This window comes from Streptomyces sp. NPDC088246, assembly GCF_044741025.1.
Taxonomy (GTDB): domain Bacteria; phylum Actinomycetota; class Actinomycetes; order Streptomycetales; family Streptomycetaceae; genus Streptomyces.
This window is the reverse complement of sequence record NZ_JBIURV010000010.1, coordinates 55,569-112,356: the sequence shown is the minus strand read 5'-3', so window position 1 is coordinate 112,356 and position 56,788 is coordinate 55,569. Positions and strand designations below refer to the sequence as shown.

The 56,788-nt window shown below is 69.3% G+C and carries 48 protein-coding genes and 3 pseudogenes (1 of these 51 running past the window's edge); 23 read left to right on the top strand and 28 right to left on the bottom strand.

Translation table 11 applies throughout. The features are described from left to right. Positions 1-671 carry the beginning of an ABC transporter substrate-binding protein gene (locus tag ACIPEK_RS16310; RefSeq protein ID WP_401996108.1) on the bottom strand. It extends 940 nt beyond the left edge of the window, so the window shows 671 of its 1,611 coding nt (coding positions 1-671); its start codon is at positions 669-671; the stop codon falls past the left edge of the window. Positions 672-883: 212 nt separating this feature from the next. Here ACIPEK_RS16310 and ACIPEK_RS16305 point away from each other — a divergent pair, with 212 nt between their 5' ends. Continuing rightward, positions 884-1,450 carry a DUF4291 domain-containing protein gene (locus ACIPEK_RS16305; RefSeq protein WP_401996105.1) on the top strand — a complete coding sequence of 189 codons (567 nt, stop codon included), beginning with the start codon at positions 884-886 and terminating at the stop codon, positions 1,448-1,450. A gap of 157 nt (positions 1,451-1,607) precedes the next feature. Here ACIPEK_RS16305 and ACIPEK_RS16300 read toward each other — a convergent pair whose 3' ends face one another. Both ACIPEK_RS16300 and ACIPEK_RS16295 read right to left on the bottom strand, forming a co-directional pair. After that, a complete protein-coding gene (locus ACIPEK_RS16300) occupies positions 1,608-2,621 on the bottom strand; it encodes a phosphotransferase (RefSeq protein ID WP_401996102.1) in 1,014 nt (337 codons plus the stop codon). 32 nt (positions 2,622-2,653) lie between these two features. Next, positions 2,654-3,049: a hypothetical protein gene (locus tag ACIPEK_RS16295; protein ID WP_401996099.1), complete on the bottom strand. Its 396-nt coding sequence runs from the start codon at positions 3,047-3,049 to the stop codon at positions 2,654-2,656. Positions 3,050-3,672: 623 nt separating this feature from the next. Between ACIPEK_RS16295 and ACIPEK_RS16290 the strand changes: the two genes are divergently transcribed. Continuing rightward, positions 3,673-4,479, top strand: coding sequence for an SAM-dependent methyltransferase (locus tag ACIPEK_RS16290; RefSeq protein WP_401996096.1), 807 nt, complete (start codon positions 3,673-3,675; stop codon positions 4,477-4,479). Between the two features lie 131 nt (positions 4,480-4,610). Here the strand turns inward: ACIPEK_RS16290 and ACIPEK_RS16285 are convergent, their stop codons facing one another. Then, on the bottom strand, positions 4,611-5,120 hold the full coding sequence (locus tag ACIPEK_RS16285) for a DUF664 domain-containing protein (RefSeq protein WP_383074073.1): 510 nt from the start codon (positions 5,118-5,120) through the stop codon (positions 4,611-4,613). A 210-nt stretch (positions 5,121-5,330) separates the two neighbouring features. Here ACIPEK_RS16285 and ACIPEK_RS16280 point away from each other — a divergent pair, with 210 nt between their 5' ends. Next, on the top strand, positions 5,331-6,254 hold the full coding sequence (locus ACIPEK_RS16280; RefSeq protein ID WP_401996093.1) for an aminoglycoside phosphotransferase family protein: 924 nt from the start codon (positions 5,331-5,333) through the stop codon (positions 6,252-6,254). A 35-nt stretch (positions 6,255-6,289) separates the two neighbouring features. On the opposite strand, the gene ACIPEK_RS16275 is transcribed toward ACIPEK_RS16280, so the two are convergent. The 4 genes from ACIPEK_RS16275 to ACIPEK_RS16260 all read right to left on the bottom strand — a co-directional run bounded on the left by ACIPEK_RS16275 (position 6,290) and on the right by ACIPEK_RS16260 (position 10,137). Continuing rightward, on the bottom strand, positions 6,290-7,909 hold the full coding sequence (locus ACIPEK_RS16275) for an APC family permease (RefSeq protein WP_401996090.1): 1,620 nt from the start codon (positions 7,907-7,909) through the stop codon (positions 6,290-6,292). 154 nt (positions 7,910-8,063) lie between these two features. Continuing rightward, the gene (locus tag ACIPEK_RS16270; RefSeq protein ID WP_401996389.1) at positions 8,064-9,074 is read right to left on the bottom strand and encodes an MsnO8 family LLM class oxidoreductase; all 1,011 of its coding nucleotides are present in this window, start codon (positions 9,072-9,074) and stop codon (positions 8,064-8,066) included. A gap of 159 nt (positions 9,075-9,233) precedes the next feature. Then, positions 9,234-9,425 (bottom strand): DUF6381 family protein, encoded by a 192-nt coding sequence (locus tag ACIPEK_RS16265; RefSeq protein WP_401996087.1) that lies wholly within the window; start codon positions 9,423-9,425, stop codon positions 9,234-9,236. A 250-nt stretch (positions 9,426-9,675) separates the two neighbouring features. Beyond that, positions 9,676-10,137: a hypothetical protein gene (locus tag ACIPEK_RS16260; protein WP_401996084.1), complete on the bottom strand. Its 462-nt coding sequence runs from the start codon at positions 10,135-10,137 to the stop codon at positions 9,676-9,678. 138 nt (positions 10,138-10,275) lie between these two features. Between ACIPEK_RS16260 and ACIPEK_RS16255 the strand changes: the two genes are divergently transcribed. The 4 genes and pseudogenes from ACIPEK_RS16255 to ACIPEK_RS16240 all read left to right on the top strand — a co-directional run. After that, positions 10,276-10,551: a hypothetical protein gene (locus tag ACIPEK_RS16255; RefSeq protein ID WP_401996081.1), complete on the top strand. Its 276-nt coding sequence runs from the start codon at positions 10,276-10,278 to the stop codon at positions 10,549-10,551. Positions 10,552-11,007: 456 nt separating this feature from the next. After that, positions 11,008-12,072: a tetratricopeptide repeat protein gene (locus ACIPEK_RS16250; RefSeq protein ID WP_383074067.1), complete on the top strand. Its 1,065-nt coding sequence runs from the start codon at positions 11,008-11,010 to the stop codon at positions 12,070-12,072. Continuing rightward, positions 12,069-13,118, top strand: coding sequence for a polyprenyl synthetase family protein (locus ACIPEK_RS16245; protein WP_401996078.1), 1,050 nt, complete (start codon positions 12,069-12,071; stop codon positions 13,116-13,118). Before ACIPEK_RS16250 ends, ACIPEK_RS16245 begins: the two co-directional genes overlap by 4 nt. Positions 13,119-13,217: 99 nt before the next feature. Continuing rightward, positions 13,218-13,859, top strand: a pseudogene (locus tag ACIPEK_RS16240) (hypothetical protein); the annotation flags it as partial. A gap of 184 nt (positions 13,860-14,043) precedes the next feature. Here ACIPEK_RS16240 and ACIPEK_RS16235 read toward each other — a convergent pair. The 4 genes from ACIPEK_RS16235 to ACIPEK_RS16220 all read right to left on the bottom strand — a co-directional run bounded on the left by ACIPEK_RS16235 (position 14,044) and on the right by ACIPEK_RS16220 (position 16,486). Further along, positions 14,044-14,598 (bottom strand): hypothetical protein, encoded by a 555-nt coding sequence (locus ACIPEK_RS16235; protein ID WP_401996075.1) that lies wholly within the window; start codon positions 14,596-14,598, stop codon positions 14,044-14,046. Then, complete coding sequence (locus ACIPEK_RS16230; RefSeq protein WP_401996072.1) at positions 14,595-15,005, bottom strand: DUF4816 domain-containing protein; 411 nt, start codon at positions 15,003-15,005, stop codon at positions 14,595-14,597. Before ACIPEK_RS16230 ends, ACIPEK_RS16235 begins: the two co-directional genes overlap by 4 nt. After that, positions 15,002-15,733: a 2OG-Fe(II) oxygenase gene (locus ACIPEK_RS16225; RefSeq protein WP_401996069.1), complete on the bottom strand. Its 732-nt coding sequence runs from the start codon at positions 15,731-15,733 to the stop codon at positions 15,002-15,004. The genes ACIPEK_RS16230 and ACIPEK_RS16225 overlap by 4 nt, the downstream gene beginning before the upstream one ends. 117 nt (positions 15,734-15,850) lie before the next feature. Then, positions 15,851-16,486 carry a 2OG-Fe(II) oxygenase gene (locus ACIPEK_RS16220; protein ID WP_401996066.1) on the bottom strand — a complete coding sequence of 212 codons (636 nt, stop codon included), beginning with the start codon at positions 16,484-16,486 and terminating at the stop codon, positions 15,851-15,853. Between the two features lie 740 nt (positions 16,487-17,226). Here ACIPEK_RS16220 and ACIPEK_RS16215 point away from each other — a divergent pair. From ACIPEK_RS16215 to ACIPEK_RS16195, 5 genes are all read left to right on the top strand, one after another. Beyond that, positions 17,227-21,360, top strand: coding sequence for a Pls/PosA family non-ribosomal peptide synthetase (locus ACIPEK_RS16215; protein WP_401996063.1), 4,134 nt, complete (start codon positions 17,227-17,229; stop codon positions 21,358-21,360). 27 nt (positions 21,361-21,387) lie between these two features. After that, on the top strand, positions 21,388-22,068 hold the full coding sequence (locus tag ACIPEK_RS16210) for a BPL-N domain-containing protein (protein ID WP_401996060.1): 681 nt from the start codon (positions 21,388-21,390) through the stop codon (positions 22,066-22,068). A 363-nt stretch (positions 22,069-22,431) separates the two neighbouring features. Then, positions 22,432-23,064: a 4'-phosphopantetheinyl transferase superfamily protein gene (locus tag ACIPEK_RS16205; RefSeq protein ID WP_401996057.1), complete on the top strand. Its 633-nt coding sequence runs from the start codon at positions 22,432-22,434 to the stop codon at positions 23,062-23,064. Between the two features lie 115 nt (positions 23,065-23,179). After that, a complete protein-coding gene (locus tag ACIPEK_RS16200) occupies positions 23,180-23,848 on the top strand; it encodes a winged helix-turn-helix domain-containing protein (RefSeq protein WP_401996054.1) in 669 nt (222 codons plus the stop codon). Positions 23,849-23,860: 12 nt separating this feature from the next. Further along, positions 23,861-25,255, top strand: a complete 1,395-nt coding sequence (locus ACIPEK_RS16195; protein WP_401996051.1) for an ATP-binding protein — start codon at positions 23,861-23,863, stop codon at positions 25,253-25,255. Positions 25,256-25,325: 70 nt separating this feature from the next. Here ACIPEK_RS16195 and ACIPEK_RS16190 read toward each other — a convergent pair whose 3' ends face one another. Together ACIPEK_RS16190 and ACIPEK_RS16185 are read right to left on the bottom strand one after the other, a co-directional pair. After that, a complete protein-coding gene (locus tag ACIPEK_RS16190) occupies positions 25,326-25,982 on the bottom strand; it encodes a hypothetical protein (protein ID WP_401996048.1) in 657 nt (218 codons plus the stop codon). A 294-nt stretch (positions 25,983-26,276) separates the two neighbouring features. After that, on the bottom strand, positions 26,277-26,432 hold the full coding sequence (locus ACIPEK_RS16185) for a DUF6131 family protein (protein ID WP_093899206.1): 156 nt from the start codon (positions 26,430-26,432) through the stop codon (positions 26,277-26,279). Positions 26,433-27,068: 636 nt separating this feature from the next. On the opposite strand from ACIPEK_RS16185, the gene ACIPEK_RS16180 reads away from it, so the two are divergent. Continuing rightward, positions 27,069-28,115 (top strand): AI-2E family transporter, encoded by a 1,047-nt coding sequence (locus tag ACIPEK_RS16180; protein WP_401996045.1) that lies wholly within the window; start codon positions 27,069-27,071, stop codon positions 28,113-28,115. Between the two features lie 208 nt (positions 28,116-28,323). Here ACIPEK_RS16180 and ACIPEK_RS16175 read toward each other — a convergent pair whose 3' ends face one another. Then, positions 28,324-30,447 carry a glycogen debranching N-terminal domain-containing protein gene (locus ACIPEK_RS16175; protein ID WP_401996042.1) on the bottom strand — a complete coding sequence of 708 codons (2,124 nt, stop codon included), beginning with the start codon at positions 30,445-30,447 and terminating at the stop codon, positions 28,324-28,326. Positions 30,448-30,572: 125 nt separating this feature from the next. Here ACIPEK_RS16175 and ACIPEK_RS16170 point away from each other — a divergent pair, with 125 nt between their 5' ends. From ACIPEK_RS16170 to ACIPEK_RS16150, 5 genes are all read left to right on the top strand, one after another. Then, the gene (locus tag ACIPEK_RS16170) at positions 30,573-31,622 is read left to right on the top strand and encodes a LacI family DNA-binding transcriptional regulator (RefSeq protein ID WP_401996039.1); all 1,050 of its coding nucleotides are present in this window, start codon (positions 30,573-30,575) and stop codon (positions 31,620-31,622) included. An 89-nt stretch (positions 31,623-31,711) separates the two neighbouring features. Further along, complete coding sequence (locus ACIPEK_RS16165) at positions 31,712-32,956, top strand: extracellular solute-binding protein (protein ID WP_401996036.1); 1,245 nt, start codon at positions 31,712-31,714, stop codon at positions 32,954-32,956. A gap of 6 nt (positions 32,957-32,962) precedes the next feature. Then, positions 32,963-34,111 carry a carbohydrate ABC transporter permease gene (locus tag ACIPEK_RS16160; RefSeq protein WP_401996033.1) on the top strand — a complete coding sequence of 383 codons (1,149 nt, stop codon included), beginning with the start codon at positions 32,963-32,965 and terminating at the stop codon, positions 34,109-34,111. Continuing rightward, positions 34,108-35,046 (top strand): carbohydrate ABC transporter permease, encoded by a 939-nt coding sequence (locus ACIPEK_RS16155; RefSeq protein ID WP_383079689.1) that lies wholly within the window; start codon positions 34,108-34,110, stop codon positions 35,044-35,046. The genes ACIPEK_RS16160 and ACIPEK_RS16155 overlap by 4 nt, the downstream gene beginning before the upstream one ends. Positions 35,047-35,150: 104 nt before the next feature. Then, positions 35,151-35,771 (top strand): L-threonylcarbamoyladenylate synthase, encoded by a 621-nt coding sequence (locus ACIPEK_RS16150; RefSeq protein WP_383079688.1) that lies wholly within the window; start codon positions 35,151-35,153, stop codon positions 35,769-35,771. A 322-nt stretch (positions 35,772-36,093) separates the two neighbouring features. Here ACIPEK_RS16150 and ACIPEK_RS16145 read toward each other — a convergent pair whose 3' ends face one another. Further along, the gene (locus ACIPEK_RS16145; protein ID WP_401996029.1) at positions 36,094-36,435 is read right to left on the bottom strand and encodes a hypothetical protein; all 342 of its coding nucleotides are present in this window, start codon (positions 36,433-36,435) and stop codon (positions 36,094-36,096) included. 162 nt (positions 36,436-36,597) lie between these two features. Beyond that, on the bottom strand, positions 36,598-37,218 hold the full coding sequence (locus ACIPEK_RS16140; RefSeq protein WP_401996026.1) for a TetR/AcrR family transcriptional regulator: 621 nt from the start codon (positions 37,216-37,218) through the stop codon (positions 36,598-36,600). A 129-nt stretch (positions 37,219-37,347) separates the two neighbouring features. Between ACIPEK_RS16140 and ACIPEK_RS16135 the strand changes: the two are divergent. Then, positions 37,348-38,830, top strand: a pseudogene (locus ACIPEK_RS16135) (amidase). A 162-nt stretch (positions 38,831-38,992) separates the two neighbouring features. On the opposite strand, the gene ACIPEK_RS16130 reads toward ACIPEK_RS16135, so the two are convergent. Continuing rightward, a complete protein-coding gene (locus ACIPEK_RS16130) occupies positions 38,993-39,313 on the bottom strand; it encodes a hypothetical protein (protein ID WP_401996023.1) in 321 nt (106 codons plus the stop codon). Between the two features lie 52 nt (positions 39,314-39,365). Next, complete coding sequence (gene ctaD / locus ACIPEK_RS16125; RefSeq protein ID WP_401996020.1) at positions 39,366-41,156, bottom strand: cytochrome c oxidase subunit I; 1,791 nt, start codon at positions 41,154-41,156, stop codon at positions 39,366-39,368. A 514-nt stretch (positions 41,157-41,670) separates the two neighbouring features. Between ctaD and ACIPEK_RS16120 the strand changes: the two genes are divergently transcribed. Next, the gene (locus tag ACIPEK_RS16120; protein WP_401996386.1) at positions 41,671-43,374 is read left to right on the top strand and encodes a GAF domain-containing protein; all 1,704 of its coding nucleotides are present in this window, start codon (positions 41,671-41,673) and stop codon (positions 43,372-43,374) included. Between the two features lie 14 nt (positions 43,375-43,388). Here ACIPEK_RS16120 and ACIPEK_RS16115 read toward each other — a convergent pair whose 3' ends face one another. After that, complete coding sequence (locus tag ACIPEK_RS16115; protein ID WP_401996017.1) at positions 43,389-44,135, bottom strand: response regulator; 747 nt, start codon at positions 44,133-44,135, stop codon at positions 43,389-43,391. Between the two features lie 243 nt (positions 44,136-44,378). Between ACIPEK_RS16115 and ACIPEK_RS16110 the strand changes: the two genes are divergently transcribed. After that, a complete protein-coding gene (locus ACIPEK_RS16110) occupies positions 44,379-45,695 on the top strand; it encodes a globin domain-containing protein (protein ID WP_401996014.1) in 1,317 nt (438 codons plus the stop codon). Here ACIPEK_RS16110 and ACIPEK_RS16105 read toward each other — a convergent pair. Beyond that, a complete protein-coding gene (locus tag ACIPEK_RS16105; RefSeq protein ID WP_401996011.1) occupies positions 45,646-46,350 on the bottom strand; it encodes a vitamin K epoxide reductase family protein in 705 nt (234 codons plus the stop codon). The genes ACIPEK_RS16110 and ACIPEK_RS16105 overlap by 50 nt on opposite strands. Further along, positions 46,347-46,826 carry a hypothetical protein gene (locus tag ACIPEK_RS16100; protein ID WP_401996383.1) on the bottom strand — a complete coding sequence of 160 codons (480 nt, stop codon included), beginning with the start codon at positions 46,824-46,826 and terminating at the stop codon, positions 46,347-46,349. Before ACIPEK_RS16100 ends, ACIPEK_RS16105 begins: the two co-directional genes overlap by 4 nt. Positions 46,827-47,067: 241 nt before the next feature. Between ACIPEK_RS16100 and ACIPEK_RS16095 the strand changes: the two genes are divergently transcribed. Then, entirely contained in the window at positions 47,068-47,574 is a 507-nt protein-coding gene (locus ACIPEK_RS16095; protein ID WP_401996008.1) for a pyridoxamine 5'-phosphate oxidase family protein, read from the top strand. Positions 47,575-47,770: 196 nt separating this feature from the next. On the opposite strand, the pseudogene ACIPEK_RS16090 reads toward ACIPEK_RS16095, so the two are convergent. Further along, a pseudogene (locus ACIPEK_RS16090) lies at positions 47,771-48,866 on the bottom strand (MFS transporter). A 501-nt stretch (positions 48,867-49,367) separates the two neighbouring features. Further along, positions 49,368-50,327 carry a GlxA family transcriptional regulator gene (locus ACIPEK_RS16085; protein WP_401996005.1) on the bottom strand — a complete coding sequence of 320 codons (960 nt, stop codon included), beginning with the start codon at positions 50,325-50,327 and terminating at the stop codon, positions 49,368-49,370. A 117-nt stretch (positions 50,328-50,444) separates the two neighbouring features. Here ACIPEK_RS16085 and ACIPEK_RS16080 point away from each other — a divergent pair, with 117 nt between their 5' ends. Further along, positions 50,445-51,398: an NADP-dependent oxidoreductase gene (locus tag ACIPEK_RS16080; protein ID WP_401996380.1), complete on the top strand. Its 954-nt coding sequence runs from the start codon at positions 50,445-50,447 to the stop codon at positions 51,396-51,398. Between the two features lie 286 nt (positions 51,399-51,684). Here ACIPEK_RS16080 and ACIPEK_RS16075 read toward each other — a convergent pair whose 3' ends face one another. The 4 genes from ACIPEK_RS16075 to ggt all read right to left on the bottom strand — a co-directional run bounded on the left by ACIPEK_RS16075 (position 51,685) and on the right by ggt (position 56,684). Beyond that, positions 51,685-52,089 carry a CBS domain-containing protein gene (locus ACIPEK_RS16075; RefSeq protein ID WP_401996002.1) on the bottom strand — a complete coding sequence of 135 codons (405 nt, stop codon included), beginning with the start codon at positions 52,087-52,089 and terminating at the stop codon, positions 51,685-51,687. A 437-nt stretch (positions 52,090-52,526) separates the two neighbouring features. Further along, positions 52,527-53,264, bottom strand: a complete 738-nt coding sequence (locus tag ACIPEK_RS16070; RefSeq protein WP_401995999.1) for a hypothetical protein — start codon at positions 53,262-53,264, stop codon at positions 52,527-52,529. Positions 53,265-53,508: 244 nt separating this feature from the next. After that, entirely contained in the window at positions 53,509-54,033 is a 525-nt protein-coding gene (locus ACIPEK_RS16065) for a transglycosylase SLT domain-containing protein (protein WP_401995996.1), read from the bottom strand. Between the two features lie 791 nt (positions 54,034-54,824). Further along, positions 54,825-56,684, bottom strand: a complete 1,860-nt coding sequence (gene ggt, locus ACIPEK_RS16060) for a gamma-glutamyltransferase (RefSeq protein WP_401995993.1) — start codon at positions 56,682-56,684, stop codon at positions 54,825-54,827. Positions 56,685-56,788 lie beyond the last annotated feature (104 nt).

Genomic DNA, 56,788 nt, shown 5'->3' with positions numbered 1-56,788 from the left:
TATCCGTCCCGCTTGACATACGTGTAGTGGTCGCCCGGAACCGCTTCGGTCAACCGGTACGGTCCGCTCGCGTCGGTGGCCTTGGCCAGCGCGTTGGGCGCCGCCAGGCTCTTCTTGCAGAGCAGCGGCAGCAGCCGGGCCATCTGCACGATGAACGGCGCCGGTTTCGTCGTGGTGACGGTGACGGTCCGGCTCGCCCTGTCGGCCTTCGCGACAGCGGTGACGGGGACGGACAGCCCGAGCATCGGAGACTGGTTCTTCGGATCGGCGATGTGGTTGTACTCGGCGGCCACGTCGTCCGCGGTGAGCGGCGAGCCGTCCTCGCAGGTCACCCCGGAGCGGATGGTGAACTGCGCGGTGGTGGGCGTGGCGGACCATTTCTCGGCCACCCCTGGAATCAGCGAACCGTCGGCTGCGAAATGCACGAGCGTGTCGTATGCGAAGGAGTTCATCGCAATTGCCGTGCTGGCCAGCGCCGTGGTGGGGCTGAGTGTGCCCGGGTCGGCGGCGACGGCGAGCACCACCGTCGACCCGTCACCGCCGTCGGCGGACGAGCCGCCACCGCAGGCGGCCGCGGTGGCGACCAGGCCGAGCACCGTGGCCACCGCGGCCGCCGACCGGGTCCCGCGCGTGGTTCTGCTTCTCGTCTCCGTGCCTGCGGTGCTGGCCATGGTCACCTCCGAGGGAGCGGCACGCCGCCGCCGGGTGAGGGAACATTAGGCAGCCGCACAGCGGCCCCGAGTGGTCGCGAAGCACGAAAAACTGCCGTGCCGACGGTGCGCCACGACGAAGACGAACGCGAGAGTACGAGGGCGTGAACAGTCCGGTCGGGCGGGGAGAAATCCGATCGCGCCACAGTGGTGTCCCTGGCAGCCTGTGCCGCATGACCCCCCAGCACCAGGTACGAGCCCACTACGATGCCCGGACGATCGTGGTCTACCAGGCGTACTCACCGGCAGTGGCTGACCCGTCCCTACGGGCGAAACGGTTCGTGCCACCGTTCTCGTTCAACCGGATGACCTGGATCAAACCGTCGTTCCTGTGGCTCATGCACCGTAGTAACTGGGCACAGAAGTCGGGACAGGAACGCATCCTCGCGGTACGGATCACCCGTGCCGGATGGGAGGAGGCCCTCTCCCGGGCCGTGCTGACGACGGCCGACCCGGCGGCCGTCGCCCGGGCCCCCGTACACGTCCAGTGGGATCCCGAACGCTCGCTGCGGGGAGCCGCGCTCAATCACTACAGCATCCAGGTCGGGGTCGGACGCGGACTGATCCGCACCTTCGCGGAGGACTGGGTCGTCGACCTGACCGACGTCACTCCACAGGCCCGCAAGATCGCGGCGCTCAAGCAGAGCGGCCGGGCAGCGCAGGCCCAGCGGCTGCTTCCGCCCGAGCGGATCTACCCGATGCCGCCGGCCCTCGCGAGGAACCTTCTCATCGAGGTGTGAGCGCCGGCTCCGCACCGGCCTCGGCACGCTCACCGGCCGATGCACTCACTCGCCATGGCGAGTGCAGCGGTTGCGGCGGCGTCTCTTCATTCACGCTGCACAGTGAAACGCACGGTTCGAACACCGACTGACGCATTCCCGGCCGACGCGGTTGCCTCTACAGCGGTGGCTCGGTGAGGAGTTCAAGCAGCCACCGGGCACCCTCCGTGTCGCCTGCCGCACCCACGCTGTCGGACGCACCGGGGAAGAGACGCCCCCAGGAGCAGGCCCGTCCGATCGCCCCGAGTCGCCACGCCAGACTCACCGCACGCCGCAGTTCCGCCTTCGTACGGCCGTCCCCCTCCCACTGTTCCAAGTAGGCGTCCCGCAGCCGGGGCAGCACCTCGGGCCCGAACCGCTCGCGGGCCGCACGTGCGGGGACCAGAAAGCTGCAGAACGGATGGGTGACGGCCGCGTCGCCCCAGTCGAAGAAGGTGAAGCGGCCGGGCTCGGATGCGAAGAGCTGACCGTCGTGCAGATCCGAGTGGTCGAGCGTATCCGCGATGCCCGCACCCGCGAGTTCCGCGCACCACTCCGCGAGGCGTGGCCGCAGCTCGCGCAACGCCTTGAGGTCAGTGGGTTCCAGTGCGGTGTTGCCGTCGACGACACGGTCGAAGATCTCGGGGAGCGCAGTCGTGCGCGCGCTGGGGACACCGAGCAGTTCGATCTTCTCGGCGTACGGCACAAGTATGCGTTGCATTCCGGCGTATTGGCGCAGCGGCTCTTCCCAGACGCGCGGGTCGGCGGTGCCACGGGTCGAGTCGAGTACATTCCTGAAGAGCGCGCCGCCGTCCGGGAGCAGCGTCCAGCCGCGGCGTGCGTCGACGGCGAGCGGCTTCAACACGTACGCGGGTACCCAGCGGGCCAATGCTTCGGTCAGCCCCGCCTCGAAGGCACTGGCGGGCGGGTTGGCCTTGAACCAGACGGCGTCGCGTCCCTCGACGGGCATCCGTACCAGCACGGACCACGGCCGGAGCCTCACCTTTCGTTGCCCGGTCTCACGCAGTCCGTGAGCGGCGAGTCCGCGCTCCACCCATTCAAGGGCTTCCTCCCGCCACGCCTCGTGTTCCCAGGGCGTCACCGCATCGGGGTACTGCCCTCGGTCGGCGGTTTCCGGCGCATCACGTTGCATCGCACCATCCCACCACCGTGCCTGCCGGGCCTTCACCTGGTTTTCACGGCGCGTGCGACAACGACGATGTCGTCGCTCCCGGCGGTCAACGGCCCACGCGACCAGTCCCCGTAGCGCGCCTCGACCGCGAAGCCGGCTTCTCCGAGGAAGGCGCCGATCCTACCGGCATCGAGGAATCGCAGGCTCGTCCGGTCGATGCGCAGCGGCTCGCCGGCACGGGTCGCCGTCGTCTCGGTGAACGTGACCACATCGCCGACGACGGACTCCACGAAGTGGCTCACGCGCAGCGCCCGGTCCATGTGGTCGGTGACGTCGACGTGGTTCGCCGGGTTCCCTCTCTCCCACGCCCCGCGCCTGCGGGTTGCGGGTGCCGAACACACATCGTCCGGCGCCGGACAGGGCGTGCCGAATCGCTGCGAGAGACGCACGCGGTTCATCGTCGGTGACGAAGACCTGGAACACGTTGCCCGCCATGACAGCGAGCCCGAACTCTCCTTTCCACACGGCTTCTTCGGCCCTGCCCAGGACCCACTCGATGTGACGCCGTCCGCTCGCCCGGTCCAGTGCGGCGTCATCGGGATTCAGCCCGCACGGCCGACCGGTGTGTTCCGCCTCGCGCGCACGGTGCAGCACCATGCCGGTTCCGCACCCCCAGGACGGAAGGGGCATCCATGACACATGACAGATAGAAGTCGTCGCTCGGTCCCCAGGAGTTGAGCAGGCCGTAGAGCACGGCGGCATCGGCATCGGAGTACATCTCGGCAGTATGCCGACACGACATCGTGTGCCTTCGCGGGCCTCCATGGACCGTCCGTTCCGTCGGCCGCAAGGACAGCCGCGGTGTCTTCCGGTGGCGGCGCCGAAAACGGTGGGCACAGACAGCGCGGCAGGCCCGGAACCGCCAAATGCACCACAGCGGGTTCCTGTTGACCGACGGTCCGTGACTGCGCTCCCCGCGGCTGCACCTCCGCAGGAGGTGCAGCCCCATCCGGGTCGTCGCCGGTGATCAATACCTCAGGCAAGCGCCGTTGGCATATGTGAGGATCTGGTCATGAGTACATCTTCGCAGTCGCCGGCCGACAGGCTTCAGACGGACCGGCCGCATTCGGCACGTGTGTGGAACTACCTCCTGGGCGGCAAGGACAACTACTCCGTCGACCACCAAATGGGCGACATGATCCTCAAGGCTTTCCCGGACTTCGCCGCCATCGCCCGCCTCCAGCGGGCCTTCCTCGCCCGCGCTGTGCGCTTCCTGACCGCAGAGGCGGGCATCCGTCAATTCCTCGACATAGGCACGGGCCTGCCGACGGCCGACAACACGCACGAGGTGGCCCAGCGGGTGGCCCCGGATTCCCGGATTGTGTACGTCGACAACGACCCGCTCGTCCTGACCCATGCCCGCGCCCTGCTCACCAGCACTCCCGAGGGCGCGTGCGCATACATCGACGCCGACGTCAGGGACGCCGACGCGATTCTCGCCGAGGCCGCCGAGACGCTGGACTTCAGCCGGCCGGTCGGGCTGACCATGCTGGGGATCATGGGGCAGCTCCCCGATGAGGACGACCCGTGGGCGCTGGTCGACCGGCTGGTGGCCGCGCTCCCCTCAGGAAGCTATCTGGCCCTCAGTGACGGCACGAACACGAGTGACTCGCTGAACCAGGCCGTCGCCTCCTACAACGCGAATTCGGCAAGCTCGTACCATCTGCGCAGCCCTGAACGGATCGCCGACTTCTTCCACGGCCTGGACGTGGTCGAGCCGGGCGTCGTGCGGACGGCGGCCTGGCGCCCCGATCCCGGCCAGAGCCCGGCGGACACCCTGCAGGGCCATGCGGTGAGCGGCGTCGGGCTCAAGGTCTGAGACACCGGGGTCCTCCAGCGCCGAGGCCGCACGGTCCGCGACCTCGGCTCCGGAGGACCAGGGGATGGAACAGGGACTGGAATGCGCCGACGCCGTCCGACGGCACAACAGGCCCCCACTCGCGTCGAGTTCTACCGGCGCTCGAGCGAGCCTCGCACGAAGGCCGCCTGGCCGGCGTGCTGCAGGTCGTCCGAGATGACGCTGATCAGACGGACCCCGAGGGTGACCGGCGGCGACCATGCCTCGTCGACGATGCGGTTCAGAGCCCGGCCGTCGAGCCCACTGATGAATCCGAGAGTCTGTTCATGGACGTCGTCGTAGTAGCCGAGCAGCAGTTCGGGCGAGCCCACCTGCACAGCCGCGACGTCTGCGGTGCTGTGTCCGTACCCGGTGGCGTCCTTCGCGAAGGGCAGATCGAAGCGGGAGGCCCAGTCCCGGGTGAACCAGACCTGCTCGATACCTGCCGCATCCGAGATGTGGTCGTCCTGGATCCGGGTGAGGTGCCACACGAGCCACGCGATCGTGTTCGCTCCGTCGTCGAGGCGAGCGTGGAGGTCGGCGCGTGAAAGGCCCTCGACCACCGAGTGCACCGTCTCCTGGACGCGAGTGAACGCGTCCGTCAAAAGGTCAGCACTGTTCATGCCATCACCATCTCCGTTCTCGCGCTCCTCCCCTGCCACCGACACGCGCCGCACACGACTCGGCTGCCGGTCACCGCCCCTGACGCACAGGGGCAATTCAGCATTCCGCGTAGGGTGGAGACATGAATTGACGCATGTCCGGAATCCGGGCACCCCGTGGCCTCCTTCGCATCTGGACGAACCCGATTCCGACGAGGGAGAAGAACCGACATGACCACGTCGAACCCCATCGACGTCCCCGACACGTTCGCCGCGTCGTACGGCCGAAACAGCGGCGCGTCCGGCCGCGCCTGGATCGCCGCGCTGCCAGGACTGGCCGCGGAGTTCCTGGACCGTTGGGCACTGCGGCCGGACGGCCCCGCAGCACATGGCATGGCCTCACTCGTACTGCCCGTGACCCGCACGGACGGTACACCGTCGGTGCTGAAGCTCCAGCAGGTCACCGAGGACAACATCGGGGCCGCGCCCGGCCTGCGGGCGTGGAACGGCAACGGAGTCGTGCGCCTGCTCGACCACGACCCGGACACCGGCACCATGCTCCTGGAACGACTGGACGCGGCCCGGCCGCTGTCGTCGGTGGCCGACGACACCGCAGCCATGCAGATCCTCGCCGAGCTGCTGGCCCGCCTGGTCGCGGTGCCCGCGCCACAGGGTCTTCGACGCCTGGCCGACATCGCCACGGCCATGCTCGATGAGGTGGCACGCGCCGTGCCGAGGCTACGTGACCCTGCCGAGCAACAGCTTGTACGCACCTGCGCGGCAGCGGTGGCCGAACTGACCGGCGAACCCGGCGACCGCCTGCTGCACTGGGACCTGCACTACGACAACATCCTCGCCGGACAACGGGAACTCTGGCTGGCCATCGATCCCGAACCCCTTGCCGGTGACCCCGGTTTCGAGCTGCTGCCGGCGATGGACAACCGGTGGGAGGAGATAACGGCGACCGGCGATGTGACACGCGCGGTGCTCCGCCGCTTCGACCTGCTGACCGAAGTACTCGGCCTGGACCGCCGGAGGGCGACGGGCTGGACACTCGGTCGCGTCCTGCAGAACGCGTTGTGGGACATCGCCGACGGCAGGACCGCGCTGGAGCCGGCCCAGGTCGCCATCGCCACTGCCCTGCTGAGCCGATAGGCGCAGGAGCGCTGCCCGGAAAGCCGGATGCGGGTTCAGACCGGCGGGGCCGCGGGCGCCGCCGCCGGAGCCGTTCTGAGGTGGTCGGCGCCCGAGTGCACCGCCCACACGAAGACGCCGAGGGACACGGCAGCGACCGCCACGGAGTCGTACGGTGCCGGCAGGTGGCCGGAACCGCCGAAGGTGCCGAGCCATGAGAGCAGCGTCAGCGCGGCCAGATGAAAGACCAGCCAGGCGCCATGGAGCAACTCGACGCGCGGCGAAGGCCCCTCGGTACCACGCTGCTGCAGCAGGAACAGCGGGACGCCGAGCAGGACGAGCGGCAGTGCGAGCCGCAGGTCGTGCCACCCCGACCAGAAGACGAACTCGCTGGCCACGATGAAACTGACCGGCGCGATCCAACGCACCCCCGGCACCTCGCCCTCCGTCCGTGGCACCTCGCTCTCCCGCTCGTGTGCCCGGAACGCCGCGACGGCGACCGCCGATGCCGCGTAGATGAGCAGATACATGTCGCCCATCACGCTCACGATGTCCTGCCAGCCGCCGAACGGCAGCATGAAGACGATGATGACGGCAAGGTTGAGCACCAGCGCCCGGTGCGCCATGCCGGACCGGGGATCGATCCGCATGAAGAAGCGGGGCAGCAGGCCGTTCTTGGCGAGCGCGTACGTGTGCCGGGCATCGATCGCCACCCCCACGTAGGCCGAACCGCCGGGAGAGATCACAGCGTCGGCGTAGAGCAGGGTGGCCAGCCAGTGCAGATTGAGCACCAGGGCGAGCTGCCCGAACGGCGACTCGAAGTCGACTCCTTGCCAGCCGTTGCCCAGCAGGGACTCGGGCACCGTGAAGAGGAACGCCAGTTGGAGCCCCAGGTAGACCAGCACGGCAAGACCGATGCCGGTGAGCACCGCGGCCGGCACGTTACGGCGTGGGTTGCGGGCCTCTCCCGAGAAGTCCAGCGGGGCCTGGAAGCCGTTGACGGAGTAGACGATGCCGCCACCGGCGAGAGCGGTCAGGCATGCCGCGTAGCCGTACGGTGCGAAGCCGCCGTGGTCGGTGAGGCGCCCGGAGTGGGTGCCCGAGAGGAACAGCGCAATGACCGTGACGACGGGGACGACGACCTTGAACACCGACACCAGGTTGTTCAGCCGGGCGAACATCCGCACGGCGAACCAGTTGAGCACGGTCAGCACGACGCTCAGCGCGACAGCCACACCGAGGCCCGTGGCGCTGAGACTGCCGCCGTCGTACAAGCCCGGCAGATAGTGCGCGGCATACTGCATGATGGCGCTGATCTCCGCCGCCGTACCGCCGACCGAGAGCAGGACGGACCAGCCGATCACCGTACCGACCAGCCGCCCGCTCGCGTACAGCGGCCAGCGCACGGTACCTCCGCCCTCCGGACGGGTGGCCCCGAGTTCCACCATGACCAGAGCGACCAAGCCGCAGAGCGCACCGGCCGCGATCCAGGACAGCAGGGCGGCGGGCCCGGCGGTCTGGGCGGCATACATGGCCGCGAACAGCCACCCGGATCCCAGGATGTTGGAGAACCCGATCGCGGTCAGGCCCCAGAATCCGAGATCCTTGCGGAGCCGGCGCTCCTCGACCAGCACCGCAGGGGCGGCGAGCGACTCCGTCGGCTCGTTCTGCGGCACGTGGCACGTCTCCTCGGACGGTCGGGGACATACGAGAGCCCAGCGTGCCACGCGTGACGGCAGGAACCGCCGAAGGATTGCCGCTTGAGACGTCGATACGGGTGAAAGCTCTGTCAGCGGTCGGACAGGGTGCCGGGCACACGCCTGCCGGTGGTCAGGCCGTCAGCTCCGCGATACGGGCCAGCCGGCGCAAGGAGTCCATCAGAGCCGCACGGTCATAGGTACTGGTGGTGACCAGCACCTCGTCCGCACGGGTCTCCTTGATGGCCGTCTCGAGCGCTGTGGCCACCTGGTCCTCCGTGCCCTGGATGTGGCCGCGCAGTCCGCTCTCGTAGAAGCCGCGCTCCTTCTCCGTCATGGTCAGTGTCTCGACCCGCTCGGCGGCGGCGAGCGGCGGGAACACGCCATGGGTCCGGGAGTACGCCATGGACCATGCTTCCGGTATCAGAAGGCGCCGGGCCTCGTCCGCGCTTCCGGCAAGCGCGATCGTGCCCGACACGACCACATAGGGCTCCGCGGCCCAGGACGAGGGGCGGAACTCCCGGCGGTAGCGCTCGACGGCCCGTACCAGCTTCTCCCGGCCGCGGAGATCTCCGACGACCAGCGGCAGCCCGGCCGCCGCAGCGATAGCGGCACCCTCGCCGGTGGCCAGTACGAACGGGGGTATACGCAGGCCCTCGGCTGGTCGGGCATGAACCTGCGGGTGGGCTCGCTGCGTGCCGTCCAGCCAGCCGAGCAACTCGGTGAGCTGCCCTGCGAAGTCCTGCGCGTCCGGCTTGTCCCGGCCCAGTGCCCTGCGGATGCCGTCGGTGAAGCCCACCGAGCGGCCGAGCCCCATATCTATCCGGCCGGGGAAGAGTGACTCCAGCACCCCGAACTGTTCGGCCACCACGAGCGGTTGATGATTGGGGAGCATCACGCCGCCCGTACCGACCCGAATGGTGGCGGTCGCCGCCGCGACGGCCGCAACCAGCACGGTCGGCGCCGAACCGGCGACGCCCGGCACGCTGTGATGTTCGGAGACCCAGAACCGGTGATAGCCCAGTGCCTCGACCTCCTGGCCGAGGCGTACGGTGCCGCGCAGCGCCTCGGGGCCGTCGCACCCCTCACGGGTACGGGAACGGTCGAGCACGGAAAACCGGGTGGATGCGATCAGAGAGTTCACGCCCTTGTTCAACGTCCGGGCCACGCCAGGATTCCCCCGGCCTGCCACGGAGTCGACGTGCGCAGCCCCTGAGCAGTGGCGCTCAGGGGCTGCGCGACGGCTGTGCGTCCACGGCGTCGGGGTGGAGCGGCCGTGTCACTCGGCCGCACGCGGCGGCGACTACTCCATGGGGTAGATGTCCCCGCTCGCCATGCCGCTGACCTGATCGCTCTCCGCTTCGATCCTGCTGGCCTTGTCCTTCAGGCGTTGGCGTTCCTTGGGGTCGGTGGTGCGCTCGGCTGCGTCCTTGAGATCCTTCGCCTTGGCGCGCATCTGCCTCACGCGACCGCGATATTCTTCTGATTCACTCATGATCACTCCTTGGATCTGCGCGCGGAGCGGGCCCACCACGGATCAGGCTTTGCCGGGGGCAGCGCACTCCAGGCAGTTACCCACTGTTACGCCCCACGCGGCAGAGGGTCATCCGCCGGCCCGGCGTCCCGGGCGGCGACGCCGCTCGGGACGCGGTTTCCCACCTCCAGAGTAAGCAGGATGCGACTGACGTGGGCCTTCACCGTGCTCCCGCTCATCCGCAGCCGCCCACCCGGGCCCGGCTGCCCCGTCAGCGTCCGGACCGGCGCCAGGGACACCGGGATGCACCGGCGCCTGCCCAGCGGGCATCTGCGCTCAGGAGGCCGAGTCCGATCCCCAGCATCCAGGAGTCCTTGGCCAGCGGGATGCCGTTCTGGGTGGGCCGCAGGCTGCCGGGCTCCCGCATCCCGGGGACCCGCAGATACAGACCCAGCAGGCCGCTGGAGAACCCTGTCAGCACCAGTCCGGCCAGTCGGGTCGGCACGAAGGGGCAGAGCAGGGTTCCGCCGACGGTCAACTCCGACAGAGCGAGCAGCCGGGTGAATCGCCTGGCCTCAATCTTCTTGAGAAACGGGTAGGCAGTACAGGCCATGCCGTGCACGCCCTGGGCCATCTCTTCGTCCGCTTTCAGCTTGCCCAGGCCCGAGTTCAGGATGAACGCACCGGTGGCAAGGCGAGGGGGCACATCGCGCAGTTCGAGTGTGGTCATCATGGGAGCCTCCGTCGATCTGGTACTCGGCCCCTCGTCGAGCTTAGCCAGAAGGTGCCGGGGGCGCTCCTCATGGAGTCCCGACCGCACGCTGTGCGTTACGGCGTCCGCGGGATCAGGCGGGAGGTGGGATCGGGCCGGGTGCGGTCCCGATTCAACCGGGTGCGGCCCCGATTCAACTATGAGGTCGGGCTCACAGCCGCTGCCGACGCGCTGCCCGCCACCGTGACCTGCTGCCCCTGGCTCGTCGTCTGCGAGGCGGTGCTCAAGCAGCTTCCGGACGACGGATCGGTGACGGTGGGAAGGCTGCCCGAACAGTCGACGCCGGCCTCGGCGCCGATCGGCTTGCCGCAGGTCACGGTAGCGCGCCGGCCGCACCCGGCCGTGAGGCAGGGCTCGTTGAATTCTCTCAACTGATCGGCCTGGTGGGCGGCTTGCTGGTGGAGGTGGCCGAGCTCGTGGCAGAGGCTCCAGCCTCGGGCGCGGAGCCCGGCCACGGTGCACAGCCGGTCCACGTATGCACGCGGGAAGGAAATCCGTGCGCGGGGGCTTTTGCGGGCGGCGCGCGCTCGGCGCCGACGTGATCGAGACGGTCACACTCTCATCCGATGTCCCGCCCGCATCGCGCTCCACGGCCGGGGCTGCCCTGCCTTTCCTCCCGGTACGGACAATGTCGACTTCTGTTGATCGCGGAGCAACCTCGGACACGCCACTGCCGTCTTGATCCACAGCAAGGCGGTTCGCCGCAGGCGACAAGCCACGTCCGACCCCCCACGAGCGCCCGGGTCCGATCACCAGACAACTATGCACTTCATGTATACACAAAATGCATAGTTGCCCTGCTGTCGACCCGGCCGCACGCGAAAGGCTCCCATGCACAGCAAGGCACTGGCGCCCGAGTACCAAGGCGCCCTCACCAAGATGTCGGTGAACTCCTCACTCACGGATGTACTGGCAGAAGGAATACGTCACTTGAGGGAGGCCGAGCACAGCGGATCACAACAGGAAGTGGCGCGATGCGGGCTCGCGGTGGCCGAGGCACATCGCAGGCTCGGCAATGTGAAGGAAGCCGATCAGGCGTGGAAGGCCAGCTACCGGGCCGCCCGCTCGGCCGGTGACCTGGGGGCGATGGCCTGGGCGCTGTGGAGCGGTGGGACGCTCGCCCGGCAGCGCGGAGAACTCAGGCTCGCTTTCAGGCTGTTGGGGCTCGCGGCCGACATGGGGAAACGCGGTGGGGACATCGTCGCCCGTGGCTACTCCCTCGCCGGCCTTGCGGAGACCGGGCGGATCCAGGGCGACTACCAGACCGTCGCGGTCCTGCACGAACAGCTGCTCGCGGAGGCGCGGGCCCGTGGCGAGGCGCGCCACACCGTGTGGGCGCTGGAGGGCATCGCGCAGATCCACCGCAACACCGGATCGCTCGACAGCGCGCTGGCCATGTTCGAGGAAGCGGCACAGTTGGCCGGGAATGCGGACGACCGGCGTGGCCGCGCGTGGGCCCTGCGCGGCATGGCCGACATCATTTCCCTGCGGGACGACGATCCGGAACGCGCCCTGGCCCTGCTCACGGAAGCCGAACTCACCTGCCGTGAGATGAAGTTGTCCAGTGCGCTCGCGTACAACCACAAGATGCGCGCCAACGTGTTCTTCCGCGCCCGCCGTTACGAGGAGGCGCGCCAGGTCTACGAGGAAGCGCTCGCCGAGTTCCGCGCCATGGCCGAACCCCGCGGTGAAGCCCTGGCCCGGCTCGGTCTCGTCAAGTCGCTCGCCCGGCTCGGCCGCGACCGGAACGAGACCGCCGCCGATCTGGACGAGTTGCGCCGCACCCTGAGTCGGATCGGCCTGCTCAACGCCCGGGACATGGTGGACAAGGCGTACGCCGAACTCGGTGTGGCACCGGTCGGTGGAGAGACGGGCGAGGGAAGCGGACGACGATGACACCACCCGTAACCCACCGGGCCACGGCACCGCAGATTCTCGCCCGCTGCCGCGACCTCGTACGCCCGGCGCTTGCACAGGCCGTGCAGCGTCTGCATCCGTGGCACGCGGAGATGGCCGCCTTCTCCCTCGGGTGGGACACGGCGGACGGCAGCCCGGTCACGGGCTCACAGGGCAAAGGGGTGCGCCAGGCCCTCGCGCTGCTGAGCGCCGAGGCCGCCGGCGCCCCTGCAAAGGACGCTGTCGTCGGCGCGGTCGCCGTCGAGCTGATCCATGTCTTCTCCCTCCTGCACGACGACATCATGGACGGCGACGAGACCCGCAGGCAGCGCGCCACCGCCTGGAAGGTGTACGGGACCGGCCCCGCGATCCTCGCGGGGGACGCGCTCTTCGCGCTGGCTGTGCAGACTCTGGCCGACGCTCCGGGCGTGTACAGTGCGGCGGCGGTTCGGCATCTCGCCGGAACGCTGACCGACCTGGTGCGCGGTCAGGCCGAGGACCTGCTCTTCGAGTCCCGGCCCTGGACCGGACCCGAATCGGTGCAGCTTCACGAGTACCGGTGGATGGCCGAGCACAAGACCGGCGCGCTGCTCGGCTGTGCGACAGGCCTGGGCGGGGTGCTGGCCGGAGCCCCTGCCACGACCGTCGGCGCCCTCGCCAGGGCCGGTCGGCACCTCGGGGTGGCATTCCAGGCCGTGGACGATCTCCTGGGGATCTGGGGAGATCCGCAGGTCACGGGCAAGCCCGTCCACAACGATCTGCGTCGGCTGAAGAAGACGTACCCCGTCCTCGCGGCCCTGGCCACCGACCGCCCCGCCGCCCGGCGCCTCGCCACGCTTCTCGGCACCGGCAACCCGCTCGACCGCACCGCCGCCCGGCAGGCGGCCGACCTCGTCGAGGAAGCCGGTGGGCGCTCCGCGACACTGGCCGAAGCCCACCAGCAGCTGGAGAGCGCCCGCCGCAGCCTGGACGGCGTTCCGCTGGCCCCGGCTGCGCTCGGTGAAATCCTCGCGCTTCTCCCGTTCTTCGTCGACCGCACCATGTGATGAACCGACGCGGGCCCCGGCCGGGGCACCACTCCCCCGGCCCTCCCCGTCAGTGCCGGGGCCGGAACCCCGTCACCCGGGCCCGGCCACCGGCACATCGTTCTGCTGGAGTCCCTGCGCAACCGCGACGGCCTCGACCTGGACGCCTACTGGATCCCCACGCAGGAAGCCGTGGAAGGCATCGAGGGCTTCGACGCGGTCTGGATGCTGCCCGGCAGCCCTTACCGCAGTGAGTCGGGGGCGCTCGCGGCCATCCGTACCGCCCGTGAGGAGGGCATCCCATTTCTGGGCACCTGTGGGGGCTTCCAGCACGTCTTGCTCGAGTACGCCCGCCATGTGTGCGGCCTGGCCGGTGCCGGTCACACCGAGAACGCGCCGCAGACCGCCGCCGAAGACGCGGTGGTGGTCCCGCTGGCCTGCTCGCTGGTCGGCCACGAGGGTGCAATCAGGCTCACCGACGGCTCATGGGCCGCCCGGCTCCTGGGCGCCGAACGCACGGTGGAGCGCTACTACTGCAACTACGGCCCCAACCCGCGCCACCTGGACCTGCTGCGTTCGCACGGTCTGCACTTCACGGGCGTCGACGATGCGGGCGAGGTCCGTATCGCCGAACTCCCGGCACACCCGTTCTTTCTGGCCACCCTCTTCCAGCCCGAGCTGTTCGGCGACGGCACCCGGCCCCACCCCTTGATCACAGAACTGGCAGAAGCCGCCGCCCGTCACGCGAAAGGCTCGCTCTGATGCAGGTCCAGGACGACACCCCTCGGAGCTGGAGGACTCGCGTGGCGGTCGCGGTGGCCGCGTGTGTACGAGCGTGCACGGTCCCCGATGCCCATGCCGCCAGCCCGCTCGCGCCGGTGCCGGACGCCGCACCGACCGCGATCCGCACCGACATGTCGAAGACACACCTGGGCGTGCCCCCGCACTATTCGCACGTCACGTCCGGGGGCTCGTAGTGGGTCGTCCAGCCGCGGCGGATGTCCCAGGTGCCACCGTCGGCGGAGGCTCCCCGTAGACCGTGGACGGTGTCGGCGCCGGCGAGCTCGACGAGCCGCGGGGTGCCGAGCGAGGCGAATCCGAAGGTGCGGGCCGGATGCCAGTCGGTGGACCGACGAAGGCGCCGGGCGAGCTGCGCCACTCCGAGCGGCGCGCCTGCCAGCACCCACGCGTCCGGGGCCTGGGCGGTCAGCCGCCGGGCGGGACGCAGCCACGAGGCGGCGTCCTCGGGCCAGTCGACGACAGCGAGCACATCCCTGTGCAGAGCCTGCCACACGCGGATGAAGGCCTGGGCGGCCGTACGGGACTCGGCGTCGCGCCCGTGCCCGACGGCAACGGACCGGATACGCGAGCGGGGCTCGGTCAGCAGGCCGATCAATGCGGCCAGCTCCGCTTCCGTGTGGGCATTCGGTGCCGGGTTGTCGGCGACAGGGTTGCGGAGCTTGGGTGACCTGCTCCGCGCGGCATCTTGGATCAGGCTCATGGGGTGTCCCCGGGGCTCTGCTCCTGCCTCTCGTTCCCGTGCCCTGCCCAATTCTCTCTCCAGTTCTCTTTCCAGATCTCTTTCCAGATCTCTTTCCAGACCTCTTTCCAGATCTCTTTCCAGATCTCTTTCCAGCGGGCGTACGCCTCCGGCAGGCACACCGCGCACGGTCGGTGTCCGGCCTCGACGGCAGTGGTCTCGTCGGCGAAGAACACGCGCTGGGACACGTAGTGGCCGCGGGCTGTCGCCCTCGGCGCGGAGGGACAGTCCAGCCGCCCGTACAACCGGCCCCGCCGGTGTCCGCCGAGTGTGCCCGGCGTGGTGCTGCGGCAGGGCTCGCCGTCGGGGCCGAGCAGTGTGCGGATGCGCTGACCGGCTTCTTGGCGGGCGTCGGTGCGGTCGTTCATTTGGCCTCGTGGAAGACGAGGCCGAGGGTGCGGCGCCGGCCTGAGCGGACGGTGCTGACACCATGCCGCATGGGCGCGGTCGACCAGCCGCGCTTGGAAGCGACCGGCCGGTCGCGGGTGGTGAAGACCAGCCCGTGTCCCTGGAGAAGGACGGTGGCCGATCCCCGGGACTGGGCGCGGGGGCGCTGCTCGGTCATGAGGAAATCGCCACCGGTGTAGTCGGTGCCCGGCGCGTCGAGTCCGATGACGACCTGGAGCGGGAAGAGCATGTCGCCGAAGACGTCGCGGTGCAGGGCGTTCCAGTCTCCGGCGCCGTAACGCAGAAGGATCTGGGCGGACTTGGACTGCCCGGCCTCATGACACATACCGAGCCATTCCTCCAACTTGTCCGGCCACGGGGCGGACTTACCCAATCTTTCGGCCCAGGCACGGGCGATCGGCAACAAATGCGGGTAGAAAGCCTCGCGCAACTCCCGTACCACCTCGGGCAGATCGTGGGTGAAGTAGCGGTACTGGCCGGATCCGAATCGGTGGCGAGCCATGTCGACGGTGGTGCGGAAGCGTTCGTTCTCGTCGTACAGCCCGGCGAGCTCGCGGCACCGGTCGGAGGTGAGAAGCGGCCCGGTCAGCGCGCTGCCGTATTCGTCGACCTCGTCGGTGAGCGCGGCCCAATCGGTGGCATCGACCAGGTCGCTCACGGTTCCGGCCGGGCGTGTTGTGTCGATCACGGGTCTGGTCCCTCAGCATGTGGTTGGTAACGGGCAGAGTCGTGGGCGTCGCCGCGGCCCTGGTGGAAGTGCCGGGCTGCGTGGCCCCGTACGGCGTGCCGGAACCTGGGGATGGATTCAGCGGGCGTTGTGGAAGATGAGGCCCAAGGTGTTGCGTCGCCCGGATTCAACGGTTCCGGTGCCGTGCCGTACGGGGTGCCGGCGGTAGCCGTTCTTGCCGCGCACCGGCCGATGGCGGACCGGGAAGATCATCCCTTGGCCCAGCTCCGGCCTGACGACAACGGCCTTCGACTGGAAGCGGGGGCGCTGTTCGACGAAGACGTTCTCCCCGCCCGTGAAGTCCTCACCCGGCCGGTTCAGCATGATCGCAATCTGGAGCGGGAACACAATGTCGCCGTAGATGTCCTGATGCAGGCAGGCGTAGTCCCCCTCCCTGTAGGAAAGGAGCAGCGGAGTCGGGCGGTTCTGGCCATTGGCCGCGCACTCCTCGACGAGCTCCGCAAGCGTGTGGGGGAAGGTGCGTTCACCCAGCATCGGCGCCCATTGGTTGGCCATCCACGCCATCGGCGGGTAGAGGCTCTCGCGCAGCGCCTGCACCAGTGGGGGGAGTGGGTTCGCGTAGTACTTGTAGGTGCCGCGTCCGAAGTTGTAGCGCTGCATCACCACCGTGCTGCGGAACATTCCGTCGTCGTCGAACGTGCCGATGAGCTCCTCACACAGCTCGCGGCTGAGCAGGGGCGGTGTGAGCGCCACGCCGCGATCGTTCAACTGCCCATACATTGCAGGCCAGTCCAGCTCACTCAACGCGGGGAGGTCTTTATTGCACGGAACGTGCGGTGCGTCACCGATCCGGGGTTTCTCTCCGAACAGAGGCGGGGCGACGGCGGAGTGGTTCATGATGTGTTCCTCGGTGGTGTGTTGTCGTCGCAGCGGTCAGGGCCCGGCCGACACCTGTCGACCACTCGGGTGCGTGCGGCTTCGCAGCCTGCGCACTGTCGCGGCATCGCGGTCGAAGCCCTCGATGATCAATGCTGACTGCCCCCGGACAGCAAATCTGGCGCTATTCGGACATTGCGCTACGGGTCGTGTGCTGCGAGCAGCCCGAGGAAGCTGTCCACCGCGTCAACGGACCGGGTGAACGATCGAAACGGCTCAGAACCCCAGCATCGACTTGTCGAGCACGCCGCCCACCGCACCGTAGAAGCTGCATTTGATGGAGTGCCCGGATCTTCTTCGGAACACAAAGCCTGTGAGGAACAAGGCCACGAAGAGTGTCCCGACCGGCCGGACGGGCTCAGGCCCTGGCAGGCCGCCATTCGGAGGCAGCGGGCCGGCAGGAGGGCGAACCGGTGGGGAGCCGCTCTCGCGGCAGTCGCACAGACCGGTCGGGCGAGGGTCTCAGCCTCCTCTCAGCGGGCACCGTACAGGCTGGAAGAACAGTCCCCCCGGACCACCGGGCGTCCTTCACACCGAGCCGAGGAGGAGGTTTCTCTATGGCCTCCCACACCGTGGACCCGCCTGTCGTTCCGGCTGGAGACTTCACCGACCCGAACGCGACAAACACGGCCCGTCGGCTGCACCACTTCTTTGAAGGCGCCTGTGACCGCACACCATGGGCCGTCGCCCTGGAATGCGAGGAGCAGCATCTGACGTACGCCGATCTCGACGCACGATCCAACCAGGTGGCCCACTACCTGCGCCGCGTGGGCGTCGGTACGGGTACTCGCGTGGCTCTCCTGCTCCCGCGGTCTGTGGGCATGTACGTGTCGCTCCTGGGCGTGTGCAAGGCCGGGGCAGCGTTCGTACCGCTCGACCCCGCGTCCCCACCCGAACGCATCGCGTACATCCTGGGCGACGCAGGCGCCGGCGTCCTGCTGACCACGGGCGATCTGATGCCGCCCACCGGGCATGCGGAGACGGAGGAGCCGGGAGCGTGCCGGATGATCCGGACCGACGCCTGGGCGAGTGAACTCACTTGTCTTCCCACGACGCGGCCGCCTGCCGACACGTCCGCCGCGGGCCGGTACGAAAACGATCCCACCGCGTACATCATGTACACCTCGGGCTCCAGCGGCAGGCCCAAGGGCGTGGAGATCGCCCAATCGAGCATTTGCAACTTCCTCGGTGTCGTGACTCCCGTTTACGCCGTACGCCCCGATGACCGGGTATTCCAGGGCATGACCATCTCGTTCGACTTCTCCCTCGAAGAGATCTGGCCGACCTGGACGGCAGGCGCCACGCTCGTCGCCGGGCCGAGCGGCCCCGCGCGGCTCGGCGACGAGCTCGCCGACTTTCTGGAGACGCATCGCGTCACGGTGCTGTACTGCGTGCCGACGCTGCTGGCGACGATCCCGCGCGAGCTGCCGCAGGTTCGCAGCGTCGTCGTGGGCGGCGAGGCGTGCCCGCAGAGGCTCGTCGAGCGGTGGAGCAGGCCGGGACGCCGCATCCTCAACACGTACGGACCGACAGAGGCCACCGTCACGGCGACCTGGCAGGAACTGCGTGCAAACCGGCCCGTCACCATCGGACGGCCTCTGCCGACGTACTCGGTGGCACTTCTCGACGAACAGCGGCGGCCCGTGCCCCACGGTTCGGCCGGCGAGATATGCCTGGGCGGTCCAGGCCTGGCCCGCGGTTACGTGGGCCGGCCGGACCTGACCGCCGACCGTTTCATCGAGCACCCGCTGGGTCCCCGGGGCGGCCGGCTCTACCGCACCGGTGACCTCGGCCGGATGACCGTCGACGGGGAGATCGAGTACCTGGGCCGGGCCGACGCCGAGGTGAAGATCCGGGGATACAGGGTGGCACTCGGTGAGATCGAAAACGTGCTGCTGGAGGACCCTGGCGTAGCTCAAGCGGTCACCACGCTCGTCGCGGCGCCGGACGCGGGCAGGATTCCGCAGACCCGGGACGACCCGGATCCGGCCGGGCACAGCGAGACCGGGAGCAGCGAGGTGCTCGCCGCCTACGTCGTCCGTGCCACAGACTCTTCCGGCCCGGACGCCGCCTCCGACAACGACCTCTCAGACCGTCTGCACGAGCACCTGCAACGTACTCTGCCCGCCTACATGGTGCCGTCCTTCCTCGACATCCTCGACCGCCTTCCCGCTATGCCGAGCGGCAAGGTCGACCGCCGGCTGCTGCCCGCTCCGACCGGCCGGCGACTCATGGGGATCGGCCGCGTGGTACCCGCCCGCGGTGAGTTGGAGACGCGGGTCCGGGACACCTGGGCACAGGTGCTCGGCCTCGCTCCCGACGAATTGTCGGCCGAGGCGAATTTCTTCACCGAGCTCGGCGGCCACTCGTTGCTCGCCGCCCGGGTCGTATCGCTGTTGCGCGGCCGCGACAACGGAACCGGCCCGACTCTGCGTGACCTGTACGAGCACCCGACCGTGCAAGAGTTCGCAGAGCGGATACGCGCCTCGGCGGCCACCATGGGCACCAGCCCGCCCCGCCCATTCATCCGTCACAGCCGCGGCCGGATCGCGCTCGCCGGACTGGCCCAGGCGGGGGCCCTCTACGTTGTGCTCCTTCTGTTGACGCTGCCTGTGGCCATCTCATACGCCGCACGCCACGGCCAGGTCTCGGGCGGGGGGGTCGTGCAGCTGACGATCGCCGTCGTGGCCGGTTACCTGGCGGTACGCTGGATCCTTCCTCTCGCTCTGGCGCGCCCGCTGGAGAACGGCATCGCACCTGGTCGCTACCCACTGTGGGGGCTGACCTATCTGCGCCTGTGGGTGCTGAACCTGCTGCTGGAGATCAGCCCGTTGCGGGTACTCAGCGGCTCTCCCATGATGGCTCCCTACCTTCGGCTGCTCGGTGCACGCGTCGGGGCCCGCACCACGATCGCTACCGGCATGATCGGTCTGCCGGCTCTGCTGAGGATCGGCAGCGACGCGGCGGTCGGCTATGGCGTTTCGCTTCGCCCCTGGCAGGTCGCGGACGGATGGGTCACCGTCGCTCCGATCACGGTTGGCGAGCGGGCCTTCGTCGGTGCCAACGCGGTGCTTGAACCCGGTGCGTGCATGGGGCCGGGGTCCGCGCTCGGCGAGCAGTCCGTGTTCGGCCAGGACGCGTCGATGGCTGCCGGAGCGCGCTGGACCGGATCACCGGCGCGCCGGGTCGGGGCCCTCGCCCCGGTCATCGAGACAATGCTGCGCACACGCGGCGTTGCAGATGAGTGGCGGCCGCGACATCTGCTTGCGGCGCTGCTCGGCCTGGTGTTCTTGGAACTGGCTCCTCTGCTGACCGTCCTGCCCACCATCGCGTTGTTCTGGTTCGCATGGCTGCGCTGGGGTGCGGGCTCGGGGCCGGCCGCCACCGCGCTGTCCGGCCCGGTCTTCGTGGGTACGGTGTGCTTGGTGGTGGCCGCCGGCAAGCGCGTGGTTCTGCCTGAGGTGCCCGTGGGCATCCACTCGGCGCGCTCCTCGCTCGGCGTGCGCAAATGGGTCGTGGACAAGCTGATGGAGTACAGCCTCACTTTCACCAACGCCCTCTACGCCACCCTCTACACCGTGCCGTGGCTGCGGCTGCTCGGCGCGCGCGTGGGCCAGGGTGCCGAGGTTTCCACCGTCGCGTACGTCGATCCGGGCCTGCTGACCCTCAAAGAGAAAAGCTTCGTCGCGGACAACGCGAGCATCGGTGCCGCTGTCTTCGCGGCAGGCCAGGTGGCCATGGGACCCACCACGGTGGGCAGCCGGGCGTTCGTCGGCAATGCGGCGCTGGTGGCGGCCGGCACGGAGCTGGGTGCGAGCTCCCTGGTCGGCGTGGGTACGGTCCCGCCACCCGAGGGTGTGCCCGACGGCACTACATGGCTCGGCTCCCCCGCATTGCGGCTGCCGGTGCGCCAGAGCAGCGGTTCGTATCCGGAGGAGCTGACGTACCGACCGACCCGCAGGGCGGTGCTCGTTCGTCTGGGTATCGAGTTCTTCCGCGTCACCATGCCCGCCTCGGTTCTGGCGACCAGTGCCTACCTGTACCTGCTGGCACTGTCCGGCCTCGCCCGCGGCGCCGGCCCGCTGGTCCCGGTACTGGTCTCGCCCTTCCTGGCCATCGGCGCGGCGTTCGCGGCCATCGCATACTGCATGGTGGCCAAGCTCGTCGTCATCGGAAGGTACCGGCCGCGTGTCGAGCCGCTGTGGAGTTTGTTCGTACGGCGTACGGAGTTCGTCACCGGCCTTTTCGAGGCGGCCGCGGTCCCGGCGGGGGTGGGTGTGCTGGTAGGGACTCCGTTCCTGCCGGTGGTACTCCGAATGTTCGGTGCCCACATCGGCCGACGTACCTGGATCGGCACCACCTTCCTCACCGAGTTCGATCTGGTGGAGGTGGGCGACGACGTCGCGGTCGACAGGAACGTCTCCCTACAGACACATTTGTTCGAAGATCGTGTCATGAAGATGTCGACGGTGACTGTTCGGTCCGGTGCGGATATCGGCACCCGGGCCATCGTGCTGTACGACGCGGTAGTGGGCGAGCGTGTCGGGCTTGGGGCGTTGTCCCTGGTCATGAAGGGGGAACACCTGCCGCTGGGGACGAACTGGCGAGGGCTTCCCGCCGAAGGAGTGACAAGCCGTCCCCGACCGGTTCGGGGGGACCGGTCGGGGACGACTGCGGTGCGCGACGCATGAGCACAACGCGCCGGTGAGGAGGAAGACATGATTCAGGCCGAGACGCCCGAACCCCGCCGCCTCGCGCTCGTCTACCGGGGACCGGCATCGCTGCCCGGTTGCCCGGAGGCGGTCGCGGACCTGCTCGCCGCCGGGCCGTGGGAACTGGATGTCCGCTTCGCCGGTCCGCGCGAGACCCTGAAGCTGTCGGCCGGATCGCTGTCCAGGGCCCTTGTCTATGCCCAGCCGGGTGGCGGCTCGCTCCGTCCCGCCTACCGAAAGCTGAGGAAGCAACGTGACGCGATCCGTGACTTCGTCCGCGGCGGCGGGCGCTACCTGGGCTTCTGCCTGGGCGCCTACCTGGCAGGGGCCACCCCGGGATTCGCTCTGCTGCCCGGCGACACCGACCAGTACATCCGCTCACCGGGGTGCACAGTCCACGACACCGGCAACACGCTGGTCGGGGTGATGTGGCGCGGACGGCCCCGCACTGTCTTCTTCCAGGACGGACCGTACTTCGCGCTCGACGCAGGCGCGGACGCGACTGTCCTGGCCACCTACACCAATGGCGCGACCGCCGCGGTCGTGACCCGGTTCGGTGCCGGCCGCGTGGGAGTCACCGGACCACACCCGGAGGCCGGCGACGACTGGTACACCGACAACCGCCTCCCGCTCCACCACACCCGGGACCTCGCTGTGGACCTCGTGAATGCGGTGATGGAGAGATGACTGCGGTGCCCGCACCGACGAGTCCCGATTCGACGATCGCGGTGCGACTGTGGCTCGTCCCGGCGGGCGGACGGGACACACTCCAGGAGGCATCGTCCGTCCTGGACGCCGGCCAGAAGCGGCGGGCGCCGGCCTTTCGTCGAGCGCGCGACCGCAGCAGGTACATGGGCGCACACACTCCTGCGCCGAATCCTCGGGGCTCAGGGGCGTAGCCCCCCCGGGAGGTGCTCCTCACCCGCGAACGGTGCCCGATATGCGGCGGCCCGCACGGCCGCCCTGCGGTAGCGAACGGCGCGGTGCACTTCTCGCCGGCCTACAGCGGGGATCTCTGCCTCGTCGCAGTGGCGAACACGACCGTGGGCGTTGGCATGGAACAGACCCGAACAGGCAACAAGGCTCGGTTCGGACCTTCATCCGAGGAAGGCCTCGGAGCTCTTGGCTCTGCCCGCACAGAGCCGGCCCCTGGCCTTCGCTCGCGCCTGGGTACGCAAGGAGGCATACCTCAAGGGGCTCGGCACAGGTCTGACACGCGGGTTGTCCGTCGACGAGGTCGGAACAGGGCCCGTCCTCACCCAGAGCTCGCCGGGCTGGCTGATCGCCTACATCGCCCCTGGCAGAAGCCGCGTCGCGGCGATCGCCGTCCGTCGCCGCCGACTGCGCACGGCGGCCGGCCGGGGAACCCGGCCGGCCGCCGTGCGATTGTCACCAAGGAGCAGTCGGTGGCTCCGGCTCTTACCCGCCGACCGGGTGGTCGGCGACACGGGACGTGCGGATCAGGCGCTCACGCGCATCCTCAATCTCCCTCTCCCGGTCATCTGCGGACCGCCTGCCGTCATCCGGCCTCCTGTCCCTGCGCTCCCGCTCGTCACCACGCCGCGCCTGCGCTCGCACCGTGTCGATCCCGCGTGCATCACGCTCGCCTCGCCGGACCTCATCCCTGTCCCGGCGCCGGTCTCGACTGTCTGTCATGGTTCCTCTCCCTCCTCACTTGCTTGAGGCCTCCAGCGTGTGCTGCGGGCACTGAGAGGACCCTGAGAACCCGCGACGCTCTCAGCGCCTTCTCAGGGGACAGTCCGTCCGGTGCGGCACTAGGGTGGATGGAGAGGCTGCCATGCGGATGCTGATCATCGAGGACGAGCGTGGACTTGCCGCGGCGATCGCCGACGGACTCGCTTCTGAGGGCTTCGTCGCCGACGCCGCATATGACGGTGTGGACGGGCTCTGGCGGGCCCTCCACGAGCCGCACGATGTCATCGTGCTGGACATCATGCTGCCCGGCCTGTCGGGGTACGAGGTCCTCAAGCGAATGCGGGCAGCGAACGTGTGGACCCCTGTGCTGATGCTCACGGCGAAGGACGGAGAGTACGACGAGGCCGACGCCCTGGACCTCGGCGCCGACGACTACCTGAGCAAGCCGTTCTCGTACGTGGTACTTGTGGCCCATCTGCGGGCGCTTCTGCGCCGAGGGGCCCCACCTCGGCCCGCGGTGCTCGCGGTCAACGACCTCACCCTGGACCCCGCCCGTCGGCGGTGCCGTCGCGGGAGCCATGAGATCGACCTGACCGCACGGGAGTTCACCCTCCTGGAATACCTGCTCCGGCGTGCCGGCCAAGTGGTCAGCAAGACAGAGATCCTCACACACGTGTGGGACGAGAACTTCGACGGCGACACCAACATCGTCGAGGTCTACGTCGGTTACCTGCGGCGCAAAATCGACGCCCCATTCGACCGCCAGACCATCGAGACCGTCCGCGGAGCGGGCTACCGGCTGCGGAGCTGAGGAGGACAGCGGATGCACGTCGTCATCCGGGCTTGGTGGTCCCGCCGGTCGCTGCAACTGCGGCTGACCGTTGCGGCCGCCCTCATGATCGCGTTGGGACTGGCCGGTGCCGCTGTGCTGCTCGTTCTGTGGCTGCATTCAAGTCTCATCAGCGAGCTCGACCAGACCACCCTGCAGGATGCCCAGGTCGTCGCAGCAACCCTTGAGGCCGAACCGCGCGGCACCGTACTGCACAACACCTTCCACGGCGAAGCCGCTGTCCAAGTGGTCGACGCGAAGGGAACAGTGCGGGCCAGCTCGGCGAATCTGCGCAGCAAACCCCGGTTGTTCGACTTCCCGCCGAACGCATCCGGTACCCCACACCCCCGCACCGTCCACGACATCCCAGTGGGCGAAAGCGGTGGCTGGCGTGCTGTGGCCGTCCCGGCCGGTACCCGTCACGACCCGATGACCGTGTACGTCGCCATGTCCACAGAGGGCATCGACCATGGCCTGGCCAAGCTGACGTTCGGCCTCGCCACCACCGTGCCATCGACCGTGGCCCTGCTCACCGGTGTCGTATGGCTGCTCACCGGGCGCGCGTTGCGCCCCGTGGACTCCCTGCGAACCCAGACCGCTGAGATCACCGCCTCGGACCTGGGGCGCCGACTCGACGTGCCCCCCGCCGAGGACGCTCTGGGCCGGCTCGCGAAGACCTTCAACGACCTGCTTGCCCGCCTGGAGGCTTCGACGCGGCGGCAGCGCGGTTTCGTCGCCGACGCCGCCCACGAACTGCGCAGCCCCCTGAGCACCTTGCACACACGCCTGGAGGTCGCGGTCAGCCATCCTGAAACCGCTGACTGGCGATCACTCGCCCCCGCCCTGCTCGAGGAGACCGAACGGCTTTCCCGGCTCGTCGACGATCTTGTACAGCTGGCCCGCCTCGACGCCCGTCCCCGTCTGCGCAAACGCCCGGTCGACCTGGAAGAGATCGTCTTCACCGAGGTGGGCGAGGCCCGCCAGCGCACTTCTCTCATCATCGACCAGCGCGCCGTCAGCGCCGCACGCGTCCACGGTGACAGGGATGCCCTCGCCCGCGTGGTACGGAACCTGCTGGACAACGCCCTTCGCCATGCCGCCACCCGCATCGACATCCGCCTTTATGTCCTGGACGGCGCCGCAAACCTGTTCGTAACCGACGACGGGCCCGGCATCCCTGCCGCCGACCGGCAACGCGTCTTCGAGCGCTTCACTCGACTCGACCACGCGCGCGCACGGGACACAGGCGGCAGCGGCCTGGGGCTGGCCATCGTCCGCGACATCATCACCGCCCACCACGGCAGCGTCCACATCGAGACCAACCACCCAGGTGCTACCAACCACCCAGGCGCTCGGATCGTCGTGCGGATTCCCGTCGGCGATCGATAGCGGCCGAGTAGGTGGCGCGCTGGCCACTCACTACGACGCCGGCCACTCACTACGACAAGACCGCCACCATCTACCTGGCGGCATTCCTCCTCGTGGCATCGTCATCTGGCCCGAAAGATGATGCGAAGGAAACGGCCTGGACGTCCGGCCCCGCCACGTTGCGGCCTGCCAGTCGGTCGGCCAGGGACTCGGCGGCGTCGGGACCTACGGACCCGCACCTCCGGTGGCCCAGGGCAAGGGCACGCTCGACGAGACGCGCCCTCGCGCTCACGTAGTCGGCGCCGGCATAGGACACCCGCCGGCCATCCGCGTCATCGCGGCGGCCCACGCAGACGAACGGACAGTCCTCCGCAACCAGTCGGCCGAGCTCTGTGGCCGGCACCTCACGGCCGAGCAGCAGGCAACCGTCGGCCACCCGCAAGCGGTTGTTCTCGTGGAAGATCCGCCGCCTCCCGTCACATACCGGCGCGCTGGTGAACAGCAGCAGATCGCAGCCGTCGCGCTCGGCGCTCTCCTCGATGCCACGCAGGAACGGGTGGCAGAAGTCGGCACTGCTGTTGGGGAAGGCGGGTTCGTAGGTGAAGACACCGATGATCCGGTTGAGCTGCTTGAGCATCCGGCGGGCCAGCGGGTCCGAGGCGTAACCCGTCTCGCGAATGACGCGGAGCACGCGCTCTCGCGTCTCGGACGCGATGCGCGTCGCGGCGTCGAGGCGGTTGTTCAGCACCAGGCAGCACGCCAAGAGCACCGCAGTCCCGGGGACTTGCGCGATCGACCGCGTCAACCTACGGCACCCCGGCCAGGTCCTGCTGTCAACCTCCCGAAGTACCCCGCGTCGCGCGGCAACGCCAGCTGCGGGATCTGACACACGTATGACCCGGCATCGCGATCCCCGGGCAGCACTCCTGCGGGACCGACCTCGTCATCGATTTCGTGTCGTTGTCGCGCCATGCCGTCCTGTTCACATTCCACCTCGGCGGCGAGCGTGACCGAGGAGGGCGCCGATGACGGAACGGCAGTCCTACCAGTAATGCCGTCGGCCTCCCACCGCATGCCCGACGGCACCCAGGATCCAGAGGACGATGCCGATCACGACGAGTACAACACCGATCGTCCAAAGGATCGAGATACCTGCCACCAGGCCGATGACCAGCAGAATGACACCGAGGATGATCATGACGACCTCCAACCTCACATCTTCTCCCAGTATGCGCCTGACTCCTTCGCGGGGTGATACAGGCCGTGCAAGGAGCATCACCTCCGCCCGCGTAGGCACCGCTCGAATGGCCCAAGGCGCGAACGTGGAACACGATGAGGAGGCGGGGACTTTCCTTTTTTCTGCCTGCCACCGTAGGCCGGGGCAGGAAAGTGTCCGGCAGCGTCATCTCACCGGTCACGGACTGCACGCCCGCAAACGACTCCCGTGAGCGGAATCCTTGACCGCTGTGCCGCGGAGCGCTTCTACGAGGAGCATGTCGAAGCCGCCGCCGATCACAGCAGGCAGTGGTGCTGCGCGACGTCATCGTCGGCGACGACAGCCGCGGGTGGATGGCCGGTGGCTCCGCCCGTAGGGGTGACTTCCTGCGCATGTCGCCGCGGGAGCCCAAAAGGACGCGGCCCAGGCTGGTACCAGCAGGGAATGCCCAGGCCATCGCATCCGCAGCCCGACAACACGGACCCCGGCGTACCGTCCGAAGGACGACGGCACCGGATCCGCACCGCGTCACGTCAGGCGCTGCGCGGCATCACCCGCCCTGCGAACCGGATCCCGGGCGCGCAAGATGCGCCGCCCGGCCCGCGGTACGAGCCACGCGTGAACCCCACGCTGCAGACGGCCGCTGCCTACGCCTGGCGAATCCTCGTCGTGGGAGCCGTCGTGTACGCCGTCTTCTCAGCACTGGGACGGTTCCACGAGGTAGCGGTAGCCGTCTTCCTCGGCCTGGTCGGCACCGCGATGTTGCGCCCGGTGGCGGATCTCCTGGCTCGTCCGATGCCGCGGCCGCTCGCTGTCGCTGTCGCGCTCGTCGGCAGTATCGTCCTCGTCCTCGGCGTTCTGACCCTCATCGGCGAGGTAGTCGCCGCAGAACACGCCGGGCTGGAGCGGGAGTTCGGCGACGGCCTGATCAGGATCGAACACTGGCTGGAGGGGCCACCGTTCCGGCTGAACCCCAAGACGCTCGACGACATGCAGTCCCGGATCGGGCAGTTCCTGTCCAGCCATCGCTCCACCCTCATCAGCACGGCCCTCAGTGGCGTGGGCCGGCTGGTGGAGGTGGTCACCGTGTTCGCTCTCGCATTGTTCTGCTCGGTCTTCTTCATTCACTCGGGCGACCAGCAGTGGGACTGGTTCTGCGACCAGCTTCCGGAGACGGCCCGGGCCCGGGTGACGGTCGCGGGCCGTGCGGCGTGGCGGACGTTCACCGGATACACACACGGCATCGTCCTGGTGGCGGCGACCAACGCAGTACTCGTCGGACTGGCCCTGTTCGCACTCGGAGTGCCGCTGGCCCTTCCCCTGGCGCTGCTGGAGTTCTTCGCCGCCTTCATTCCGTTGATCGGCTCACCGGTCGCCCTCGCGGTCGCCGCCGTGGTGGCTCTGGCGGCGAAAGGCCCGATCGTGGCGGCCGTCGTCATCGCGCTGATCGTGGTCATCGGCCAGATCGAGGGCCATCTTCTGCACCCGATCGTGATGAGCTGGGCCGTCCGCCTGCACCCGGTGGTGGTCGCACTCGCGGTGATCGGCGGCGCCATCGCTGCGGGGGTGCTGGGCGCGGTGGTGGCAGTACCGCTCGTGTCCGTCGTCTGGTCGGCTCATCAGGCCCTGCGCCAGGCACGCGAATCCGCGCAGGCGAAGGATTGAGGGATGCGCGGGGGCGGAAGCGGGACAGGAGCCAGGCACCGGGGTTCCCGGCCGGCCTGCCACGGGCACAGGCCGGAGGCCGAACTGCCGGTGCGGGTTCCGTCGTACCGCTGTTGCTGCCGCCCCCGGCGATCTCGGCCGCCTGGTCCGAGGCAGGCTCGCCCCGGCCCACCGGGTCCTGCCTCGAATCGGGCACAGCCACTGCGCGTCAACGGGGCGTCGTGTGCTGCCTCCTCACCTCCAGGCCCTTCGGCGCCTCGATGTGCGCCGTGCCGTCGGCGTCGACGGAGATGTCCAGCCGCCCGCCCGCCACATCGAGCCCCTCGACCTTCAGCGGCCGGTAAGCCTCCGCGAACCCGGGCGCGACCGTGAGCGTTCCGCCGGGGACATCGGCGGAGAGCCCCAGCACCGACTGGAGGACCATGACGGACGAGGCCGCCGCCCAGGCCTGCGGGCGGCAGGATGCCGGATAGGGGGATGGCCGGGCATCGGTCGCCGCTCCATGACCGGCGAACAATTCGGGAAGCCGCGCGTCGAAGGCCGCCGATGCGGTCAGCAGCCCCTCGGACAGGGACGCGGCCGCTTCCGGGAACCCGGCCCTGACCAGGCCGTGCACCGCGATCGCGGTGTCGTGCGGCCAGATGGAACCGATGTGATAGCCGTACGGGTTGTAGGCAACGGAGTCGCTGCTCAGCGTTCGCAGACCATGGCCCGAGTCGAGGTCGGGCGCGCTGAGCCTGGCGGCCAGCAGGGCGCTCTCCTCGTGGTTGAGCAGGCCCGTGCCCAGCAGGTGGCCGAAGCCCGAGGTGACCGAGTCCACCGGCTTCTTCTCACGGTCGAGCGCAACAGCCGGGTACGGCCCCCGCTCGTCCTCCACCCAGAAGTGGCTGCGGAAACGGTCCCGCAGCCGCTCGGCCCACTCCTCCCACCGGTCGGCGCCGGGGCGGCCGAAGGCACGCAGCAGGTCCGCACCGCCGCGGGCCGCCTCGTACGCGTACGCCTGGACCTCGCAGAGCGCGATCGGGGAAGCGGCGAAGCGTCCGTCGCGATACCGGATGGAGTCGCCCGAGTCCTTCCAGCCCTGGTTGGCCAGGCCCCGTCCGGTGTGGTCGATGTACTTCAGGAAGCCGTCCCCGTCCGCGTCGCCGTGGTCGCGCATCCAGGCGAGGGCGGACTCCGCGTGCGGCAGGAGCTGTTCGACCTGCTCGGGCGCGAGGCCCCAGCGCCAGGAGTCGTGCAGCAGGGTGATCCAGAGCGGGGTGGCATCGACCGTGCCGTAGTAGCAGGGGGGCAGGGCGAAGTTCTCGTTGAAGTTCTGGGTGGCACGGCGCACTTCGTGCAGGATCTTGCCTGGCTGCTCCTCGGTGTCCTGATCGGACTTCGTGCCCTGCCGGCGGGCGAGTGTGCGCAGCGTACCTGCGGCGAGATCGGTGCCCAGCGGCAGCAGCATGCGCGCCGCCCACAGGGAGTCGCGGCCGAAGAGGGTGAGGAACCACGGGGCTCCGGCGGCCAGGAACTGGTCGGTGGGCCTCTCCGGGTCGGTCAGCCGCAGCCGGTCGAGGTCGGCGGCCGACTGGCTCAGCCAGTGATCGAAGCGGCGGTCGGCGCTGCGCAGGACGGGCGTACGCCAGGGCAGGCTGTCGGCAGGTGGTGCGGGGAACTGGTCGCCGTCCTCATGCGCGGCGTCGCAGTGCAGTACGGCGGTCCATGACGCGCCGGGGGCGAGTTCGATGTCGTACGTCAGTGTTCCGGCGGCCGGGTCGACGGCGGCGGGCCGCGGGTAGCCGGTGAGCCGTACCGCGAAGGTGTCCCTGGACCAACCGAGTCCGCCCTCCGTGGCGTTGGCAAAGACCGGGCTCTGCGCGTGTCCGGACTTGACCCGCTCGATCGGGGCGAGGTCGGTACCGGCGGTGACGATCAACCGGACCCGGACATGCTGCCGTCCGGCGTTGGCGACTTCGAGGGTCTCCTCCAGGCGCCCGGGCGTGACGTGGCGGCGCCGGTGCAGGGTGACGGCCGGGTCCGGTGTCTCCTCGCCCAAGCCGCGCAGCACACCGCGAAAGGCGGCCCGGTCCGCGCCGTCGAGGGCTCCTCGGACAGGTGCGATCGCAATTCCGTCCGCCGCGACGGTCAGCCGGGCAAGGGCTCTGCTGTCGCCGTGGTAGAAGCCGTCCGCGGCGCCGTCGATCTGTCCGTCCGCCTGCGAGATCGCGAAGCTCGGAGCGTACAGCGTCACACAGGCGTCATGCAGGAACGGCTGGAGGCCTTCGGCCGACGGGCCGACCCCCGTATCGGAGTTCGTCATGTCGTGGGTCTTGACAGTTGTGTCCAACAGAGCAGAACCTCTCAGGCATTGGAGCGTTCCAAGAACCCTAACGACGACTTCAGCGCGTTGACAACGGTTTTGGAACGCTCCAATGAACTCGTCCATTCGTACGACCGGTTTCGGAGACACTCATGCCCCGCTCCCCCAACACCCCTGCGTCCAAGACCGGTTCAGTCACCCTGGCCACGGTCGCGCGGCGGGCGGGAGTGTCTCCGCAGACGGTGTCGAACGCGCTCAATTCCCCCGAACTGCTGCGTCCGGAGACCCTGGAGCGGGTCCGTCGTACCATCGACGAGCTGGGCTATCGCCCGCACCGAGCGGCTCAGACCCTGCGCACCCGCTCCAGCAAGCTCATCGGCTACGGCATCCGCCCCACCGCCCCCGGCACCTCGGCCCCGGTCATGGACCGGTTTCTGCACGCCCTGTCCCAGACCGCCGACGAGGCCGGGTACCGGATTCTGCTCTTCGCCTCACCTCCCGGCAGCGCCGGCCTCGACGGGTACGAGGAGCTCCTCGACCTGCACAGCGTGGACGGTTTCGTGCTGAGCGGCACCGACCGGGGCGACCAGCGCCAGGCCTGGCTGGAGAAGCGCGGCGTGCCGTTCGTGGGCTTCGGCCGCATGTGGTCCGGCCGGCAGATCGGGGACTGGGTGGATGTCGACGGCGCCTCGGGCACGGACGCCGCGGTCGAGCATCTGGTGGGTCTGGGGCATCGCAGGATCGCGTTCCTCGGCTGGCCGCGCGGCTCCGGGGTCGGCGACGACCGTGCCATGGGCTGGCAGCGTGCCATGCGGCGGCACCACCTTTCGATACGCAACAGACGGGCACGGAGCGTCGATGACATCGCCTCCGCACAGGCCGCCGCCGGACCGCTGCTCGACGCGGGTGCGACGGCCGTGATCGCCGCAAGCGACATGCTCGCTCTGGGGTGCTATCACGCCCTGCGCGAGCGACGAGCCATGCCGGGCACGGATGTGGCGGTCGTCGGCTTCGACGACTCCCCCACGGCCGCGCTTCTCTCCCCCGGACTGTCCACCGTCGCCCAGCCGCTGGAGGCCGTCGGCCGCGAATGTGTCCGGCTTCTGCTGGCCCGGATGTCGGAACTCGGCGCTCCGCCCGAGCGCGTCCTGCTCGAACCGTCCCTCGTCGTACGTGACAGCACATCCGCGTCGGGCGACTGAACCACCCCGCGCCCGTCCACGGGCCACCCATTCACAGCGCGCCCGTTCCGGGCTGCTGAGCCGCAAGCACTATCCCCCTGGAGGAATTCATGGGAACCCGTACGGCCGTCGCCGCCTTCGTCACCTGCGCGGCGCTACTGACCGCCACCGGCTGCTCATCCAGCTTCGGCAGCGACAAGGAGCCGGAGCAGGACAAGGCCGGCAAGCAGAAACTGACGGTGCTGATCGCCACCTCGGGGGACGCCGAGACCCAGGCGGTCAAGGCCGCCGCCGCCGCGTATGCGAAGAAGTCGGGCAACTCGGTCTCGGTCGAGGTGGCCAAGGACATGAACCAGCAGCTTGCCCAGTCCTTCGCCGGGCACAAGCCGCCGGACGTCTTCTATGTCAACTCCGACCAGTTCGCGAACTACGCGAAGGGCGGTTCGCTGTACCCGTACGGGGACCAGATATCCGACGCCGACGACTTCTCCCAGCAGCTGCGGACCTCGTTCTCGTACGACGGGAAGCTGGTCTGCCTGCCGAAGGACGCCTCCACCCTCGGTCTGGCCATCAACACCGATCTGTGGAAGAAGGCCGGGCTGACGGAGAAGGACTATCCCAAGAGCTGGGAGGAGCTGAGGACCGTCGCGGACAAGCTCACCGGCAACGGCGTCACCGGTCTGGTCACCAGCGACGAGTTCCAGCGGCTCGGCGTCTTCATGAAGCAGGCGGGCGGCTGGCTCACCGACGCTGACCAGAAGAAGATGACCGCCGACACCGCGGAGAACGCCAAGGGGCTCGACTTCGTCCAGTCCCTGCTCAAGTCGGGCTCGATGAAGTTCGCCAAGCAGGTGGACACCAGCTGGGGCGGTGAGGCGCTCGGCAAGGGCAAGGCCGCGATGGCCATCGAGGGCAACTGGCTCGAAGGCGGCATGAGGCTCGACTACCCCGATGTGAAGTACGCCATCGCGCCGCTGCCCTCGGGGCCGGCCGGCCAGGGCACCCTCGCCTTCAGCAACTGCTGGGGCGTCGCCGCCGACAGCGCGCACCGCGAGGCGGGAGTCGACCTCGTGAAGTACCTGACCTCCGCCAAGCAGCAGCTCGCCTTCGCCGACGCGTTCGGAGTCATGCCGTCGCGGACGAGCGCGCTCAAGACGTACGCCGAGAAGCAGCCGGCCGCCAAGGCCTGGGTGGACGGCAGCGCCTACGCACAGGGCCCGGTGACGATCGCCGGTTTCGACAAGGTCCTGAGCCAGTTCAACACCGATCTGCAGTCGCTGCGCACCGCCGACCCGAAGAAGATCCTCGCCGACCTTCAGCGCAACGGCGAACAGGCGATCGCGAAGGGCAACTGAGCCCCCATGCCCATCCGCACGATCCGCGCGAGCGGTACCCCCCGAACGACCGGCTCGCCCGGCGCACCTGACGGCGCCCCGGGCGAGACCGGCACGACCGCGAAGGCTCGCGCCCGGCGCGCGGGCCTTCGCGGGGAGGGCACCTGGGGCTGGCTGTTCGTCAGCCCCATGGTGCTCGTCCTCGGCCTGTTCATGGTGCTTCCCATCCTGATGGCGCTGTGGGTGAGCCTGCTGCACTGGGACGGACAGTCCAACCCGTTCTCCGGTCAGGCCGATTTCGTCGGTCTGGACAACTACCGGTCGCTGCTCACCCAGGACGGGCTCGATCGCACCCTCTTCGCCACGTCCCTGCGCAACAACGCCTACTACGTACTGCTGACCGTCCCCCTGCAGACCGTGCTGGCACTGGGTCTGGCCCTGATCGTCAACCAGAGGCTGCTGCGGGGGCGCGGCGCCCTCCGTACGACGTTCTTCTTCCCGTCGGTCACCAGCTCCATCGCCGTCTCCACGGTCTTCCTCTTTCTCTTCCAGGGCAGCGGAGCCGTCAACTCCATGCTGTCCTGGATCGGGGTCAAGGGACCGAACTGGTTCGCGGACCCGCGCGGGGTGCTCTCCCTGATCCTGGGAAGTCTGGGAATCGTCGATCCCGAACGGCCCACCGGAATCCTGGCCGACCACTCCGCCATGGGGCTGTCGTGGTTCGAGTGGCTCTCGGGTCCCTCTGTCGCGATGTGCACGCTCATCCTGCTCGCCGTGTGGACGACCTCCGGCAGCTTCATGCTGATCTTCCTCGCGGCGCTCCAGAACATCCCGCGGGAGCTGGAGGAGTCGGCGGCGATGGAAGGGGTCAACCGCCGTCAGATGCTGCGGCATGTGACGCTGCCCGCCCTGCGTCCCGTGCTGTTCCTGGTTCTGACGCTCGGGCTGATCTCCACCTGGCAGGTGTTCGACCAGGTGTATGTGATGGGCCAGGGCGCTCCGGGCAATACGACGCTCACGCCCGCCTTCCTGTCGTACTCGGCGGGCTTCGACAACGCGGACTTCGGGCAGGGCGCGGCGATCGCGTTCATCCTGCTCGCCCTGATCCTCGTCCTGACCGCGTTCCAGCGCTGGGCGCTGCGGGAGCGCGGCGTACGTACCGGGAGGAACCGATGACTGTCGCCGCTACGGCCGTACGCGACCGGGCTCGGCCCTCCCCTCGCCGTCGCGCCCCGCACGACCGGGGCCGCCCCGTCCTGAGCCGTTTCCGCCTGCCGTGGCGGTTGGTGGGGTATGCCGCGGTGCTGGGGCTGGGTCTGCTGTATCTGCTGCCGTTCGTCCTCCAGCTGGTGACCGGTTTCAAGACGGATCCGGACGCTGCCGCGCATCCGCTGGGCCTGCTGCCCACCACTCCGACCACGGCGGCGTACCAGCGGCTGTTCGGGTTGAGCCAGGCCGCGGATGGGGTGCCCTTCCTGCGCTGGCTGGGCAACTCGGCGCTGGTGGCGGTGGTGGTGACCGTGGGCCGGGTGCTGTTCGACTCCATGGCGGGATACGCGCTCGCGCGGCTGCGCTTTCGGGGCCGCTCCGCACTGTTCGGCTTCGTGCTCGCGGTGATGGCGGTGCCCGGAGTGGCCCTGCTCATCCCGAAGTTCCTGGTGCTCAACACCTTCGGGCTCTTCGACACGTACACCGGCATGATCCTGCCGTTGCTGGTGGACGCGGCGGGCATCTTCATCATGAAGCAGTTCTTCGAATCGGTACCGCGCGAGGTCGAGGAGGCCGCACGGGTCGACGGGGCGGGTGTGTTCCGGATCTTCTGGTCCGTCGTCCTGCCGATGGCCCGGCCGGCGTTGATCACCTTGACGATCCTGTCGTTCCAGGGATCGTGGAACGAGTTCACGCACTTCCTCGTCAGCACGCAGTCCGGCCAGTACGAGACGCTCACGACGGGCCTGGCCCGCTTCGTCTCGGGCGGACTCGGCGGCGGAACGCAGTATCCGTTGAAGCTGGCGGCGGCGCTGCTCTCCACCATCCCGGTGGCCGCGCTGTTCTTCTGCTTCCAGCGCTACTTCGTGAGCGGCGCCAACGCCGGAGCGGTCAAGGAGTGAACTCCGGCGCCGTCGGGTTCCCGACGGCGCCGGAACCCGACGCACCGACCGGACCGGGCTCCGCTGTTCTGAGCGTAATGGTCCTGATCACCTAGACTCGGCGGATGGCGAAGTATTTCGACGTGCACCCCGAGAATCCTCAAGCGCGCACCATCCGCTCCGTGGCCGACAGCATCCGGGCCGGCGCGCTCGTCGCGTACCCGACGGACTCCTGTTACGCATTGGGGTGCCAGCTGGGCAGTCGTGACGGCATCAGCCGGATCCGGTCGATCCGGAACCTCGACGACCGTCACCATTTCACCCTTGTGTGCCAGAACTTCGCGCAGCTGGGTCAGTTCGTGCACATCGACAACGATGTGTTCCGTGCGATCAAGGCAGCGACACCCGGCAGTTACACCTTCATCCTCCCCGCGACGAAGGAGGTGCCGCGACAGCTGCTGCACCCGAAGAAGAAGACGGTCGGAGTCCGGATTCCCGACCATGTCGTCGCTCAGGCGCTGCTCGCCGACCTCGGTGAGCCGCTGCTGTCCAGCACCTTGCTCCTGCCCGACGAGGACGAGCCGCTGACACAGGGCTGGGAGATCAAGGAGCGGCTCGACCATGTGGTGGACGCCGTGGTCGACTCGGGCGACTGCGGCACCGAGCCGACCACGGTCATCGACTTCTCCGGCGGTGAGCCCGAGATCGTACGCCGAGGGGCGGGCGACACCGCACGGTTCGAGTAGCCGCGCCGCGGGCATCACGGTGCCTGCCGGGCGGCCTCCGCGCCGGAAAGCCTGTGACTCAGGTGCGGGGTGCCTGCGGCGCGGTCGCGAGGGCGAGGTTGTGGCAGCGCCACGCGCGGTGGAGGGTCCGGGCTCCGCAGAGCGCCCTGGTACCAGGGGGTGAAAGCCTCCTGCATCTCGACGGGTTCGAGGACCAGGCGCCGGCCTGTCGCCCGTTCGACGATGCTCCGGAAGCCGTGCTGCCGCGCCAGAACATGTACGGATGTGGCGGTCAGGCGGTGCGAGCCGAAGCCGGGGGTGTCCTCGGTGACGACGGCCGTGATCAGGGAACCGCAGGTGACGGCCGCTCCCGAGATGCTCTGCCAGCCGGCTCGCCGGGCGTCGGGGCCCGCCGTCCGTGGTCGGGGCGGTGCCCCGCGGTGATCAGGTACTGATGCGTGGGCGAACCCGCCATCGGATTGATGTGTCCGTCGACCTGGTCGATCTCCCGATCGGTGCCGGTCGGGGTGAGGCTGTCCGGAAATCCGGCCGCCTGGCAGGCCAGCCGGACATCCTGGCCGATGAGACGCCCGAACCGGGCCGGCACCAGGCCGTCCGGCACTTGCCAGGTGTCCGGTTCCCCGGCACCCGGCGCCGATACGGCGAACAGCGCGGCGTCCAGCACCGGATCTGCCCATGCGGCATCGGCCCCAGACCCGGGGGGTTCTCCGGGCAGCCCCAGGACCCAGTGGTCCGAGAACGACAGGTGCGAGTGGTACCAGGGGCCCGCAGCAGGCGTCCGGCGGACCCGACTCCGAGCCCAGCCCGCCTTGGCGGCCCGGGACGTTCAAGTGGTGCGAGCCGGCCGGGCCGGACGCTCCCAGAGGTCGCCCAGGTGCGCGTGGAGGACGTCCTGCGCCTCTTGCGGAGTGAGATGGCCGATGAGGACATGCGCGGTGAGGCCGTCCGCAAGGGCGAGGAGGGTGCGGGCCTCGCGTCGCGGATCGAGGGGCACGGCACGGTCGGCGCCCTCGTCGGCTTCCGAGATGAGGCGGGTGAACGCCTCTTGCAGGGCTGCGTAGTTCGCCTTCAGCGTCCTCGCGAGGGCCTCGCTGACGGCCGCCTGCGCAACGAAGGCGAGCCAGACCCTGGCCTCGGCGCGGTGCTCCTCCTGGAGCAGTGAGACCTCGGTCACCGCATGCCCCAGGGCTGTGCCGGCCGACTGGGCCGAGCTCCTGACGAGGCGGGCCTGTACGCGCTCGCCGATCCGCTCGCCGATGTGCCCGAGCGCGAACACGAGCATCTCTTCCTTCGTGCGGAAGCATCGCTGAACGGCGCCCATCGACACCTGCGCACGGGCGGCGACGTCTCGAAGGGTCACACCCTCCAGCCCGCGTTCGTCAGCGAGGTGGCAGACGGCCTCGGCGATCCGGCGGCGTCGGTCTGCGTGATCCACCTGTCTGGGCATACCCGGTCGCCTCCCTGGTTCACGGTCCTCTGCTTTATAGCCCACTTTATTCGATGCGCTCGTATCGATTCCCAGGCTACAGTTCCGATGCAAGCGCATCGGAACATGGACGGGAAAGGACACGAACACATGCAGGACGCCCTGTGGAAGATGCCGGCCGCCGCGCAGGCGGAGGCAGTGCGCAACGCCCACGTCTCAGCGGTCGAACTGGTCGACAGCCACCTGGAGCGCATCGCCGAGGTCAACCCGCGGGTGAACGCGGTCACGCAGCTCCTTGCGGAGCGCGCACGCGCCGCCGCAGCGCAGACAGACCGCCGGCGGGCCGCCGGTGAGGCGCTGGGACCGCTGGCGGGCGTGCCGTTCACGGTCAAGGAGAGCACCGCCGTCGAAGGCGTACCGACCACGTTCGGCGCGGAGCGCTTCCGCGATCTGGTGGCGTCGGCCGACGCGCCCCCGGTGGCCCGGCTGCGCGCAGCCGGGGCCATCCCCATCGGCCACAGCAACATGCCCACCCTGATCCTGGCGGGGATGCACACACGAAGCGAGCTCTTCGGCGACACGGCCAACCCATGGGACCCCGGCCGGACCCCGGGTGGCACCAGCGGAGGCGACGGGGTGGCCGTCGCCACGGGCATGGCAGCGCTCGGGCTCGGCAACGACTCCGGTGGATCGGTGCGCATCCCGGCCCAGTTCTGCGGCGTGGCCGGGCTGAAGCCGACAACCGGGCGTTTCCCCGCGGACCACCGCGTCATCGGCCCCGACGACCCAGGCCCGGCGTCCCAGATGCTGGTCACCGACGGCCCGCTGGCGCGGAGTGTGGGCGACCTCCGGTTGGCGTTCGAGGTGCTGGCCGGGACCGACCCGCGCGACCCGCGGGCCGTACCGGTACCTGCCTACGGCGAACCGCTCCCCGGGCCGGTGAAGGTCGCGGTCGTGGCGGACCCCGGTGGGCACGGCGTTCACCCCACGGTTCGCAGGGCCGTCGAGACCTCGGCCGAGGTGCTGCGCGACGCCGGGTACGACGTGCGGGAGGTACAGGACGTTCCGAGACTGGACGAAGCGCTCGAAGCGTACGGCCGGATCACCGTGACCGAGTTCGCTGCGACCTGGCCAGTGGTGCGGAAGCTGCTCGGAGCGAGCGGGGACCGCTATATCGAGCTGGCCAGTGGTGCGGAAGCTGCTCGGAGCGGGCGGGGACCGCTATATCGAGATGATGACGGAGCAGACGCCGCCGGCAAGCGCGGACGAGTTCATGAAACTGATGGGCACCTGGATGAACATCCGCCGCTCATGGGCCGAATTCCTCCACGAATACCCGCTGTTGCTCGGCCCGGTATTCACCGAGCCACCGGTCGAGCCCGGGCTGGAGTCACGCGACAGGGCCGGACGGGACCGGGTCGGCTCAGCGATGCGCCTGTGCACCGTGACCAGTTTCGTGGGTGTGCCCGGCGTGGCCGTACCGACCGGAGTGGTCGACGGACTGCCGTCCGGGGTGCAGGTCGTCGGGCGCGCCTTCCGGGAAGACCTGTGCCTGGGCGCGGCGCAGGCGATCGAGGACCGGCTCGGAGTCCTCACACCGGTCGACCCGCGCGTGGGGGGCAGGGCTGATTGAACCCTCGAGGGGCGCTTGCACCCTCGGCTCTCGGCCGGTCGCGCGCAAGTCCGAGGCAACAGCGGGGTGCGCGGGAAAGAGCCCGGAACTCGGCTCCGAACAGGTCGGGGGCGTCTGGGAAGGCGCCGACGGCGGACGGGCCGAGTTCCGGGCGGACGGTGGTCAACGCAGGAGTGCGGCCCACCGGGCCTCCTCTTCACACTGCTCCTGGCCTCGGCGCAGCCGCGCGCGGACGGCCAGGGACACCGTGGTGGTGGTACCCGCGACCGCCACCAGCGCGACCGCGGACAGGGTGACCGGCATGAGCAGCAGGAGCATCGTGAGGGCCGCCGATCCCCATCCGGCCAGTACAGCGGCCGCGGCCAGCCGGCGGGAGCGCGGCCGGTCCTGGCCGGCGCGCAGGTCGATGCAGGCGGGCAGGTACCAGACGTTGCCCGATACACAGAGCACGGCTACGCCAAGCGCCAGAACACCATGGGACATCGGGCAGCACTCTCCTCAGGGGCGGGGATTGCGGTGGTCGACGAGTCAGGGGTCACTGCGGTACAGCGGAGTCGAGCGCGGCGATCTCCGGATGGTGCAGGTCGAACGCCGGGGACTCGCTGCGGATACGGGGCAGGGTGGTGAAGTTGTGCCGGGGAGGGGGACAGGACGTGGCCCATTCCAGGGAGCGGCCATAACCCCATGGGTCGCCGACGGTTGTCCTCCTGCCGTACTGGGCGGTCTTCCAGACGTTGTAGAAGAAGGGGAGGAACGACAGCCCGAGCAGGAACGAACCGATGGTGGACAGGGTGTTGAGGGCGGTGAAACCGTCGGCGGCGAGATAGTCCGCGTACCGGCGCGGCATTCCCTGCGCACCGAGCCAGTGCTGCACGAGGAACGTGAGGTGGAAGCCGGCCGTCAGCACCCAGAAGGTGATCTTCCCCAGGCGCTCGTCGAGCATCTTGCCGGTGAACTTCGGCCACCAGAAGTGGAATCCGGCGAACATCGCGTAGACGACCGTACCGAAGAGCGTGTAGTGGAAGTGGGCGACCACGAAGTACGAGTCGGAGACGTGGAAGTCCAGTGGTGGCGAGGCCAGGATGACTCCGGTCAGTCCACCGAAGGCGAAGGTGATCAGAAATCCGGTGGCCCAGAGCATCGGCGTCTCGAAGGACAGCGACCCCCTCCACATCGTGCCGATCCAGTTGAAGAACTTCACTCCGGTCGGTACAGCGATCAGAAAGGTCATGAAGGCGAAGAAAGGCAGCAGTACACCTCCGGTGACATACATATGGTGGGCCCAAACGGTTACGGACAACCCGGCAATTGCTATCGTCGCGGCAACGAGGCCGACATAGCCGAACATCGGCTTCCGGGAGAAGACCGGAATGATCTCGGAGACGATGCCGAAGAACGGCAGAGCCAGCACATAGACCTCCGGGTGCCCGAAGAACCAGAACAGGTGCTGCCACAGAAGCGCACCCCCGTTGGCGGCGTCGAAGATGTGCGACCCGAACTTCCGGTCCATCTCCAGCGCGAAGAGTGCTGCGGCGAGGACCGGGAAGACCAGGAGGATGAGTACGGCGGTCAACAGTACGTTCCAGGTGAAGATCGACATCCGGAACATGGTCATTCCCGGGGCACGCATGCAGATGATGGTGGTGATGAAGTTCACCGCTCCGAGAATGGAACCGAAGCCGGACAACGCCACGCCCATGATCCACATATCGGCGCCGATGCCCGGAGAGTGGGTCGCGTCGGAAAGCGGAGCATAGGCGAACCAACCGAAGTCGGCGGCGCCTTGAGGAGTGAGAAACCCTGCCGCGGCGATCAGCGAGCCGAAGAGGAACAACCAGTAGGCCAACATGTTCAGTCGCGGAAAGGCCACATCGGGTGCGCCTATCTGGAGCGGCATGAGCCAGTTGGCGAATCCCGTGAACAGCGGCATGGCGAACAGCAGCAGCATCACCGAGCCATGCATCGTGAATGCCTGATTGAACTGCTCGTTGGAAATGACCTGCGTGCCGGGACGGGCGAGTTCGGCACGCATCACCAGCGCCATCACACCGCCGATCAGGAAGAAGACGAACGCGGTGACGAGATAAAGGGTGCCGATCTGCTTGTGGTCGGTCGTCGTGAGCCATGAGACGACGATCCGGCCGCGCGAGGAACGGCCCGGCAGATCGGTGCGGGGCTGCGTCGTGCCGGGCTGCTTCGTGCCCGCCCGAGTGGGCCCGCGACCGCCCGAAGTGGCCTCCGCGTCGGCGGGGTCGGCCCCGGGGCCGGGAGGCTTGGGGCCATATGCAGGGGTGGCCTGATTGCCCTGCGATTCCATTGCGTCCACCGGACCGTGTCCTCCAGCTCTGGCAGTTCTCCGAGCACTCCCCGGCCGCACGGGGGCGTGTCCGGGGAGCGGTCGGGAAGGTCCGGCGGATCACGAGGGGACGGACCGGACCTTCCCGGCCGCACCATGCTGGCCGCGAGCCGCGACGCTCTCCAGGGGCCGACGGTCACCCTCCACGGGGCCGACCGGCCCTACTGCCGTGTACATCCGGCAGCCGACCGGCCCTGCCCGCGCCGGCCTTCGAGACCACACTCCGCCGGACCCTCGGCACCTGGGCTGTCGTAGGCTGACGGCCCGTGGACCGGTCCCAGCCCTGCGTTGATCCGGTGAGCAGATACCCGGCATACGGCACACGGCCCCAGAGAACGGCACCCCGATGGCAGAGACAGCACCTCCCGAGCCCGGCTCCCACTTCGAAGCCCCCTCCCCCGTCCCCTCCTCCCCCACGCTCGGCTCGCCCGGCCCCTCCTGCCCCGGTCCGGCCGCGTGGCCGCAGCCCAGCCGGCCGGACCGGATGCGCAGTCTGCTGGATGCCGTGATGAGTCTGGGACGGGGCCTGGAACTCCCGGAGGTGCTGCGCGGCATCGTGGAGGCAGCGGTGACGCTGACCGACGCGGAGTACGGAGCACTCGGCATTGTCGGGGACGGGCAGAAGCTCCTGGAGTTCCTGCCGGTGGGCCTGTCGGACCAACTCGCGGCCAGGATCGGGCCGTCACCGTGCGGCCGCGGAATCCTCGGAGAGCTGATCCGTCACCCGGAACCGCTGCGGCTCACCGATCTGAGCAGCCACCCGCGCAGCTTCGGTTTTCCGCCTCGTCATCCGCCGATGCGCACCTTCCTCGGTGTACCGGTGCGGGTGCGTGACGAGGTGTTCGGCAACCTCTATCTCACCGAGAAACGGGGCGGGGTGAGCTTCGACGCCGACGACGAGGCGGTACTGACCACCTTGTCGATCGCCGCCGGAGTCGCCATCGACAACGCCAGGATGTACGACGAGAGCCGCCGCCGGGAACGGCGCCTGGAGGCACTGGGCGAGATCACCCGCACCCTGCTCTCGGGAACGGACGCCGACGAGGTGCTGCATCTGATCGCCGAGCGGGCGATGGAAGTGGCGGGGGCCGACCGGGCAGCGATTCTGCTGCCCACGGCGCGGCCCGGTTCCGCGCCCCTCTCAGAGGCTCCGGCGGCAGCAGCGGCCGAGGAACGCCTCACCGTTGCCGTCGCCCATGGCCGGGACTCCGACCGTGTGACGGGGTTGTCCGTTCCGGCGTCGGGATCGCTGGCCGGGCTCGCCGCCCGTACCGGAACGCCTGTGCACTGCGCCGACGTCCGTACGGATCCCCGGGCCCATCCGTTCGGCGACGGTACCGAGGACGGTCTGGGCCCGGTGGTGGCGGTGCCGTTGCAGATCGATAGCGGGGCACTGGGCGCACTGCGCCTGGGGCGGCCGACGGACCGCCCGCCGTTCGACGAGACCGAGGTCGAACTCGTCTCCGGCTTCGCCGACCAGGCGGCCATCGCACTGGAACTGGCCCGCAGACGGGCCGAGTCGGAGGAACTCGCCGTGATGCACGACCGGGACCGGATCGCCCGCGATCTGCACGATCTGGCGATCCAGCGGCTGTTCGCGACCGGGATGACTCTCCAGAGCACCACCCGGGCCATCGCGGACCGTCCGGAAGCGGCCGAGCGGGTCAGCCGGGCAGTGGATGATCTGGACACCACTATCCGGATCATCCGGTCCACCATCTTCGATCTGCGCACGGCGGACGGTTCGGGCCGCAGCGGGCTGCGGCACCGGATGGCGGAGACCGCTCGTGCGGCGGCACATGTCCTCGGCTTCCGGCCCACGGTGCGGATCGACGGGCCGGTGGACACCACCGTCCCGGACGAACTCGCCGAACACGTGGTGGCGGTCGCCGCCGAGGCGGTGTCCAACGCGTCCCGCCATGCCCGTGCGAGTCGTATCGGCATCGTGCTGTCGGCCGACGACGCGGTGACCCTGACCGTCACGGACAACGGCATCGGGATCCCGGCCGGTGACACGACAGCTCCCCGAACGGGGACAGCTGTCAATGACGGCGGTCAGCCGGCAAGGCGCGGCGGTGGGCTGGCCAACATGCGTACGCGGGCGGAGCTGTGCGGCGGCACACTTGCCATCGAGCGGCCGGCGGACGGCGGCACCCGGATCACATGGTGCGTCCCGCTCCACGACTGATGCCTGAGCACCTGTCAGATTCGCCGGACCGGGATTTGCGCCTGGCGGTCCTTGATCCGGCCGACGAGCATCGCGGCGTGAATCCGGCGGCCGACTCCCAGTTTGGCGAGGATCGAGGAGATGCGGTTCTTGACGGTCTTCTCGGCCAGGAAGAGGCGTTCCGCGATTTCGCGGTTGGTGAGGCCCTCGCCGATGAGGTCCAGGATCTGGCGCTCCCTGGTTGTGAGCTGTTCCAGTTCCGATGCCTCCGACTCCTCGGCGTGGGTCCGCTGGTGGCCCCGCAGCCGTGCCATCACACGAGCGGTCGTCCGTGGATCGAGCATCGAGGTGCCGGACGCGACCGTGCGTACGGCGGCGATCAGATCGGCTCCATTGATCTGCTTCAGTACGTAGCCGGCCGCGCCCGCCATGATGGCGTCGAACAGTGCCTCGTCGTCATCGAACGACGTCAGCATCAGACATGCCAGTTCGGGCATGAGGGCACGCAGTTCCCGGCATACCTCGATACCGGCGTGGTCACCGCGGGGGTCGTCGCCGAGCCTTACGTCCAGTACAGCGACCTGTGGCCTGCTGGCCGGTACACGGGCCAGCGCCTCCCGGGCGTTGGACGCCTCGCCGACGACGTCGATGCCGTCTTCGGCCTCCAGCAGATCGCGTACGCCGCGCCGGACGACCTCGTGGTCGTCGAGGATGAAGACGCGTACGGGGGCCGCGGACTGCGGCGGCGTCGTGCTCAGCGGGGACTTCGCGAGGTCATTCACACCATGCTCGATCGGTTCGGGGAAGGGGGTCTTGAACCAGTATGTGCGTTCGTCCGCAGGCCGGTTCGCCGGGGTGTCACAGCATGTCGTACAGGCTCTGAACAGGGCCGAAAGGCCCTGTGGCCAGGGCCGGTCGGCAGGCTGGACGCGGTGCCATACTGGCGCCGCCGAGATCGTCCGGGCGCTACGGACGTCTCTGTGTCCCGGCCACCCCACCGTGCTGTCCCAAGGAGTCACCGGTCCATGAACACCCCGAGCGAGGACTACCACGCACTGCTCGCGCGGCATGACGCGATGCGGCTGCGACGACGCATCCTGTCCCCGGCCGGAGCTGGCGCCGAACCATGGTGCGCCGAGGCACCGCAGCCGTACGACGGAACGTCCGACCAGCAGCTGATCAGCGAATTCCTGCCGCTGGTGAGCCCGCTGGAGGAGCTCATCGCCGAGCTGTACCGGGTCCTGTTCGAGCGGCATCCGTATCTTCGGTCGTTGTTCCCCGAGTCGATGGCGTTCCAGCAGGCCCATCTCGTCGGGATCTTCCGCTATCTGATCGGCAATCTGCACCGTACGGACGAGATGATCGCCACCTTGACGCAGTTGGGCCGCGACCATCGCAAGCTCGGTGTGCGCCCCGCGCACTTCGAGGCGTTCGAGGCGGCGCTGATCGAGGCGCTGCGCATGCGTGCGGGCGCCCGGTGGACCGGCGCCCTGGAGGACGCCTGGCTGCGGATGCTGCGGCTCGCCGTTTCGGCGATGGTCAGGGGCGCGGACGAGGCCATCGCCGAACCGCCGAGCTGGGAGGCGACGGTGGCCTCGCACGAGCTCCGTACGCCGGATCTCGCGGTGCTGAGGGTGCGTCCCCATCAGCCCTACCCCTTCAGAGCCGGGCAGTTCGCGTCCTTGGAGTCGCCGCTGCTGGAACAGGCATGGCGTCCTTACTATCTCGCCCGCGCGCCGCATCCGGACGGGGAGTTGGAGTTCCATGTACGGGCCCGGGGTGCCGACGGGGTGAGTGATGCGCTGGTGCACGGCACGCAAAAGGGCGGCACCGTCCGCCTCAGCGCACCGCGCGGCGCGCTCGCCCTGCCCGATCACACCCCGTCCGCCGACGTGGTGTTGATCGCCTCCGGTACCGGATGGGCCGCGATGAAGGCGCTGCTCCAGCAGATCGACGCCGAACGGTTCCGTGCGCACCGGGTGCGTCTACTGCTGGACGGAGGGGTGGGTGAGGGCGTGTACGACGCGGCGTTCCTGGAGGCGTTCCGGCGCGGACGCCCCTGGCTGACCGTCCTCACGGCCGGTCAGGCCGGTTCCTCCGCAGATCCCGGTCTGCGGGCCGTAGCCGGAATACTGACGCAGCGTCCCGGGGCCGTCTCCCGGCAACACGTCTATCTGGCCCTGGCACCCGAGGCATCCACGACGGACTCGGCGCGGGCCGTCGCCGCCCGGCTGGCCGCCGTCGGAGTCCCGGCCACGCACGTCCATCACGACATCACCGGCATGGTGCGGGTCACAGAAACGTCTGCCAGTACGGCCAGAACCGGATTGCTATCAGCATGACGATGGCCAGGCACCAAGTCACCGGCACCGCAAGAGGGAACTCCAGTACCGCCGCGACGAGGGCGCGTGGGGCGGGCAGGACGCCATGGCGCAGATTGTGCACGGTGGTGTGCCAGAACACGAAGATCGTGGCCACCCACACGAGTACGCACCACAGGCAGAGCGCGCCGATGTCGTACAGCGCCTGCGTCATCAGCCACATGCAGAAGCCGACGCCGAACAGGGTGCCCAGGTTCAGCCCCAGCCAGTACCACCGTCGGTAGCGCGCACCTGCGAGCAGTCCCGCGCCGGTCCCCATCACCACCCCGAAGGCGATCAGTCCGATGAGCGGATTGGGGAAGCCGAACACCGACGCCTGCTCGCTGCGCATCACATCCGCGCAGGACACCACGGGGCTCAGCGAGCAGGCGGGAACGAAGCCTGGGTCGGCGAGCAGTTCGAACTTGTCGGTAGTGATCACGAAGGAGCCGAGCAGCCCGAGGGCGGCGGTGATCAGCAGCAGCCATGCGAATCCCTGGCGCGCCCCGGTCCGCTCCCGTTCGTCGCGCGTCCCCGAAGCACCGTCGTTCGCCCGGTGCTCCGAGGAGTGATCCTCCCGGTCATCGGTCTCGAGGGCTTCCGCCACCACCTTCGACTCACGCGCCGACGCGCTCATGCCCGCCCCCGCACGGAGCCGTCCGGCCAGACGACCTCCACCCGGATTCCACGCGCCCGGGCAAAGGCAACCAGATGTGCGGTGGCGTCCCGGCCGTCCGACGGCGAACCGTCCCACACGGCAAGCACGGTCCGGCACGTCTGCACCAGACGTTCATCGGCGCTGACGCAAGCGTTACGGTCTGCCGGATCAAAAGCCAGCAGCCGTACGCTCCCGGCCAGGACCAGCAGTTCCCCTGCGGCCCGCCGGTCCCGCTCGGGCAGCACCGCGGGCACCGCGCCCTGGGCCGGCAGCAGTACCGTGAGCTTGCGTCCGGCTTCCCGGGCGGCGCGCCCGAACACGAGCGGCAGCCCCGCCCCGACCCGTACGAGAGCGGCCACGCCCTCTGCCAGGCAGTCCAGCCGCGCTCTCAGTTCAGCCTCCACCAGCGCCAGAGTTCTGTTGTTGAGGTCTCTGTGTCCGACGACCGCGATCACCACGTTCCCCTCCTGTGCACATCCGCACTGCCCGCTCCGACCGAACGTTCCACAAGCCACGGCCCGGCCCCCGGAGCCGCCGTTGGGCCGGCCCGCGGCATGCGGTCCACCGCAGTGAACCCATCGGGGGTCCGATGTCGCTAGGGCCGTTCGGCCCTGGGCCGTTCGGCCCTGGCGTGGGGACGGCAGCACGCGATGTACTCGTGCGGCAGTCGAGCAGATCAGGAGACGAGGCCGCCTCATGAGCCACGCAGATCACCAGTCGCCGCGGTCGTCCGTGTCCGCGGCCGCACCCACGTCGTCGGCGTCGGCCCCGGCTCACGGCCCGGCGGCCACCGGACCACGCCGCACGGTCGAGTTGACGGGCGCTCAGGCGCTGAGCCTGCTCGGCGGGGCGCCGCTCGGGCGGATCGTCTTCACCCAGCGCGCGCTGCCCGCAATCCGGCCGGTGAACCACCTGCTGGACCTCGGCCAGATCGTCATCCGGACCCATCAGGAATCGGACCTGTTCACCCAGGCCCGGCACCATGGCGGCCAGGGAGTCGTGGTCGCCTACCAGGCGGACGACATCGATCCGCTGACCCATCTGGGCTGGAGCGTCGTCGCGACGGGTTACTGCCGCCCCGTGACCGATCCCGATGCCCTGAGGCGCTACCAACGACTGATCAGGCCCTGGTCCGACCGGGTGATGGACTGTGCGGTCCGCATCCGTCCGCATCTGGTCACCGGGATTCGGCTGACGGTCTGATGCAGCGTCTGCGTGCTGAAGGACTTCTCCGTAGCTCGCTCCGTGGGCGAAGTGCCCGGGGCATGCCGCGGCCCATTCGAGTCGCCTTTGACTGGAACACACGGCTGAGACCATCGGCCCACCTGGGCCGACCAGCCACTGTTCCCCGGGGCCGGACGCGGACGGTGCCCGCCCCGGCGGGCACCGTCCGCGTTTCTCAGTGCTGTGCAGCCGGGGAGGTGCCGCGGAGCCCGGCTGCCGCGAGGGCCGCTCCCAGCAGGCAGAGAACGCCGGTCACGGTCACGGCGGTGTGCTCACCGTTCATGAACGCCTGGCCGCTGCCCTCCACGACGGCCGCCCGGAGCTGCTCGGTCATGTTGCCGGAGACCGGGGCGACACCCATGGCGACCGCGTCACCGGCCTCCCCCAGGCCGCCCGCGACGGACGCCGGGACCCCTGCGCCGGTCAGCTCGTCGACGAGCGTGGAGTCGACCCGGCTGCTGATCAGCGAGACCAGCACCGACGTGCCCAGCGCGCCGCCGATCTGAAGGGCGGTGGCCTGGAGGCCGCCCGCCACTCCGCCGTCCTTGACGGGGGCCTGGCCGACGATGGCGTCGGAGGAGGCCGACAGCACCATGCCGACCCCCAGGCCGAGCGCGATGAACGGCGGCCACATCGTGGCGTAGGACGAGCCGGTGTCCCAGCTGAGCATGCCGAAGGTCACGGCGGCTTGGAGCAGCATGCCCAGCGGCATCGAGAGCCGGGGCCCGAAGCGGCCGGTCAGCGCCGCCCCCAGCGGGGAGGCCACCAGCGAAGCGAGACTGAGCGGCAGTGTGCGTACGCCGGCCTCGACCGGGGAGAAACCGCGCACATTCTGGAGGTAGAACATCACGAAGAAGATCACGCCGAGCATCACGAAGAAGTTGAGGGCGGTGATGACCGTGCCGACGGTCAGCGCCCGGATGCGGAACAGCCGCATCGGCAGCAACGGGTGCGCGATCCGGTTCTCGTACAAGCCGAAGCCCACCAGGACGAGCAAGCCGGCGGCGACGGCGCTCAGGGTGCCGGCCGAGGCCCAGCCCCAGGTCTCGCCCTTGACGACGCCGCTGCAGGTCCGTGGTGGACGCATCGAGGGCGCGGCCGATCTCGGGGTTGGCGATCGCCACGACGGATGCGTCGAGCTGAACCATGAAGAGGCCGAAGGCGACCGCAAGGAGAGTCAGCCACGGGTTGGAGCGCCTGCCCTGGGGCGGCTCCGCCTGCGGTAGGGAGGCGACGGGCAGCGAGGAATGGTCCACGGTGGTCGATGGCATGGAAGTGCCTTGTCTGTCGGAAGCGCTACGGGAAACAGGGACGAAGCAGAATGCGCCGTGCCGACGGCCGCCGGGGCGGGCTGCCTCCGGGCAGGAAAAAGCCCCACGGGCACGGAGACGGCAGTGCTCGCGGTCGGTCGGGTCCCTCGGCGGGGATTGCTGGGTCTACTCGGCTGCGGGCACGGGGTGCAGGTGCCGCGTCAGCGACGTCAGCGCGCCCACGGCCGAACCGAGTGCGCCCAGCTCGCCGTCGGTGAGGGACTGCAGGGCGTGCGCGATGTGCGCGCCTTCGAGACGCCGGACCTCGGCCGGCTCACGCCGAGACGTCGGGGTTGTCCGGCGTCCCCGGTCACTGAACGAGATAGCAGGTATCGATGGGCGGATCGTCGGTCTCGTGGAGGGCGACCAGCGCACCGGAGGCGATTTCGGTGAGGCAGCGGCAGCGGCAGCGGCAGCGGGGCAGAACGGTGAAGCCGGCCCAGGCGGTGACCGCGGCGACGCTCAGTGGATTTCTCCGGGAATCCCTCGGAACGTGCGCCGGTAGGCGAGCGGCGGCACACCGATGACTGCGTGCAGGTGCTGGCGGAGCGACGTGCCCGTCGCGAAGCCGACCTGGGCGGCGACGTCGTCCACCGGCAGGTCGGTGGATTCGAGCAGGTGCCGTGCGCGGGCGACCCGCTGCTGAATGAGCCATCGCCCCGGACTCGTTCCCACCTCCTCACGGAAGCGGCGGGCAAAGGTACGCAAACTCATCCGTGCGTGGTCGGCGAGCTCGGCCAGGCTCAGGGGCTCGTGAAGGTTCTCCAGCGCCCACTGGCGGGTGGCGGCCGTGCCGCTCGAGGAGGTGTCGGGCACCGGCTGGTCGATGTACTGCGCCTGCCCGCCATCCCGCCAGGGCGGTACGACACAGATGCGAGCGACCCGGTTGGCCACTTCGCTGCCGTGGTCCTTGCGTACGACGTGCAGGCAGACGTCGACACCGGACGCGGCACCCGCGGATGTCAGCACATCGCCGTCGTCGATGAACAGCACATCCGGATCGAGCGCGATGTGCGGAAACCACTCCCGGAAGACGCCGGCGAGCGCCCAGTGCGTAGTGACAGGACGTCCGTCGAGCAGACCGGCTGCAGCGAGGACGAAGGCGCCCGTGCAGATGGACACGATGCGCGTGCCCGGTGCCACGCACGCGAGAGCCTCCATGACGGCCGCAGGCGCCTCCCGCGCGATGAGCGAGGTGGCGAACGGTGGGACGACCACGGTGTCGGCCGTGCGCAGAGCCTCCGGGCCGTGCTCGACAGTGATGGAGAAATCGGAGTTGGTATGCACTGGACGACCGTCGACAGTGCAGGTCACGACCTCGTACAAGCCCTCCGCGGCCCCGAAGACCCGGCTCGGAATGCCCAGCTCGAACGGGTACACCCCGTCCAGGGCCAGAACGGCTACACGATGAACGCTTCCCATGGCAGGATCCTGTCGAAAGATGGCAATCATGCCATGGTACGGAACGGCGGGGCCCGCGACGCTGGACGCATGAGTCAGAACGCAGCGGCAAGCACGGCTACCACCGGCCCCGCCACCATGCGCGCCATGAGCCAGGACATCCACGGAACCCCGGACGTACTCAAGGAAGTGCGACTGCCGAAGCCGGTCCCGGGACCGAGCCAGATCCTGGTCGCCGTCCGCGCGGCCGGGGTCAACCCCACCGACTGGAAGCACCGTGCCAACGGGCTTTTCCTGGACCGGCTTCCGCTGGTCCTGGGCTGGGACGTCTCAGGAGTCGTCGAGGCCGTCGGCTTTGGCGTCACTCTGTTCAAGCCGGGCGACGAGGTCTTCGGCATGCTGCCCTACCCGTACGGGGTCGGCTCCCACGCGGAGTATGTGACCGCCCCGGCCCGTGCCTTCGCCCGCAAGCCGGCCGGCATCGACCATGTCCAGGCCGGGGCCCTCCCGCTTGCCGCCCTCACCGCGTACCAGGCCCTCGTCGACACCGCCGACGTGCGCCCCGGACAGCGGGTCCTCGTCCACGCGGCCGCAGGCGGCGTCGGCCACCTCGCAGTCCAGATCGCCAAGTCCCGTGGGGCGTACGTGATCGGTACCGCGAGCGCTCCCAAGCACGAGTTCGTCCGGGCACTTGGCGCGGACGAGATGATCGACTACCGCAGCGTCGACTTCGCCGAGGCCGTCATGGACATCGATGTCGTCCTCGATCCCCTGTCGGGCGAGACCCGCGCCCGCTCGCTGAACGTCCTGCGTCCTGGCGGTGTTCTCGTCTCGCTCCTGTACGGCGGGTCCCCGGACGAGCAGCGGCGGGCCGCCGAGTTGGGCGTCCGTGTCGAGACCCTCCTTGTCGAGGCCGACCACGCCGGCATGAACGCCATCGCCGACCTCGTCGAGGCCGGCTCCCTCCATGCCCACGTCGAGACCACGTTTCCCCTCGCCGAGGCACCCAAGGCCCACGCCCTCGGTGAGACCGGCCGGACCTCGGGAAAGATCGTGCTCGTCGTGACGGAGCCCGCATCAGCGGAGTTGTGATCCCTCCGGCAGGGTCTGCGATGCGGATTCCCGGACGGACAGCCGGAGTCGTGGTGCCAGACCCTGCCGGAGCGGTCCACCTGTTCCGGAATGACAACAAGGATTTGGGTGCCCGCGGTCGGCCACGCCGGACGGTGGCGTGGGACGAGACGCCGTCACGGGCGTCCGAGCACACATGGCCCGAGTGGACCGTCCAGCCACTCACAACTCCTCCAGAGACGGGCTCTCCTCGTTCCTTGGCCGGTACCGAAAGATCCCCGCTCTGCGTCAGGCTGCCGCTCTCGGATCAGGGCCGGTCGGTGTCCTCCGGAAGGGTGCCGAGAAGTGCCTGCAGCCGTGCGGTGGTGAGGATGCCCACCGCGAAGCCGTCCTCGTCGACGACGGGCAGGATCGTCAGGGACCGCTCGCGCATGGCGGTCGCGGCCTCCGACGCCGGCATGCCGGGGTGCGCGAACGGGCCGCTGTCGTGTGCGATGTCACGGACCCGGGTGTCCTCGGCGTACCAGGGCTGCGCTGTGTGGGCGGTGAGCTGGTCGAGAGTGATGATTCCGGCGCACCGGCCGGTGTCGTCACGGATGAGTACGTACTGGCTGCGGGATCCGCGCAGGACATCGAGTGCCCTGTCGATGCTGATGTGGTCGCTGATTTGCAGGTCCGGCGCGATCATGGCGTCGGCGGCTGTAGGACTCATTCGAGAGGTGATCGTCGGCTCCAGGGGCTTGGCGGTGCGCGGCGTCACGCCCGGCGGGCACGAGAGGGCGCACCTACTGAGGGCGCGGCGGCGTCGGCCTTGAGCTGGTGCAGAGGTGTGCTCAGGACCGCCGCCTCCAGGGGTTCGAGACCGGGCGCCGGTACACGCACCCGGCAAGTACGGTCGTCCGCGGGGGCGTCGCCGTCCCGGTTGCCGGGTCCGGCCGAGACCGATGGCGGGTACGGTGCGGCTGGGCCGACAGTGCCTCGCCGTCGGTTCCAGCACGGCGAGGCAGATGTGCGCGTCGATCGGGCGTGGGTCGGATGAGGACGTGGGCCTCTGGAACCGGTGCGTCCCGGCCAGGGTGCCCGGACAAGGACGCCGCGGCCCGATTCCGGCGGGCCGGGGTTCTTCGTCACGTCACGCAGGCGGCTCCGTCACTCGCCTTCGAAGTCGTATCCGATCACTCGGAAGCTCGCTCCCACGCCGTCGTTGACGAACACGCCTCCGTCGACGCGCTGCGGGAACACGCCTGAAGTGGCACCGTAGGGTCCGACGACGGCAACGGGGCCGCCGTTGTCGCAGGTGGCCCCACTGAAGACCTCGACGGTCCTCCGGCTTTCGTTGAAGATGTTGAAGCTCGTGGCACCGAGGCCGCTGGCCGCGGTGACGCAGCCGCCGGGATAGGCGGAGTACGTCCGCTCGTTGAAGTGGATCCTGCCCTCGTCGTAGCCCCGACCCCCGCCGTGGCCCCTGCCCTCGTCGCCTCTGCCCTCGTCGTTGCCCCTGCCTTCGCCGTGGCCCCTGCCCTCGTCGCCTCTGCCCTCGTCGTTGCCCCTGCCTTCGCCGTTGCCCCTGCCCTCGTCGCCTCTGCCCTCGTCGTTGCCCCTGCCTTCGCCGTTGCCCCTGCCCTCGTCGTTGCCCCTGCCTTCGCCGTTGCCTCTGCCCTCATCGTTGCCTCTGCCCTGGTCACCCTTTCCGGCGTCGCCCTCGCCGTTGGGGGCCGAAGCCGGGGCTGCGGCCTGTCGCACGACCGGGACTGCCGGGACTGCCGGGGCCGGCCGGGCCGGCCGGGCCGACTCGATGGTGGCGGCCGAGGTGAAGGTGCTACCGGTGGCTGTCAGGGCCATGGCGCCCGCGAGGGCGGCGGTCACGACGGTGGAACGTGTAACCATGTCACTTCTCCTGTCTCAGAGAGGCCAGCTGCGTAGCCGACCCGTGACTGAACGTACTTACGCTCCACAAGGCTGTCATTTCGGGCATATCGAACGGCTGACACCGAGCACCGATCGGGATACCACCCGAGCCGGATAGCCCGGAAAGGCTCATTACCGGTTGACACGCCGAAGGACCGGCGCGGGCAACGATGTTGCTGCCTGTGCCGGTCCTGGCTCACCCAGTGAGTGCTGAGCCCGTGGCTCAGTAGGCGGAGTTGACGTTGTCGATCGACCCGTAGCGGTGGGCGGCGTAGTTGGCGGCCGCGGTGATGTTGGCGACGGGGTTGGTGAGGTCGTGGGCGGTGCCGGCGACGTGGTAGGCGTTGAAGGTCGGCTGGATGACCTGGAGCAGGCCCTTGGAGGGTATGCCGTTGCGCGCGTTGACGTCCCAGTTGTTCTGGGCGTGGGGGTTGCCGCTCGACTCGCGCATGATGTTGCGGTGCAGGCCCTCGTAGCTGCCGGGGATGCCCTTGGCCTTCATGATGGCCAGCGACTCCTTGATCCAGCCGTCGAGGTTGTTGGCGTAGCCCCTGCTGCCCGCGCCCTGGATGCCGTCCGCGGAAGCCTTGACCACGGAGGCGCTCGCCGGTGCCTTCTCGGCTGCCTGCGCGGATGTCGACGTCAGCGTGAGGGCGGCGGCCGCGGCACCGAGGGTGGCGATGCCGGCGACGGACATGGTGCGGAAGCGGGCGATGCGGCTGGTGCGGGTCTGCGTGTTCGTGGTCATACGGAAGGAACTCTCCAATGGGGGACGTCACGGTGTTGCCGACCGGTTGCGGTGGCTTGCGGGGCGGCGCCCCGCGCTGCGGGCCGGAGCGAACGGATCCGAAGGAATCCACCCGGCCCTGTCGCGGCTTCCCGCAACGACAGCCATGGTTAGCGACGTGCGGGGCGGGGCGCAATGATGTGACGTACTACCCAACTTCGGAGAAATGTCCGAAATGACATGTTCTGTGGCGCTTCCATGCTGTTCGGACGGCCCCCGGCCCTACTACCCGCCTTCGGATGTGACACAGCTCCTATGGGTGGCATCACATCCGCGGCGCCAAATCGGCGGTCCTGGCAGGACGGTTCCCGCACCGGATCCGCGCCTTCCCCGGCCGGCAGCACCACCGGTTGTCGGACGGCTGGGGCCGCCCCGTCTCATGGCGGCCCCAACCTGCTCTTGATGTGTCCGGGCGGCGCTCGACGGTGATCCCCGGTAATCCGGCCAGGAGAACACTGTGCCGCCGACTCCGAGCAACTGAGATACGAGGCTTCCCAGTTCGGGATCACGAGCGGCTGAGTCGTCCGTCCGCAGCGGTCGAGCGCGGTCGGCCGTTGCCCGACGGGAGGACTGGGCGGACGCCGGCGATCAACGTGGCAGTACCGCGCGCTGTGATCGTTATCCTGCGGCCGCGTCGTCGGACAGAAGCCAGAAGCCGGTCGGACAAGAAGCCGAACGTGGTGATCACGCCGGCCTCGGGCGTGCCGCGCCGAGGCGTTGCACGGGGCCCGAGTGATGCATCGTTCGCCGGGTCAGCGGCTCTCGTTCACCACCATGGCCGAGCCGCCGCCTCGCCGCTCGGGTTCGGCGACCGCCGTGACCTTCCCGTCGCGCCGGAACTCCAGTGCGGCCACCGCCCCGATCTCGGGGGAGGGGGTGAAGGTCTGTGGGGCCAGGACGAAGTGCTGGCCGAGGCCTTCCAGCGCGGTGCGCTCGGGTGAGTCGAGGAAGGCGGGTTCGGCCTCGGTCGTGGTCCGGTTCCGCTGCGAGATCCGCGGAGCGGCGACCGCATCGGGCAGCGACATGCCCAGGTCGAGACGGTTGACGAGGGTCTGGAGCACCGTGGTGATGATGGTCGCGCCACCCGGCGAACCGACCGCGATCAACGGCTTGCCGTCCCGCAGCACGATCGTCGGCGACATGCTGCTGCGCGGGCGCTTGCCCGGCGCCGGCAGATTCGGGTCGGGCACCCCGGGGGTGAGCGGGGTGAAGTCGAAGTCGGTGAGCTCATTGTTGAGCAGGAAGCCACGTCCCGGCACGGTGATGGCCGAGCCTCCGGTCTGCTCGATCGTCAGGGTGTACGAGACCACATTGCCCCAACGGTCGGCGGTCACCAGATGGGTCGTCGAGGGCCCCTCGTAAGGCTCCTGACTGCCCTTCCCCCGGGCACAGCCGATTGTCGCGCTGCGCGGGTCCGCCGGGGCCAGCGGACTGGTCAGGGTCGCGTCGGGCCGGATCAGGCAGGCCCGGTCCTTCGCGAACCTCTTGGACAGCAGCGCCCCCGTGGGGACGTCCGAAAAGGCGGGGTCACCCACCCAGCGATTGCGGTCGGCGAAGGCGATCCGGCTGGCCTCCAGGTAGTGGTGCAGCGCCTGGACCCGGTCGGCGGACGACAGAGGGAAGTTCTCCAGGATGTTGAGCGCTTCGCCGACTGTCGTGCCGCCGGAGGAGGACGGCGCCATGGAGTAGACGTCCAGCCCGTGGTAGGTGGTGAGGGTCGGGTCCCGGCGCACCACCCCGTAGTTCGCGAGGTCGCTCCGCTCCATGAGTCCGGGCCGGACCGTACGGTCGGAGCCGGCGGCCACCGGCGGGTTCTGCGCGGTGCGCACCACATCACGCCCGATGTCGCCGTGGTAGAGCGCGTCCATGCCCTCGTGGGACAGTTCCCGGTACGTACGGGCGAGGTCGGGGTTGCGGAAGCGGGTGCCGACCACGGGGAGTTCACCGTGCGGCAGGAACAGCTCGGAGGTCGAGGTGATGTCCCGGAAGCGGGCTTCGTTCATCGCGGTCTGGGCGCGGAATTCATCGTTGACCACGAAGCCGTCGTCGGCGATCCGGGTGGCCGGGCGCAGTGCGCGCCCGAGCGAGACCGTGCCCCAGTCGTCCAGGGCCTTCTGCCAGGTCGCCGGGGTGCCCGGAACACCCACGGACAGGCCGGAGTTGACCGCTTCCTGGAACGGGATGGCTTTGCCCGTGGACGAGTCGACGAAGGAGTCGGAGCGCATCCGGGCCGGGGCCGTCTCGCGGCCGTCGATGGTGTGCACCTTCTTCCGGGCGGCGTCGTAGTACACGAAGTAGCCGCCGCCTCCTACGCCTGCCGAGTACGGCTCGACCACGCCGAGCGCGGCCGCGGTCGCCACCGCCGCGTCCACCGCGTTGCCGCCGTGCCGCAGCACCTCGATGCCGGCCTGCGAGGCGTACGGGTTCACGCTGGAGACCGCACCCCCGCTGCCGGTGGCGACGGCCTGTTTGGGCGGCGACTGGAGCCGGGAGCCGGAGGGTGCCGCGGGGCCGCCTGCCGGGGATGAGCCGGCGGCTGCAGTGGGAACGAGCAGGGGGAGAGCGAGGGCTGCCGCTGACACGGCAGACACCAGGGCACGGCGGGCGATCATCAAGCCTCCGAGGGCCTCGGGCGAGGGTAATTGCCAGCACTCTGGCAACAACCGGCCTCATCAGCAATGGATCTTGGAGATCTCTGCGGAACATCTGAGGTTCC

Excerpts from the sequence above, each read along its gene's own strand:
- ACIPEK_RS16305 (WP_401996105.1), top strand. The coding sequence starts at position 884 with ATGACCCCCCAGCACCAGGTACGAGCCCACTACGATGCCCGGACGATC.
- ACIPEK_RS16300 (WP_401996102.1), bottom strand. The coding sequence starts at position 2,621 with ATGCAACGTGATGCGCCGGAAACCGCCGACCGAGGGCAGTACCCCGAT.
- ACIPEK_RS16290 (WP_401996096.1), top strand. The coding sequence starts at position 3,673 with ATGAGTACATCTTCGCAGTCGCCGGCCGACAGGCTTCAGACGGACCGG.
- ACIPEK_RS16285 (WP_383074073.1), bottom strand. The coding sequence starts at position 5,120 with ATGAACAGTGCTGACCTTTTGACGGACGCGTTCACTCGCGTCCAGGAG.
- ACIPEK_RS16280 (WP_401996093.1), top strand. The coding sequence starts at position 5,331 with ATGACCACGTCGAACCCCATCGACGTCCCCGACACGTTCGCCGCGTCG.
- ACIPEK_RS16265 (WP_401996087.1), bottom strand. The coding sequence starts at position 9,425 with ATGAGTGAATCAGAAGAATATCGCGGTCGCGTGAGGCAGATGCGCGCC.
- ACIPEK_RS16260 (WP_401996084.1), bottom strand. The coding sequence starts at position 10,137 with ATGATGACCACACTCGAACTGCGCGATGTGCCCCCTCGCCTTGCCACC.
- ACIPEK_RS16250 (WP_383074067.1), top strand. The coding sequence starts at position 11,008 with ATGCACAGCAAGGCACTGGCGCCCGAGTACCAAGGCGCCCTCACCAAG.
- ACIPEK_RS16245 (WP_401996078.1), top strand. The coding sequence starts at position 12,069 with ATGACACCACCCGTAACCCACCGGGCCACGGCACCGCAGATTCTCGCC.
- ACIPEK_RS16235 (WP_401996075.1), bottom strand. The coding sequence starts at position 14,598 with ATGAGCCTGATCCAAGATGCCGCGCGGAGCAGGTCACCCAAGCTCCGC.
- ACIPEK_RS16230 (WP_401996072.1), bottom strand. The coding sequence starts at position 15,005 with ATGAACGACCGCACCGACGCCCGCCAAGAAGCCGGTCAGCGCATCCGC.
- ACIPEK_RS16215 (WP_401996063.1), top strand. The coding sequence starts at position 17,227 with ATGGCCTCCCACACCGTGGACCCGCCTGTCGTTCCGGCTGGAGACTTC.
- ACIPEK_RS16210 (WP_401996060.1), top strand. The coding sequence starts at position 21,388 with ATGATTCAGGCCGAGACGCCCGAACCCCGCCGCCTCGCGCTCGTCTAC.
- ACIPEK_RS16200 (WP_401996054.1), top strand. The coding sequence starts at position 23,180 with ATGCGGATGCTGATCATCGAGGACGAGCGTGGACTTGCCGCGGCGATC.
- ACIPEK_RS16195 (WP_401996051.1), top strand. The coding sequence starts at position 23,861 with ATGCACGTCGTCATCCGGGCTTGGTGGTCCCGCCGGTCGCTGCAACTG.
- ACIPEK_RS16185 (WP_093899206.1), bottom strand. The coding sequence starts at position 26,432 with ATGATCATCCTCGGTGTCATTCTGCTGGTCATCGGCCTGGTGGCAGGT.
- ACIPEK_RS16170 (WP_401996039.1), top strand. The coding sequence starts at position 30,573 with ATGCCCCGCTCCCCCAACACCCCTGCGTCCAAGACCGGTTCAGTCACC.
- ACIPEK_RS16165 (WP_401996036.1), top strand. The coding sequence starts at position 31,712 with ATGGGAACCCGTACGGCCGTCGCCGCCTTCGTCACCTGCGCGGCGCTA.
- ACIPEK_RS16160 (WP_401996033.1), top strand. The coding sequence starts at position 32,963 with ATGCCCATCCGCACGATCCGCGCGAGCGGTACCCCCCGAACGACCGGC.
- ACIPEK_RS16155 (WP_383079689.1), top strand. The coding sequence starts at position 34,108 with ATGACTGTCGCCGCTACGGCCGTACGCGACCGGGCTCGGCCCTCCCCT.
- ACIPEK_RS16150 (WP_383079688.1), top strand. The coding sequence starts at position 35,151 with ATGGCGAAGTATTTCGACGTGCACCCCGAGAATCCTCAAGCGCGCACC.
- ACIPEK_RS16140 (WP_401996026.1), bottom strand. The coding sequence starts at position 37,218 with ATGCCCAGACAGGTGGATCACGCAGACCGACGCCGCCGGATCGCCGAG.
- ACIPEK_RS16130 (WP_401996023.1), bottom strand. The coding sequence starts at position 39,313 with ATGTCCCATGGTGTTCTGGCGCTTGGCGTAGCCGTGCTCTGTGTATCG.
- ACIPEK_RS16120 (WP_401996386.1), top strand. The coding sequence starts at position 41,671 with ATGCGCAGTCTGCTGGATGCCGTGATGAGTCTGGGACGGGGCCTGGAA.
- ACIPEK_RS16110 (WP_401996014.1), top strand. The coding sequence starts at position 44,379 with ATGAACACCCCGAGCGAGGACTACCACGCACTGCTCGCGCGGCATGAC.
- ACIPEK_RS16105 (WP_401996011.1), bottom strand. The coding sequence starts at position 46,350 with ATGAGCGCGTCGGCGCGTGAGTCGAAGGTGGTGGCGGAAGCCCTCGAG.
- ACIPEK_RS16095 (WP_401996008.1), top strand. The coding sequence starts at position 47,068 with ATGAGCCACGCAGATCACCAGTCGCCGCGGTCGTCCGTGTCCGCGGCC.
- ACIPEK_RS16085 (WP_401996005.1), bottom strand. The coding sequence starts at position 50,327 with ATGGGAAGCGTTCATCGTGTAGCCGTTCTGGCCCTGGACGGGGTGTAC.
- ACIPEK_RS16080 (WP_401996380.1), top strand. The coding sequence starts at position 50,445 with ATGCGCGCCATGAGCCAGGACATCCACGGAACCCCGGACGTACTCAAG.
- ACIPEK_RS16075 (WP_401996002.1), bottom strand. The coding sequence starts at position 52,089 with ATGAGTCCTACAGCCGCCGACGCCATGATCGCGCCGGACCTGCAAATC.
- ACIPEK_RS16070 (WP_401995999.1), bottom strand. The coding sequence starts at position 53,264 with ATGGTTACACGTTCCACCGTCGTGACCGCCGCCCTCGCGGGCGCCATG.
- ACIPEK_RS16065 (WP_401995996.1), bottom strand. The coding sequence starts at position 54,033 with ATGACCACGAACACGCAGACCCGCACCAGCCGCATCGCCCGCTTCCGC.
- ggt (WP_401995993.1), bottom strand. The coding sequence starts at position 56,684 with ATGATCGCCCGCCGTGCCCTGGTGTCTGCCGTGTCAGCGGCAGCCCTC.